Below are 57,671 nucleotides of genomic sequence, written 5' to 3'. Positions count from 1 at the left end.
CAGGACCGGATGACGGTGCCGTGGGTCCAGGCGCGCAGCGTGCCCTCGACGTCGGTGATCAGCGGCTCGGCCGACAGGAGTTCATATCCTTCGCCGTAGGCATGCATCAGCCCGTACTCGATGCCGTTGTGCACCATCTTCGCGTAGTGACCGGCACCGACCGGACCGGCATGCACGAATCCGTCGGCACGCTCACCTTCGGGGCGCAGCGCATCAAAGACCGGCAGAAGGCGCTCGATGTCGACGTTTGCCCCACCGGCCATCAGGCCGTAACCGTTGTCCAGGCCCCAGACGCCACCCGACACACCACAATCGATATACCCGATCCCATTGGCCTGCAACACTTTTGCGTGTTCAAGATCGTCGGTGTAGCGAGAATTGCCACCGTCGATGACGATGTCGCCGGGGGCGAGTAGCTTGCCGAGCGAGGCAATCGTGGTCCGTGTGGGATCCCCGGACGGAACCATCACCCAGATCGCGCGCGGCGCCTCGAGAGCGTCGACCAGATCGGCGAGTGAGCCGACGTCGGAGACGTCGGGACGCGGATCGTAACCGATCACCTCATGGCCCGCTCCGACGATACGGGTGGCCATGTTGGCACCCATCTTTCCCAGACCAACGAGTCCCAGCTGCATTCGAGATCCTTCCGAGGTTGTGGTCGGTACCCGGGCTTCGGTCCTGCGGAGGCCGGTTCAGCCAGGCAGGCGCACCGGCATCAGCAGATAGCTGAAGGCGCTGTCGGGGGCGACGAACGCACCCGACTCGTCGGCGACCGGCTCATCACCGGTCGATATCCGCAACACGGCGGGACGGCTCGGCGTGGTGAACCCGAAGTCGACCGATTTGGCGTTGATCGCCGAGAGGCCATCTTGCAGATAGCCGGGATTGAATGCGATCGTCAGCGGCTCGCCACGGAACTCGACCGGAAGTTCTTCCTCTGCCTTACCTGCCTCATCGCCACCGGCGGTGAGCAGCACGGATCCCTCGGTGAACTCCATCCGGACCTGGGCACCGCGCTCGGCGACGAGGGCGACCCGCTTGATCGCCTCGATCAACGGCGCACTCTCGACCGTCGCGACCGCGGTGTGCGCCGCGGGCAGCAGCTGGCGGAACTTGGGGAACTCGGCGTCGAGCAGACGCGTGGTGTTCTGTTTGGCCTCACCGAGAATGCCCATGATGCCCTCGGCGCCGACGCCGTCACCCGCACCGAACGCCAGACGCACCGATCCGGTGCCCTCGGCGCCGGCGGTCTTCGCGCTTTCCGACAGCGTCTTGGCCGGCACGAGAACCGCACCACTGACGTCGGGCTGATTGGGCTGCCACTCGAGTTCACGCACCGCGAGCCGGAAGCGGTCGGTGGCTGCCAGTACGACGGTGTTGCCCTCGATCTCGACCCGGACACCGGTGAGCATCGGCAGTGTGTCGTCGCGGCCGGCGGCCACCGCGACCTGCGACACCGCCTCGGCGAACAAGCCCGCCGGGATCGACCCGGTGACGGTGGGTACATCGGGTAGCTGTGGGTAGTCCTCGACGGGCATCGTCGGCAGGGAGAACTTTGCGCTACCGCAGGTGATCGTGACCCGGGAGCCATCCAGCGTCACATCGACCGGCTTGTTGGGCAGGGCCCGGGTGATATCGGCGAGGAGCCGGCCCGAGACCAGCACCTTGCCGGGCTCGGCGATCTCGGCCGCGATCGATTCCTGGGCCGACACCTCGTAGTCGAAACCCGAGATCGTCAGCCCGGCGTTGGCGTCACCGGAGCCCGCCTCATCGGGAGCGTCGAGGACGACACAGCCGAGTACCGGGACCGGCGGACGGGACGGCAGGCTTCGGGCAACCCAGGCGACGGAATCGGCGAACTGGTCGCGCGCGACACGAAACTTCATGACTTAGGGTGCGCCCTTCTCTCATCTGCCTTGGTCGTTCTGGGCTCGTACCGATTCGCGGGCCGACACAGTCGAAGACGCGACCGACCAGAATCGGGAGTTCCCACTCTAGAACGACGAAGCGTGTAGGTGGGTGGTTGGGGTCAAGTCGCCACGCCGCGACGAGGCGATGTCGGCGAGTGCGGCCGGTGTGGGTGTGTACACACATCCTTCTTCAAAACAGATCTCTTGAAAGAGAAATCAACAATAGTCATAGGTCCTGTGGATCCTGTGGAGATCCTGGTGTTCGCCGAGCGTACGTGCCGGATCCGGATGTGGAGTGTCGGTGGATGAGTCGTGGGGTGTTGGGGGTGCCGATGTGGATGAAGGTTGTTGTTCGTCTCCCGTCCACCATCCATGCACAGATCCGGGCCGTCGATCCCAAGGTGTATCCACAGGCTCGGCAGTGGGGATTCGGCGCCGAATCCCGCCGATCCGAAGGCACGACGACGACCGTCGCCCGCGCGAAACGCTCGGGCGCACCTCGAGGGTTTGCGGTTGTGCGGACCCGCAGGGCGCGGAAACTGTGGACGCGGAAACCGCGGGGCAGTATGAGGCGCGGGCGGTACCAGGCGCCGCGTAGGGCGGCACCGGCAGAGCGGGGACGGTGCAGAGCGGGGACGGCAGCCCGGAGGGTCAGCGGTCGGCGCGTTGTTTGATTCGAGCGGTGAGTTCCTGGACGTGGTCGTAGACCTTGCGTCGCTCGGCCATCTCCTTGCGGATCTTGCGCTCGGCATACATCACCGTGGTGTGGTCGCGGTCGAAGGTTTCACCGATCTTCGGCAGCGACAGGTCGGTGAGCTCGCGGCACAGATACATCGAGATCTGCCGCGCCTGGGCGATCGCCCTGGTCTTGCCCGGCCCACGGAGTTCGTCGACGGAGATGTCGAAGTACTCGGCAGTGATCGCCAGAATGCCCGCGGCACTGATCTCGAGGGTTCCCGAGTTGGGGAGCAAGGCCTGCAGGACGACGTCGGCGAGCGATTTGTCGAGCTCGGTGTTGTTCAGCGAGGCAAAGGCGGTGACGCGGATCAGCGCACCCTCGAGCTCGCGGATGTTGCGTTCGATCTTGGAGGCGATCAGCTCGAGCACGTCGTCGGGCACGGCGATGTTGTCCATCTGCGCTTTCTTGCGCAAGATGGCGATACGCGTTTCCAGATCCGGCGGCTGGACGTCGGTGATGAGCCCCCATTCGAACCGGGTTCGGAGCCGATCCTCAAGCGTCGCAAGCTGTTTGGGCGGTCGATCGGACGAGATGACGATCTGTTTGCTGGTGTTGTGGAGGGTGTTGAAGGTGTGGAAGAACTCTTCCTGGATGCCTTCTTTGCCGATCAGGAACTGGATGTCGTCGACGAGAAGGATATCGACGTCGCGGTAGCGCCGTTTGAAAGCGACGCGGCGATCATCACGCAGCGAGTTGATGAAGTCGTTGGTGAATTCTTCGGTGGAGACGTACTTGACCCGCATCCCGGGGAAGAGGCGTTGCGCGTAGTGACCGGCCGCGTGAAGGAGGTGGGTCTTGCCCAGACCGGACTCGCCCCAGATGAACAGGGGGTTGTACGCGCGCGCCGGGGCCTCGGCCACGGCGACCGCGGAGGCGTGGGCAAAACGGTTGGAGGCGCCGATGACGAAGGTGTCGAAGGTGTACTTCGGGTTGAGACTCACCGGTGAGCTCGACGACCCCGCCGAGCCGGTCGGGCGCTCGGCGAAGTACGACGACCACTGGGCCCCGGGTGACGGGCCGGTACCGCGATCCGATGTCTCCGCCGTCCCCCCGTTGTGTGCGGGCGACGGAAAGGTGTCGGGCAACGACCCGGTGGCGCCGGTCTTGCCGAAGGGATCGGCGGGTGCGGCGCCGTCGATGCCGGGATCGTGTGGGAGGACGCGGGTGGCCTCGTCGAACACCGTCGGCGCCGGGGTCCCGAGATCTGCGGCGGCCTCGACGACCGGGGCCGGGGTGGCGGTGCGCACACCCAGGTCGACCGGTTGGCCGAGGTGGCGACTCAAGGTGGCACGGATCGTGTCGCGCAGATTGCGTTCGATCTGTTCCTGCACGAGCGGGGTCGGCACGGCCAGCAGTGCGAAGCCCTCAGCCAGGTTGAGTGGCTGAACAAGGGACAACCACGCCTTTTGCTGCCGGCTGAGCGGTTCGTGGTTGGCGGCGTCGTTGTTGAGTTCGGCGACGACCTGGGCCCAGACCTCGCCGAAGGAGTCGCGATCTGATGTCACAGTGAACCTCCTGCTCGACGTCTGGTGTGAACGCCGGTGAGGTCACCGGGCACGTTCCGCGCTGGTCACCGGGCACGTACCGTGCATGCGACGCCAGTCCTCGATGTGGCGTACGTTCCGGCTTCCGCCACGATGAAACTACCAGTATCGGTGCGGACGGATACCACCTTGACCCTGTGTAACGGACTTGTCCACACAGTTATCCACAGCTGTGAATAAAAGGGGAACGGCGGACAGGCCAGGCGGGTTCGTCGACACCGCTCGCCGCGAGTGCAGCTTGCCTTCGAGAACGGTAACAGACCCTGTCGTGCCCCGACAACGAAATCCGCGTCGTAATCCGTCGAACGGGTGAACCGGCGGCAGTCGATCAGGTACAGACGGCGTTGGCCTGCGGCAAAACCCCGCGTTTGATTTGGTCGGGTCGACTCCCGTACTCTCGACTGGTCATCCAGGTTGCGGATTTGCGGTGGATCACGTCGTTACCAGTGCTGTCGAGGTTCGCCGGCAATGGGAGCGGCGCCACCAACCGGCATGAGTCCGGCACCGAATCAGGATAAGCAGAGACCACCACAGGATGTGGGAACGCGCACAAGGCGGCGCGCCCATGTCACCGAGCACAAGGAGTCACCGTGGCCAAGGGAAAGCGGACTTTCCAGCCCAACAATCGTCGTCGCGCACGCGTGCACGGCTTCCGGTTGCGTATGCGCACCCGTGCGGGTCGTGCCATCGTCAACAGCCGTCGTACCAAGGGCCGCACGAAGCTCACGGCCTGATCTCGATCTACGCTGCCGGTCGCGACCTGGTGTCCGACCGGCTTCGTGTTGCTCGATGATGACGGCCCAACATCGGATCACTCGCGGGTCCGACTTCTCCCGCACGCTGAAACGCGGCGTGCGGTCTTCGACGCGTGATCTGGTGGTCAGCGTCGCGGTGGTACCGGGCGCGTGGCCGGATCCGTCGGGACGCCGTAACCGGCTCGCGATGGCCGGTGGCCCCTGGCTCGGTTTGATCGTCAGTAAGTCTGTGGGACCGGCGGTGATCCGTCACCGTGTGGCCCGTCGACTTCGGGCGGCGTTCCGCGAGGTGTCTGCTGCGGTGCCGGCCCCCGAATCGTTCGTCGTCGTCCGGGCCCTGCCCGGGGCGGCTGAACGCACCAGCGACGAACTGGCCGTCCAGTTGCGAGAAGTTTTGGCGCGCAAGCGGGTTCGTGAATTGACGACAACGATCACCGACTTCGGTGGCCCGGTATGACCGCGGAAGTGCGAGAGTCCGGTCCGCGGTCGTCGGATGATGCCGGTAGAGGTGTGCGACGGTGGCTGTATCTGTTCCCGCGCAACGCGATGATCTTTCTCATCGAGCTGTACCGAACGTGGGTGTCGCCGTTGCGGCTGCCGACGTGCCGGTTCGAACCGACCTGCTCGGCGTATGCGGTGGAGGCGCTCACCACCCGCGGCTTCGTCCACGGCGGAGCATTATCGATCCTGCGGCTGCTCAAATGTGGGCCGTGGCACAAACCTGGTTATGACCCGGTGCCCGAACGTGGGTTCCGGCATCGTGCGCCGGTGACGGACCCAGTCGGACCGAACGCAGCTGGTCCGAATACTGCGGCGGAAACGTCGTATCGCATCGCCGATTGCGGCGTTCGCGCATCTATGGAAGTGAGGGATAGCTGACCCGTGCTGAACTTCATCTATTGGCCGGTATCCGCGATCATGTGGTTCTGGCACTGGCTGTTCGACTTCATCACGCCCAACTCCCCCGGCGGTGACGGCGTCGCGTGGGCACTGTCGGTCGTGTTCCTTGTGTTCACCCTGCGCGCCATCCTCTACAAGCCCTTCGTGAAGCAGATCCGCACCACGAAGAAGATGCAGGAGATCAATCCGCAGCTGCAGGCGATCCGGAAGAAGTACGCCAAGGATCGCGTCAAGATGACCGAGGAGATGCAGAAACTGCAGAAGGAGCACGGGTTCAATCCCCTGCTCGGCTGCTTGCCGATGCTCCTGCAGGTTCCCGTGTTCATCGGTTTGTTCCACGTGTTGCGGTCGTTCAACCGCACCGCGACGGGCATGGGCCAACTCGGAATGACGCCGGAGCAGACCAGAGCGTCCGGCAACTACATCTTCAACGTCGACCAGGTGCAGAACTTCCTCGACGCTCGACTCTTCGGGGTTCCGCTCTCCTCGTTCATCACCGAGCCCAAGACCGAATGGACCGCATTCGTCCAGCCCGGACATCCGATCGACTTCACCCGGGTCGACATCGCGATCGTCGTCATCCCGATGATGATCATCGCCTCGATCGCCACGCACATGAACTCACGGGCGTCCGTCGCACGTCAGCCGGAGGCTGCGCTGGAGAATCCGCAGACCCGCATGATGAATCTGTTGGCGCTCTACGTCTTCCCGCTCGGCATCCTCGTGACCGGTGCGTTCTTCCCCGTCGCCATCCTTCTGTACTGGATGAGTAACAACGTCTGGACCTATGGTCAGCAACATCTCGTGTTCGGCCGGATCGCGCGCGAAGAGGAAGAAGCGCGCGTCGCCAAGCAAGAGAAGTTGAAAGCCAATGCGCCCAAGCCGGGGGTGAAGCCCGATCGGTCGAAGAAGCCGGACGACGCCCAGGATGGGGGCTCGAGCAGCGGGTCCGGTTCGGGTAGTGGTGTCGAATTGACGAAGGGTTCGGACGCCACCGCCACCGCCGGCACACCGAACAGCGAGTCATTGAAGGACCGGCTCACCAAGGGCTTTCTGTCCCGGGGTGGATCGGAGCCCGCAGTGACGGCGACGGATGGAGCAGCCGCGGATACCGACGGCACCGCGAGCGCCGCACGCTCCGACCCGGCCGGAACCGGCAAGAGTGATTCTGATGGCGGTGGTGCCACGGTGAACGGTGCCGTCCCCGATACCAAGCCCAGACCGGGCCAGAAACCGGCAGCGCGGGGCGCCGGCGGGTCCGCCCCGAAGTCCAAGAACCAGACATCGAAGAAGGGTGGAAAGCGAAGCGGCCGCAAGGGCGGCCGGCGCTGATCCATTCGGCTCCGTGGGCCGGCATCACGCCGGGGACCGCGATAGACATTGCAGTTACGAACAAGAAGGTGGGACCGAGAGATGACAGCTGAGACCACGACGCACGGAGAGCCAGGCGCGACCGAGTCGGATGCTCAGGACGTCGACCCCCAGAACGCTGAGCAGAACGTAGCCGTCGAAGCCGACTCCCCCATTGTCGAGAGCGATGCGACCGAGAGCTATGCCGGCGCTGCTGATGCCGACGCTGCTGACGCGGACGACGAAGAGGCGGACGACGGTGACCGGCTGTTCGAAGAAGGCGAAATCGCCGGGGACTATCTGGAACAGCTGCTCGATGTCCTGGACTTCGACGGCGACATCGATCTCGATGTCGACGGCGACCGCGCGATCGTCAGCATCGATGGTGGCGACGATCTCGCGAAGCTGGTCGGGCGCAACGGAGAGATCCTGGACGCGCTGCAGGAATTGACGCGGCTGGCCGTGCAGCAGGTGACCGGAGATCGCAGCCGGCTGATGCTTGACATTGCGCGGTGGCGGGCGGATCGACGTGAGCGCCTCGCACGAATCGGCACCGACGTGGCCGAGCGCGTCCGCGACAATGGTGGTCGCGAGGCGATGGATCCGATGACCCCGTTCGAGCGCAAGATCGTCCACGACGCGGTTGCCGCGGTCGACGGTGTGATGAGTGAGAGCGAGGGCGTCGAGCCCAAGCGTCGGGTCGTGGTTATCAAGATCGAGTGACACCAGCTAGACGATCAGTGAAGATGAAGTCCCGGCCTCGGCCGGGACTTTGTCGTTTGTGGGTCCATGAATCACATACATGTCATTCGGTGTTTCACGTGAAACGGTCGTGCGGATCGCCGAGGACGATAGGAGTGGGTTTCACGTGAAACAAGAGTCCGCGGGCGAAGACAGTCGTCCTGGCGAGCCGGGTCAGGATGAATCGGATGCGGTCGACGCCGACCACTCCCCTCCCCCATCGGCACAGGATGTCTTCGGCGACCGGTTGGGAATGGCCGAGTTCTATCGCGAGCGACTCGCCGGCGACGGAATCGCCCGCGGGCTGATCGGCCCGCGTGAGGTCCCGCGGCTGTGGGATCGGCATCTCGTCAACTGCGCGGTGCTCGGCGAAGCGATCGGCCAGGGCCAGTCCGTCATCGATATCGGGAGTGGCGCCGGACTGCCGGGCATCCCATTGGCCTTGGCGCGCCCCGATCTCCGGATCACGTTGGTCGAGCCACTGCTGCGCCGAACGACCTTTTTGGCGGAGGTTGTGGAGTCGCTCGGACTGGACGTGGCCATCGTGCGGGGTCGCGCGGAAGATGGTTCGGTGCGATCCGCGCTTGATCTGGCGGACGTGGTGACGTCCCGTGCAGTTGCTCCGATGGATCGCCTCGTTGCGTGGTCGGCTCCGTTGATACGTCCGGGCGGGCGTCTGATCGCGATCAAGGGGTCGTCCGCGAGCGAGGAGATCATGACGCATCGCGCAGCCGTTGAGCGGCTCGGCATCGAGGACCTGACGGTTCGGCAGTGCGGTGTGGGCATCATCGACCCGCCGACTACGGTTGTCGTAGGCATCCGAAATGATCGGGTCAGCAGATCGCAACCATCGAAAACGAAGCGGGCGGATCGGCAGCGTCGGTCAGGTGCTCGTCGGGCAGGGAGGTAATTGGTGCGGATCGGTCGCAGGGCGCAGAATAGAAGGGCGTCAACGAACACCTCGGATATCCCCGGTGACGCGTCATTTGTCGGGCAAAGGAGTCCCAGCGTGGTCGAGCAAGACCCGAACGTTTCACGTGAAACCGTCCCCTCGAACACGAACCGCGCATCGGCGAACTCGCTCGCCGATACACCGATCGCCGCCGCGGCGGCACGCGCGAGCCAGGTACTGACACCGGGAGCGTCCGGGCAACTGCCCCGCCCGGGAGCGACCCGCGTGCTCACGGTCGCAAATCAAAAGGGTGGGGTCGGTAAGACGACCACCGCGGTGAACCTGGCGGCAGGTCTGGCCGTCCATGGTTTGCGGGTCCTCGTCGTAGACCTCGATCCTCAAGGAAATGCGAGCACGGCCCTTGGCATCGATCATCGGGCGCCCGACATCGCGTCTGTCTACGAACTGCTCCTCGGTGAGGTCGGCGTCCGCGAAGCCATCAAGCAGAGTCCGAGCTACCCGAATCTTTTCTGCATTCCTGCGACGCTAGATCTGGCCGGAGCCGAGATCGAGTTGGTGTCGCTGGTCGCACGCGAGAATCGCCTTCGTAATGCACTGAGCGACGAGGCGATCAAGGAATACGGCTTCGACTACATCTTCATCGATTGCCCGCCATCGCTGGGTCTACTGACCGTCAACGCGATGGTCGCGGCGCGTGAGGTGCTCATCCCGATCCAGTGTGAGTACTACGCGCTCGAAGGCGTCGGACAGCTGCTTCGAAACATCGAGCTCGTTCAAGCGCATCTCAACAAGGATCTCCACGTGTCGACGATTGTGCTGACGATGTATGACGGCCGCACCAAGCTTGCCGACCAGGTGGCTGAGGAAGTACGTCGGCACTTCGGCGACAAGGTGCTGTCGACGATCATTCCGCGCAGCGTGAAGGTCTCCGAGGCGCCCGGCTACGGCATGACGATCATCGAATACGACCCGGGTTCACGTGGATCAATGAGCTATCTCGATGCCGCACGCGAAGTCGCGATGCGTGCCTCGACGATCGCGCCGCGTACGTCCTGAACGCTGTACTACCGAAGATGACGTACCTCCAGCACCAGCCTCTCGGAGAGGAATGAAGTGAGTCAGAAAGAGACCGTACAGCGGCGTGGTGGCCTCGGCCGTGGATTGGCGGCGTTGATCCCGACCGGCCCGACCGATGATGATCCGACCGCACCCAAGCTGGGCTCCGCGGCTGCCGATGTCGTGCTGGGCACCGGCACCACCGGCGCAACCGCACCGAGCAATGCCCCAGCCTCGAACCCCGCAGCGGGCGCCGGTTCCGGAAGCTCGGCTCCTACTCCCCCGACGCCGGCCGGCACACCCGATGAGGTCGGGGCGGTGTACCGAGAACTTCCGCCGCAGATCATCCAGCCGAACCCGCATCAGCCGCGCACCGTCTTCGACGAGGACGCCCTCAACGAATTGATCCACTCGATTCGCGAGTTCGGGCTCATGCAGCCCATCGTGGTCCGCAAACTGTCGAAGCCGACCGCAGGCGGCGTCGAGTATCAGATCGTCATGGGCGAGCGCCGGTGGCGTGCGAGTCAGGAGGCCGGACTCGACGCCATCCCGGCGATCGTGCGCGAGACGCCGGACAGCGAAATGTTGCGCGACGCGCTGTTGGAGAACATCCACCGCGCTCAGTTGAATCCCCTCGAAGAAGCGGCGGCCTACCAGCAGCTGCTCGAGGAGTTCGACGTGACACATGAAGAACTGGCGGCGCGGCTGGGCCGTTCCCGGCCGGTCATCACCAACATGATCCGGCTGCTGAAGCTCCCGATCCCGGTGCAACGGCGAGTCGCTGCCGGTGTGCTTTCGGCCGGCCATGCCCGGGCACTCCTCTCCCTCGAGACCGGCAGTGACGCGCAGGAGGTGTTGGCCGCTCGAATCGTTGCCGAAGGCCTGTCCGTGCGTGCGACCGAGGAAGCGGTGACGCTGGCGAATCGCGATGGCGATTCGTCAGCGCCGAGTTCGACTGCGAAACGCAAGCCGATGCAGATGCCGGGGTTGCAGGATCTCGCGGAACGTCTCTCGGACCAGTTGGATACACGCGTGACCGTGAGTCTGGGCAAGCGTAAGGGCAAGATCGTGGTCGAGTTCGGGTCGGTGGATGACCTACAGCGGATCATCGGCGTGATCGATCCGAGGAAGTGATTTTGACGACGAGTTTTCACGACCAAGGACTCCCGGGAGTAACGTCACAGTGACGCATCTGATTGTTCGAACGCCGACCGGACCCGAAAGTATTTGGGGCACATCAGGTCTCGACGTAGATCCAGATTTGGGACGGATGATCTGACATGGAACCCGTGGTGTCGCGGCTGAGTTTGGAGTCATTCGACTCGTTGCCGCCGCATGCCCGTCGATGTGTCTTCTGGGAGGTCGATCCGGGTACCCGGGACCCACTGACCCGCTTCTCGACCGACCATGGTGCGTTCGAGAGCGAGTTCGACAAGGAAGCGTGGATATCCGCGGCGCTACTGGAGTGGGGCGCGTGCGGTCAGATTGCCACCGACCCGGCGACCGGTGTGATCGTCGGCGCTGCGTTCTATGCCCCGCCGGGGCGTGTTCCGCGTTCGCAACTGTTCCCCACCTCACCGGTGAGTGCCGACGCCGTCCTTCTCTCCGCGATTCACGTGGAGCCGGGCTATGAGGAAGTCGCCACTCCCCTCCTGGATGCGGTCGTCGTCGACTTGATGCGACGCGGTGTGCGCGCGGTGGAGGCATTCGGACTTGTTCGCGGCGGCGGCGGCAGTCAGGCCGTCGGCGCCGAAGGTGATGAGCGTGCCGAGACGCGACCTGGTCCCGACAGCGATGCGGCGCCGGGGATGCGCGACATCAGCGAATGGTCCGATGAAGAGATCGTCAGCGTCGCACGTGAAATTCTGGACAGTCCGCAAACAGATCTCTGTCTGCGATGCCTGCTCGACGCCGGTTTCCTCAAGGACTCCGGGTTTGACGTGGTCGCTTCACATGCTCGGTTCCCGCGTCTACGACTGGAACTCGACGAAGGACTCGGCTGGAAGTCAGAGGTCGAGGGGGCGTTGGAGAAGCTCATCGTGATGGCGGCCATCGACGTCACCGGCAAGGAACGGACCTTCGCGCCAGTGGGTCGACGCAATTGAGTCGACGTAGCTGAGCTGTCAGTAGATGCGATTTGCACCGAAATACGGTGCACTACAGGGTCTTTCGCAGTTGCGTCAGGAAATCTCTTCGGCGGCAAGAAGATCGGCAAAGGTGTAAGTGCCGGTGGGCCGGTCGTCATCACCGAGGAGATAAAGTCGCTTGACGGCGACGAGGATTGCCTCGGCGATCACGTTGCGGTAGTCGGGGTCGTCGAGGACGCCGGCGTCGTCGGGGTTGGTGATATATCCGACGTCGAGCATGGCGACGGGCATTCTGGTGAGGCGCAACACTTCCCACGTGCGTTCGTGGGTCCGGCAGTCGGTCAACGGAGTGCGCGCGGCGATCTCGCGCTGGATGAATCCGGCGAGATTGCGGCCGATCGTCGAAAATGAGCCGTGGCTGTTGCCGAAGTAGAAGGCGGCCACTCCGTTCGCGGTCGCGCTCGGATAGTGGCCGACACGCAACGAGATCATCACGTCGGCGTCGATCATGTTGGCGACGCGGGCGCGTTCTTCGTCGGTGGGGCGGCCCCGGCCGTCGTGCGACAGAAACGTTTCCATGCCGGCGGCAGCCATCCGGCCCTCGAGGCGTGCGGCGAGATCCCAGAGCAGCCGACTTTCGTCATCGGCAAGTGCGCCGGACGAGAGATCGTGGAGGCCACCGGATCCCGGGTCGATGACGATTCGTTTGCCCGACAGTCGGGGCCCGGACCGACGGACGTGCTCTTCTTCTCGAATGGCCAGCGGCGAACCACCGGTCACCCGGGTGCCGAGACGTTCGAGTGATCGCAGGGTCGCGGGTCCGCAGATACCGTCGGCGAAGAGTCCGTATTCGCTCTGGTACAGGCAGACCGCATTGTGGGTCGTCTCGCCGAAGGTGCCGTCGACGAGGGCGGTGTAGTAGCCGAGATTCTGTAGGCGGCTCTGCAGGGTTGCCACGTCGTCGCCGACCATCGGTGCCGAGAAGCGGAACGCCAACACGCGGGCACCGAGCTGATAGGAGGCTTCGCGGAGGGCGCGGTACGTCGCCGGACCGACGATGCCGTCGACGATCAGTCCGCGCCGCTGCTGGAAGGCCCGAACCGCCTGGTCGGTGTCGGAATCGAAGAGATCACTGGTCCCCTCGTCAGCGGCGTGCCGACCGATCGAGGTGGGGAGGAGACCTTGTCCGGCGAGGATGGAACGGACCTCGACAACCGCCGATCCCTGATCACCCAGTCGGAATAGTGGCATCTGAAGACTCCTTGGTCGCGCTGGACGGCCGTTGTCCGCGCGGATTGCGATTCGACGCCGGTGCTTGACGCTGATCGCATTCGGCAGAACCACGAGCATTCTTTCAGTTCGGCCCACATGGGCCAAACCGAATGAGGTCACAATACCGCGACGGGCGCTGTCACCTGCGCAGATGCTGGTGACAGCGCCCGTCCTATGTCACACGATGTCAGGCGTTGCTGCCGACGACCGAATCCAATTCGCGCAGTAGGGCGGCCTTGCCCTTGGCGCCGACGATCGTCTTCGTGGGCTTGCCGTTCTCGAACAGGATCATGGTCGGGATCGACATGATCTGGAAGTCACGCGCTGTCGCAGGATTGGCGTCGACGTCGAGCTTGGCGACGGTCAGCTTCTCGCTGTGCGCATCGGCGATCTCCTCGAGTACCGGCGCAACCATGCGGCACGGGCCGCACCAGGTGGCCCAGAAGTCGACGAGCACCGGTTTGTCCGAGTCGAGGACGGCATCCTTGAATGTGGCGTCGGTGACGGGGACGGTATTTGCTCCCATGAGTGATTCCTCCTGTGTGGATTGGCGTCTGTGGTGGATGGTGACGAGTCCGGCCGGTCAGCTGCGGGCGTCGACGACGACCACATCACCCTCGATGGGTGTCGGCTCGATATCGCCCTGATCGGCGAGCCAGCGCTCGGCGTCGATGGCGGCCGAACATCCGCTGCCCGCCGCGGTGACCGCCTGGCGGTAGGTGTGGTCGACGAGGTCGCCGGCGGCGAAGACGCCAGGTATCGAGGTGTAGGTGGTGCGGCCTGCGACCTGCACGTATCCGTCGGAATCGAGGTCGACCTGGTCGCGAACGAGTGCGCTGCGCGGGTCGTGGCCGATCGCGACGAACATGCCGGTCACGTCGATGGTCCGGGTGTCACCGGTGCGGGTGTCGATGAGTTCGAGACCGATGACCGATCCATCGCCGACGACCGACTTGACCGCAGAGTTGGTGACAAAGCGGATCTTGTCGTTGTTCCGGGCGCGCTCGAGCATGATCCGCGACGCCCGGAATTCGTCACGCCGATGGATCAGGGTGACGGTACGTGCGAACTTGGTGAGGAAGGTTGCCTCCTCCATAGCCGAGTCGCCGCCGCCGATCACCGCGATGTCCTGGTCCTTGAAGAAGAAGCCGTCACACGTGGCACATGACGAAACCCCACGGCCGAGGAGTTGCTGTTCGCCCTCGATGCCGAGGTAGCGGGCGGCCGCGCCCATCGCCAGGATCACTGCCCGGGCGCGGTAGGTCTCGCCGCCGGCGACGACCTCCTTGACCTCGCCGTGCAGGTGCAGTTCGTCGACATCCTCCATGCGCAGGTCGGCACCGAAGCGGATGGCCTGTTCGCGCATCTCGTCCATCAGTTCCGGACCCTGGATACCGTTCTGGAAGCCGGGGAAGTTCTCGACTTCGGTGGTGGTCATCAGTGCGCCGCCGAACTGGGTCCCCTCGAAGACGATCGGGGCAAGCTCGGCACGCGCCGCATAGATTGCCGCGGTGTAACCGGCAGGCCCGGATCCGACGATGATCAACTCGTGGACCTGCTGGGTATCTGACTGGGTCAATTCGTCCTCCGTGTCGTGACGCGGGGCCCCTTCGGGCTCGCGTACCTGCGTTTCAACACAAGGGTAAGCGGAGATGTTCCCCTCGACGACGGCACCGTCACGGGCGGCGTGGTGGTGTCGGTGAACGGTATACCCAGGTCACGGGCCAGATGGGTCATGGGCAGATGTTCAGCCGCCGATCACGGTCCGGGAGATGGTGGCCGGATTGCCCGTGTCGCAGGTGGGGTCGACGACGAGTGCGAGGAAGCGTCCGGCGACCCCGGTACCCAGCAGGATCACCGCGCGCGGGGTGCCGTCGATGACGACCGGGCCGGACCCGAATACGGGAGTCGACGAGGGCACCGCGTTGGCGGCGGTGCAGCGCAGCAAGGCGGCCCGCGACGCGAACGGTGCTGAATCGGTGTGTCCGAGGACCGACAGCGCGGCTGCGGCGCCCGAAGCCGCCGGGGTACTCGTGCGGTCCGGCTGCGCGTGGAGGGGACCACTGCCCGCATCGGTGGGCCGGGCCAGCAATATCACCCCGACGACGACGGCCACGAGGATGGCGGCCGCCAGCGACAACAGACCCACGGCCTGCGGTGATGATGGAATCGATCGTCGGCGACGTAGCGGCCGCACGTCGGTGGCCGCGGCGGCAGGATTGCCGGGGGGTGGCCGGCCCGACACCTCATCCCGGATCGCGGCCAGCGTTTGCTGGGTTCGTGCGTCTACCCAGCCCGGGACCGGGTGGGTCGAGACCGGCAGCGAGCGCAATTCGCCACGCAGGCGTACGAGCACGGCGAGCGTCTCCTGCGCCGCCGGGTCGTCGGCGATCCGGGAGCGGATATACGCAGCGAGGTATGGGTCGAGGACCCCGGCATCGAGATCGGCGAGGAGCTCGGCCGAAAACGGCGGTTCGGGGAAGGGGGAATCGGCGTCGGTCATCCTCGCTCCCCTGTTTCCGTCGAGTCATCTTCCGTGAGGCCTGGGCGTGTCGCATCCCTCGTGCTGGAATCCATCGAGCTATTGGACGCAGCACGGCCTTCGCCGGTTCCATCGAATCGTCGACAATACTTCACGGCCGCATCACTCCGGCTCATCGAGCAGGGACTCGTTGCGGAGGTGACCGAGGAGCGCAGCCAACCGCAGTCGCCCACGGGAGCTGCGGCTCTTGATGGTTCCCTCGGGGACGCCGAGCAGCTCCGCGGCTTCCGAGACCGAGTACCCCTCGATGTCGAGGGCGATGACCGCCGCCCGCTGCCCGGCCGGCAGTACGTCGAGTGCGCGACGGATCGACTCCGTCAGATCGACGCGCTGGAACTCGTCGGTCCGGTCGGCGAGAACTGCGGTATCAAAATCGGGAAGCGGCACTGTGTGCCGAGCCGCATTGCGGCGCAAGCGGTCCAGTGATGCATTCACCACTATTCGATGCAGCCAGCTGGAGACGCGGGCCTCCTCCCGGAAGGTGTGGGCGGTGCGATGGGCCGACAGTAATGCTTCTTGGAGGGCGTCGGCGGCGTCGTCGGGGTCTTTGGTGGTGCGTACGGCGACGTTCCAGAGATGGCTGTGGTGGCGGGAGATCAGGGTGGAGAAGGCTGCCGGGTCGCCGCGTGTGTGATCGGCGAGCAGTTGCTCGTCGGTGCGTGTGTCGCCGTCTGGCGTGTGGGTCCCCCCGGACATGCGGTTGAGCGTAACGGGCGCAGCGCAATGGTGGGGGCTGTAGCGGGTGACTGTGGACAACGACGGTGCCGGCCTCGCATGTCAGTGTGCGGGTGGCCAACCCGTGGGTCTCGTCCTGCCGGAAGTGTGCGGTGGTGGCGCCGCGGGGCGCGGCAGGAATTCCGTACGGTCCGACGAGCCGGGAGTGCCCGCGGGAACGGGGCTACCCGTCCCCGCCGCACCGGTGGGAGCAGCAGGCGTCGATGGACTCGGCGACGGCGACGGCGACGGCGTGGTCGGCCGGGCGGGGTGGTGGCATGCCTGACGCTGCCGACTGCGCCGCGCGCGGGTGCCGCCGGCACCGTCTGGGTGCAGCGATCAGCTGGGCACTGGGCACTGGAGACCCCGGTAAGAACCTACAAGCACCGGCCGCACCGTGGGCTCCAAGAACACCGGGTGCAAACCGGCACCGGAGTTGCCCAACCCCACCGGCAACCAGTTCGAAGTCCACGTTCCCGCACCCACCGCGTCCGCGGCTGGGCTACCGGGTACCAATGTCGACTACGTCGTCAACGCTCGAGGTGACGTCAACGTGTCCGGCCAGATCGCCGGCCAACAGGTGTCAGTCGGCTGGACCGGCGAACAAGCCCAAGCGCCGATCAAGGTGCTCGGACCCGCGGCACCCGCTGCCGCGCAAGCCATCAACAACGGAACCCGGGCCATCGGCGAACAGATCCAGAAGGCCGTGCCCGGGGTGAACGTGCAGTGGCCGCAACTGCACACCCCAGCCGGCGCGCACGGACACTAAACCCGGCTCGGTGGGACACGGCGCCACGATGGATCGGCTACCCGAATGGGGTGACGACCGAGAAATCGTGGCGTCGTGTCAGTGTCAGATGCTAAGACAAACGCCAACCGACAACCTTTCCCAGACCCGACCTGAACGAATGCAGAAGGTGCACCATGAGTAACGCCAACCTTGCCGCCATCATGATCGGCGGATTCCTCGCGTTCGGTGCACTCGGCGCCGTCCTAACCCTGCTCATCGGGATTACCCGTGACCCACCCAGACCGGCCCGCTGGGTGCCCAACCCGTACCCTGCCCGATCGGCCTGCTGGGACCCCGGACGTTCCTGGTCCGACCTCATCGGTCGGGCCATCCCTATCGGCCTCGCCACCGCATGCTTCATCATCCCTGGACTACTCCTGCTGAGCCTCGGGGGAACCGCCGCCGTAGGCCGACCACGGCGTCGCTGAGGGAGGAGTCCGCTCCACTTACGCCGAAAGGTTCGGGTGGTGGCGTCATCGTTTGGCATGGATCGTATGCCCGAGATCGTTACGGCGTGGGCCCTCGATTTCGCCGGGATGAGGGATTCTGGTTGGGCTGAGGTGGCCGGCAATACGGCCGCTGTCCAGTCGTCGCCGTTCGGTGGGCGTGTGGGCGTGAGGTGGTGGGGCCGAGGGATAGTGGACCTACCGCGGCGGCCTGGGTGGCGTTCGTTGCCGGGGGCGTGTGGGTGGTGATGATGCGGGTGAAGACGGGAATAAGTAAGTCGGGGACGGGTTCGAATGTGCCGCGATCGGGCATGGTCAACGCTGAGCTATTGTTCCACTGCTGGGGTGTTATCTTGCCGAAGTCGAGGTCGTGCCCGTGGTCTCGAAGCAGTTGGCGCATAAATAGTTTGGAGCTTCTGCCGTTGCCTTCACGCCATGGGTGTGCGGTATTGAGGTAGGCGTAGGTGGTGGCTGCTTCGACCGCGATTCCGCCGTGGTCGAGGCGGTCCCAGTCGGTGTCGGCGATGTGAGGTTGGCGGCGGCGTCGAGGTAGGCGGGAATTTGGCGTGGTTCGGCGAACGGGATGCCGTCTTTGGACATGGGGTAGGTGCGGGTGACGCCGGCCCAATCGTAGATATTGTTGAACAGTGCGGCGTGGAGGGCCCGGAGGTGGTCTGTGTCGTAGGTGTGGGCGATGGGCACGCGTCCGTCGAAGATCTCGCTTTCAATAGCGGCGGTCAGGATGTACTCACGCTGCGTGAGCGCGTCACGGTCGGTGAGGCCGAGTTTGTTGGCCAGCACGTCGGTGCCGGGGATGAAGGTGGCGTCCCAATCGGAGGGTGAGGTCATGGCGCGAGATGGTGCCTGTCTACGTCGCGAATGGTGTGGTGAGACGGCGACGCCACCACTGCGGTGAGTACCGGTGTGGTGGCGTCGCGGGCTGCGAGGGTCTCGCTCTTCTTCAGATGTGTGCGGTGGTGGCCTCGCGGAGTGACATGCTGACCAGCTGTTCGCGGGTGAGCTCGCCGCGTGCTTCGCGCAGGAGATCGTCTCGGGTGATGTCGCCGCGGGCGTGGGCGGTGAGGATGGCGATATCGTCCCGGGTGGGTTCCCAGCCTTCGAGGACATTGTTGTCGATCGCGGCGCTCACGTTACCGGCTTGGTCGTTGGTGAGGCCGGCGAACAGGTCGGGGTAGGTGCGGGTCCAGGTGGTGGGCATGGGGCGCTCCTTTCGGTTGCGATGGGGTTCATTCTACGGGGGACGCAGGGTTAGAACAGGCTGATTTGGTTGCGGGCGCATCGTTCGGCGGCGCGATGATCGGCCGCGGCTGCGTACTTTTTGGCGGAGGCTGTGGTGATGCCGAGGTCGTCGGCGATCTCGGCCCAGCTGCGGCCGCGGTCGCGGAGGTCAGCGGCGTGATCTTCGTCGGCGTGCTGTTGGTCGTCGGTGCCGGGGAGGGTCATGGTGTTGGGCCTAGAGGCTAGCGAGTGTGTCGCGAACGCTGAGCCAGCGACGTTCGGCAGTGATGGCGTGGTCGGTGAGCGCGGCCCAGTGGCCGGCGAGGGTGGCGGTGGGTTCAGTGGTGGTGGCGTGAGTCATGCGGGCCAGCAGTGCTGTGTAGCCACGGCGGTACCAAGCATCTGCGACGGCAGCTGCGAGGTGGGGGGTGTCGGAGCCGCCGGGGATGGGTTTGACGCCGCGAGGGGCGGCGAGTTCCGGCAGGATTGCGGCGACTTCGCGTTGGTGTCCGGTGTCGCGTAGGCGGGCTAGCAGCAGCGTGGGGGTGATGGCATGCCTTCGTCGACCATGGCAACGAGCGTGTGGAACAGGATGCGTGTCCGGTGGACAGGAACAGAGTGTGGGACAGAGGGATCGCCGTGTCGGGCTGACCATTGGCCTCGCTGCGGGTGGCGGCGTCGCCAACGAGTCCGGTGATGACGTCGCGAGTCAAGTCGTCTGGGGCCCAGACCAGCGCGGCGAGAAGCTCGAATTCGAGGATGAGGGTGTCGTTGATCTCGGTGAGGTCATCACCGAAGACGGCAATGCCCTCGAGGTCGCCGTGATTGGGAGCCACTTCGTACCCGGAGAGCCACGGTGTGTGCCGCCAGCAGCATCACTGCTCCGAGTACCACGAAGAAGAGAAAGAACGGCACACTGATGGCATTGAATCCGCCTCCGCTTCCGAAGAGAACGGGAAGGACCAGGGTCACGAAACCCAAAATGATGGACAGTGTGCCCCACATGATCGCTCGCGATGACGCGGTATTTCCGGCTGCCACGTCCGAAATTGCGTGGAGAGGAACGGAATTGCAATAACCCCCATGGGGGAAGATCGCGAACAGTGTGTGTGGCTCGGAAATGTGTACTCGCTCGTCGGTGAGTGTGACGGTCACCTTGAGATGTTTGAGGATCAATCTTGGTGAGAACTTCGTCTGGTAGATGACACGTTCGCCGGGCAATGGAGCAAAAGTCGGCTCGGACATCGAAGCGCTCCATGGGTGTGAGTTCAGGTGCCTCGGCGAGAGGCTCGCATTTGAACGCTATCCGCGATTCAATACCCTGACCAGCGAATTCACCCGAACGGGCGACATATTTCGGGCGAATAGGACACGGCGAGACGATGAGAAGGAGTTCTGATGGTAGCGGACCGTCTGCGCGACGGCGCGCTACTCCGGCGGGTCGGTCACAAACCGGACCAGCAGGCGTTTCAGGTGGGCGCGGTCCTCGCTGTCGAAACCCACGAGTAGGTCGTCGGCGACGGCTCCGGCGATCGTTTCGGCCCGGTGGAACGCATCTTTGCCCGCCGCGGTCAGTGTGATGACGGCTGCGCGACGATCATCGGGAGAGGCGGCTCGTTCCACGTAACCACGGGACTGTAGATCGTCGACCATGCGGACCACCGCAGACTTGTCGGCCCCGGTATGCGCTGCGAGCCGTACTTGACTCATGGGGCCGAATCGGCTGAGCGCGAACAACACTCCGAAATGCCGGCCCTGGATATCCAGTGTGGTGAGGGCAGAGTTGAACGCTTCCGCGGCGCGCCGATGGGCTCGTAGGAGCAGTGGGCCGATCGCATAGTCCGGCAGGCCATCCGAGGTGGTCATGGTGGGAGATTACCTTCGGCACCCGGATAGGCAGCAAATGAGATAGTCTCGAATGAGACGATCTATCGGCTGTCGCCTACCTGCCCTGGAGGAACCAATGTCCGACACCACTCATCTCACACCGACGCCTTCGAAAACCACACCTGTCAACGGCCGTGCCCAGGCCGGACGGGCACTCCTCGTGATCGTTGGCGTGGCCACGATCGTCATTCCCGTCCTGCTCGACGGGGTGATCATGCGAGGGGCCCACATGGACAACCCCGCCTGGCTCCCGCACGCCAAATTGCATCTGGCCATCGGGTTCTTCGCCGGAATGGCGTTGGGCATCGGCGCATTGATCTGCCTGCTCGTGCGTCCGGTGACCGACCGGTTCACCATGCTGGTCGGCGCATACCTCGCCGGTGCCTTCTGGATCTCGGTCCTCGCCGCCGGATGCTGGCCCGGCACCTCGTACTACTTCGTCGATGACCCCGTCTTCAGTCATCCGCTGCACAAACCACAGACGCTCGGTATGCCCAACAACGTCGCCACCGCGGTGCTCATGCTCGTGCTCGTCGCCGCGGGATCGGTTCTTGTCCTGCGCCCGCAGAAGACATCGGGGAACTCCTCGGGCAACTGATCTCGGTCGTCGCAGTATTACCTGATCCGACGCCTACGGCCAGAACGACAAGAAAGAGGAAAAGATCGCCATGGACAAGGCGCTCAAACGCATGCCCGCCACCCTCGTCGAGCTGCTCGCCACGGACGAAGGTGCGGACATCGAGTTCGAGCTCGAGCGTCTCGGGCTGACTGCGCGCGCGCCCGAGTAGGGTGGGAAGTGTGGGACATCGCTACCAACACATAGCATTTGGTCCATCGGCAGTGGACCGTCAGATGTCGGTGGGCAGCTTCCCCGCCTACGGTGGCGGGTTGGAGTCGCCCGACGAAGGCCCACAAGAACTGACCGGCCGCGAGATCGGGATGATCACCAGGTCTTTCCAATGTCATCTGGCGACGGTGACCCCGTCGGGTTGGCCCTATGTGCAATATCGCAGTGGGCCGCCCGGGTTTCTGCATCACCTGGGCGGCAGTCGGATCGGCTTTCCGGACTTCCGGGGCAATCGGCAGTTCGTCTCGGCGGGAAATATCGATGACGACGCGAGAGTGTCGCTGTTCCTGGCTGACTATCCGCGCAAGCAGCGGCTGAAGCTGTTCGGCCGCGCGAGCGTGATCGAGGCGCATGATGACGAGGCGTTGATGTCACGGCTGCGGTGGGTCGCCGACGGTGAGATCGCCTCACCGAGTGAGCGCGCCGTCGTCATCGAGGTGGAAGCCTTCGATTGGAATTGTTCGCGCAGCCTGGTGCCGCAATACACCGCTGAGCAGGTTTGCGAACGTGTCCAGCCCTATATCGATCAGATCGGTGACTTGCAGCGCGAGATCGAGAAACTCAAAGGGCAGCTCTTACAGTGAAGGGCCGGGCCGAAGAGAGCAACGAAACCCGGCGCGCGAATTTCACGTGATCGCCGGGTTCCGTCTTACGACGCCGAGTCAGTTGGCGTCGTCGTATGCCTCGAGAATTTCCTTGGGAAGCCGACCACGCTGCGGTACCTCATACCCGGCTTCCTGTGCCCACTCGCGAATCACCTTGGTGGATGGCCGCGCGGAGTTGGTGGAGGAGTCAGAAGAGGAACTGGTCGCAGACACCTTGGGGGCGGTCGACTGCCGGCGTCCGCCGACGCGAGCCGAAACCTCGAGGAGTTTCGCGACGGGAACCCGACCGTTCTCGATCTTGTCGAGATTTGCCGCGGAGACGTCGAGCTGATAATCCACGCCGGACCATGACCAGGAAATGGTATGGGCGTCGTCGATATCGAGTTCACGGCCGTCTAGGTCGTCGATGAACGACACAACTTGTCTTTTTGCCACGGCACGAGAGTAACGCACGGACGGGCGCGTGTGTCGAATACATGGCTTACCACCCGTGATCTGTCGCCAGAACTCGCCCGGCACAGTGCGGGGTAGCTCACCTGCCGAAGCGGCATCGAAGGTCGCCGAACGGCCGTACCGCACATAGTGAACACCGAAGGGATGTACGAAAGACATTGCACCGCAAACGAGTAGAAAACATCATCGGAAGTTCACCGCCAATGCGAGGCGCTGGTGTGGCCGAAATGGACCGGGCCCGGGCGTCGCGGTCGGCCGATATCGAGAAACTCTGGGCTCTGCGCGTGTCGCACGGAACAGACCCGTCGCCCGGGCTCGATCGACGTGAGTTCAGGTGGCCGCAGGCTCAGTCAGCGATGTCGAATACGGCATTGACTTTGGTGGGAGTCACCCGCACCAGCAATTCGCCGGGCACGGCGTTGCGCCGGCCGTATTCATCGGCGTGATCTCGACCCATATATCGGGCGGCGATCCGGGTCGCGGCGTCCAGCAGATCGTCGGGATCCTCGCTGACCTGCGCGTTGCCCTGGACCTGCACAAACGAGAATGGCGGATTCTCGTCGTCGACGAGCAACGTGATGCGGGGATCGCGGGTAAGGGCACGTCCCTTTGCGGTGTCGGCACCGGTGTTGAAGACGAGCTTTCCGTCGTCGACGATGAACCAGATCGGCGCCACGAGTGCTCTACCTGATGCCGAGACATAACCCACTTTGCCGGTGCGGGTGCCTGCGGACAGGAATGCGATGACGCGGTCGTCGAGTGTGTCGTGAGTCATCACCCCATGATGCCGGAGACCGAGCATCCCGACCCGAGAAAGTGTCAGCGCATCAGCCGATCGTAGGTGGCGCCGAACATCTCGACACAGACGTCGAGCACGGTGTCGAGATCGGTCGGTGCGCTTGTCCCGATATCAACCGGCTCGGGCGAGACATTCGTGAAGTACCAGTCGACGAGTAATTGTGTGACCGCTCCGACCAGGCCCACGGCCGCGACGTGCTGCGCGGGCGAGACGGGCCGCTCCCCCATGGCCAGCGCGAGGATGAGACCAGCCCAGCCGTGGATTGCGCGCAGCCGGGTGGACTCCACGACCGGGTCGACCCCGACGACCTCGACGAGCATTACGCGGGCCCGACGAGGATCGCCGGTCAAGGTGTGCAGAAAGGCCCCGAGAGTGGCACGGGCGGCTGCCGGGACCGCATCGGGTGCCACGCCCGACGGGCTCTGCGGATATGGCGTGGCCGCGTCCACGGTGGCCTGTCGGGTGACGTCGACGCAACGTTCGTACACTGCGACGAGCAACGCCGAACGATCGGCGAAGGACTCATAGAAGTAGCGCTGGGTGAGTCCGGCCTGCTCGCACAAGCGCTTGACCGTGACCGCCGGATAGCCGAGTTCACCGAACAGCTCCAGACCCGCGCGGATGAACTCGTCGCGGCGACGTGCCCGGCGCTGTCCGGCATCGGCACCGCCGTACCGGCGGCCCGAGGCCGGTGTCGCGTGGTCCTGGTCGGACACCTCACTCCTCTGATCGGAAACGATGGACATACCGCCATCTGACACGCTATCGTGTCACAAAGAACATCTGACACGAAGCCATGTCAGATGGCGTGAGCGCCGAATCGGGAGAAGACATCATGCTGGACCTGCTACCCGACCCGATGCATGAGCCGACCCTGATCGCGATCCCGTTCTTTCTCGCGTTGCTGGTCGCCGAGTGGCTGGCCGCGTGGAAACTCGAGGACCACGACGAGGACGGGCCGGACTCCGGCCGGTCCCGGCCGCCGCGTGGTGCCTACGAGAAGCGGGACGCCCGTGCCAGCATCACGATGGGATTGGTGTCGATCGCGACCAGCACAGCCTGGAAGGTGCTGGGTCTGCTGGTCTACACGGCCATCTTCGTCTATCTCGCTCCGTGGCAGTTGCCGATTACGGCGTGGTACACGTGGGTGATCGGCTTCGTGGCCGTCGACGTTCTCTACTACTGGAATCACCGCATCTCCCATCGCGTCCGACTCGTCTGGGCGACGCATCAGGCACATCATTCCAGCGAGTACTTCAACTTCGCGACCGCGCTGCGGCAGAAGTGGAATATCAGTGCGGCACTGGTGATGTGGCTGCCACTCCCCTTCCTGGGTGTGCCGCCGGCGGTGGTCTTCGCCGCTTATGGGGTCAATCTGGTGTACCAGTTCTGGATTCACACCGAACGCATCGACCGGCTGTGGGCCCCGATCGAATTCGTCCTGAACACCCCGTCGCACCATCGGGTCCACCACGGCAGTGATCCCGAGTATCTCGACCGCAATTACGCGGGCGTGTTCATCCTGTGGGACCGGCTGTTCGGCTCGTTCCGGGCCGAGACGCATCGGCCTCGCTACGGACTGACGTCGCCGGTCGACACGTACAACATCTGGAAGCTGCAGACCCGCGAGTATGTGGCGATCGCACGAGACGTCCGCTCTGCCAAGGGGTTGCGCGCCCGAATCGGCTACATCGTCGGGCCGCCCGGCTGGGCTCCTTCGCCAGCGCCGAGCGCGAAGCGAGCGGGCCGAATGGATCCGCCACGAGAGGTCAGCGAATCTGCGGCGGCTGTCAACTCTCGTTGAGACGCGCGAGCAGCTCGGCCAGCAACGACTCGGCGCGGGCGGGCGGAATGATGCCCAGTAACGCCATCACCGGGGCCAGCTGATCCGGGAGAGCCGTCCCGCCCTCTCCCCCACCGCCGAGCCCGAGTGATTCCAAGATCTGGTGGGCGGCCGCTGAATCCAGTGGTTGATCCACGAGCAGCTCCGGCATCGCATCACCCACGTCCGACAGATCGATCGGTGGCGTGCCCCGCACCGCGTCGGCCGCCCGGACCAGGGCCTCGCACAGTGGCCCGACCACGTCGGCCGTCACCGGCGTGACCGTGAGGTGTGTGGTGTGCGGCATGGCCGGCCCGAGACCCGGCTGCGGCTGTAACACCCAGCCGAGGGTGCGGACCTGATCGGACCACAGATGCGGATCGACCCGGCGGTCGGCGGCGACGGTGGTGTCGGCGCACACGGCGAACAGTGAGGCCGCCGGCTCGCCGACCACGCGCAGGCCGGTGATGCCGTCGACGCACTCGATCAACGAGCGCGTCGCGTGGCGGGTGCGGGCCGACAGTGCGCGAAAACCATTGTCGCCCAGATAGCGGATCACGGCCCAGGCGGCCGCCAGCGAGGTTGCCGAGCGGCTGCCGAGCATCGTCGGGTTCACCACTGGGTAGCCGGGCCAGCGGGTCGTGACGAAGCCGGCGGCGCGTTTGGCGTCGCGATCGGCGAAGAGCAGTACCGAGGCACCTTTCGGTGCGTAACCGTATTTGTGCGCGTCCATCGACAGACTGGTCACACCGGCGACGCGAAAATCCCAGTCCGGCAGTGGCTTGGCGCGGTGCGGCTCGTCGGAGGCCCAGAACGGCAACACCCAGCCGCCGATGCACGCATCCACATGGCAGGCGATGCCGCGCGCGGCGGCGGCGGGCGCGACCTCGGCGACCGGATCCAGCAGGCCGTAGGGATAATTCGGTGCCGACACGACGACGAGCGCGGTTCGGCCGGTCATCCGGTCGACGAGGTCGGCGGCCGACACCGTGAGGTCGGCTCCGACGGGCACGAGATCGAGCTCGAGATCGAAATAGTGTGCAGCCTTGTGGAAGGCCGCATGCGCGGTGATCGGCGCCAGCACGACGGGCACCTCGGTGCTTGCGGGATTCCGGTCGCGCCAGCGGTCGCGCGCCGATTTGACTGCCAGCAGACAACTTTCGGTGCCACCGCTGGTCACCAGACCGACGACGTCGGCCGTAGCCTCTCGCCCGGTCCCGTGGGCGAGGCCGGCGGCGAAGGCGATGACGTCTCGTTCCATCGCGGCGACCGACGGGAAGGTGGTGGGGTCGAGGCCGTTGATACTCGCAACCGATGCGGCGGCGCGCCGGGCGAGATCGTCGAGTTCGGCCAGCCCGGAATCGTAGACGTAGGACAGGACTCGCCCGCCGTGGGTCGGGGCATCGTGTTCCCGCAGGGCGGTCAGATCGTCGAGAATCGCCTCGAGGTGCCGGTCAACCGAGTCGGTCACGGTATGTCACTCCCGTCGCGCTCGATATCGTTGCGCCGCAGGGGGTATCGCATGATGAACAGTAGGCTGAGCAGCGCGAGGGCGGCGGGAATGATGCTGAATCCGATGACCATCGCGGTGATGGCCGACGCCGGCTGGGTGACGTGGTCGGTGGTGTCGGAGGAGAGGTAGCCGCCGAGGGCGAGGACGGCGGTGAAGACGACGGCGCCGAGTGCCATGCCGGTGGTCTCCCCCGCGGTCCAGACGCCGCCGATGATCCCGGCGGTCCCCTGCCGGTGTGATGTCTCGTCGTGGGTGATGACGTCGGGAAGCATCGCCATGGGCAGTGACTGCATACCGGCGTACGCGGCGCCGGCCACACCGATCACCGGGTACACCCACCAGCCGGGCGCCCAGGCGAGGCCGATCAGCGAGAGCGCCGCGGCCGTGAAAAGAACTGTGGCGGCGGCGAATCCGATCTCCTTGCCGATCCGACGGGCGAGGATGCCCCAGAGAGGTGCGCAGATGAGTGCGGGCGCGATCAGCGCGGCGAAGAGCCCGGAGATGGCGGCCTCCGAATCGAGAACCCAGGTGGCGATGTATTGGGCACCGGCGAGCATCAGCCCGGTTGCCAGTCCCTGGAGCAGGAAGGCGCCGAGCAGGGTGCGCAGGGGCAGGCTGCGGCGGAGGACGGCGGCACCCAGTACATAGCCGGCGCCGGGAGCGAAGCGAGCGGGCCGTTCTGGCCCCAGAGCCGCAGGGGGTTTCGGTGGCCGGGCGGCGGTTGCGGCGCGGGCGGAGATGAGCATGGCGGCGCCGATGACGATGGCGGAGACGAGGGCCATGAGCAGATATCCGAGCGCCGGCGGTCCGCCGAGCTCGCGTAATGCGGGGCCGCCGGCCCCGAATGCGAGGATGGCCACGGCGAGTACCACGACGCGCACGGTGAGGAGGCGGGTGCGTTCGTCGTAGCTGTCGGTGAGTTCGGCCGGCAAGGCGATGTAGGGGACCTGGAACAGGCTGAATGCGGTGGCCGACAACAGGAATGCGATGGTGACCCAGACTGCGGCCACCGGGGTCGAGGCAGCGGTCGGGACGGCGAAGGTGAGTACGAAGAAGATCGGCAGAGTCAGCGCGCCCAGCGTCATGAAGCGGCGACGATTGCCGTGGCGGAGGGCGAGATGATCGGAGAGCGCGCCGATGCCCGGGTCGATCAGTACATCCCAGATCTTGGCGATGGCCACGATGGCGCCGGCGGCGGCAGCGGCGACGCCGAGCGTGTCGGTGAGGTAGTAGACGAGGACCAGTCCGGGCAAGGTGGCGAATCCGCCGGTGCCCAGGGAGCCGACGCCATAACGCACAACCGTGCTACGGGCGAGGCGGCCCGAAACGTGTTGCACCGGTCGGGAACTCGATAGCGGCATGGTGGGGTTCGAGTTCCTCGTCGGGTCCGGGCGAAAAATGCTCAGCGGGTCATGGCGATCTTGGAGACCTGTACCTGATAGTTGCCTGCACTACCGGGCAGGGAGGTGATCCACACGAGAAGATACCGGGACGGCTGCGGGTTCGGGATGGTTAGTGTCGTGGTGGGTTGATTCACGGTGCCGCTGGTCAGTTCGGTGGTCTGGGCCAGGGTGGCGTCCGGACTCGATGCCGAACGCAAGGAGACCCCGAATCCCGGTGTGGTGGTGGTGATCGTGACCGTTTTGGCCGCCTGCGCCGAGCCGAGGTCGACCATGAGCCCCAGTCCCTGTTTGAGATTGCCGAAGGCAGCGGTGCGGTAATTGTCGCTACGCCACCCGGGCCCGGCGCCGTTGATCACGCTGCGGGCCTGATCGGGGCTGTCCCCGGATTGCCCCGAGTAGTCGACGAGGGCCGCCGACTGCAGCGCGATGGGTCCGCCGGCGGCGGGTGCCGGCGCGGGCGCCGATGCGGGTGCCGGCCGAGCGGGAGCCGAGGTGCTGGTGGACAGGAATTGGTTGATGTCGGTGTTCTCGTCTCCGCCGCCGAAGATGCCGGTCAGCCATACGACGAGCGCCACCACCACGAGCAGCACGAGCAATGCGGCGCCGACGAGGAGCGCGATGGTGCGGTTGCTGCGGTCCGGTTCGTCCGAGCCGATCCGGCCCGATGGTGCGGTGATGGAGACCGGCGGTTCGTCCGAATCGCCGAGGGCGGGGATCATGTCGGTCTTGAGGTCGACGACCGTGGCCTGGTCGAGAACGTGCTGAACCGTTGCCGCAGTGCGGATTCCGCGGGTTCCCGACAATGCGCGGGCGGCAACGGCAGAGATCTCGAAGGGAATTTCCGGGTCGACCTCGCGTGGTTCGATGGGGCCGTCCCCGTCGGCGGCCGGCGCGGCGATGGCCAATCCACCGACCGGGGTGCGGGTGGTCGCGGTGGTGACCAGTGCCGAACCGTTCGCGCCGTCGAGGGGCCAACGCTGCAACAGCAGCGCGTAGAGCACCGCGCCGAGCCCGCGAACGTCGGACGCGGCGTCGTCGCCCGCGAGGGTGCCGGGGAAGGCGAGTACCGCGTTGCCCTCGGAACTGATGCGAATCCGGTCGGGGTGGTCGATCGACAACGCCCCGCCGGACCGGTGCGCGGCCTCGGCGGCCGCGGCCAGTGCCCGGACGGCCCGGGCCGCCCCGATCGGCGACGGATGGGTGGCGGCGACGTCGGCCAGCGAGGAGCCCTGCACCCATTCGGCGACCACGATGCCGCCCGACGAACCGCGTACGACGTCGAGGACGCGGGCCACGCCGGAAGAACTGATCTGGCCCAGGCGCAAGGTGCGGGTGAGTACGGCTTGCGGACCCGAATCGCCGGCCTTGGTCGGCACGTCCTTGTCGGGCAGTGGTGCGAGTTGCTCGGAGTCGACGAAGGTCAAGCCGACCTCGCGGTCGAGATTGACGTCCTGCGCCTTCCAGAACTGCAGTCCGCGGGTGCCGCCGTGGTGTTCGAGGAGACGGTACCGGCCGCCGGCGACGGCGGCACCGGGCACCAGCCGCGGTCCGCGACGTCGCGGCGGGCGGATCGGGTCTGCGCGATCCGGGTCTGGGCGATCGGGGTCTGGGCGTTCGGGGTCTGGGCGTTCGGGGTCTGGGCGATCGGGGTCTGGGCGTTCCGAGTCTGGGAGGTTGGGATCGGCGTGGGTGTCCGCCGCCGCTTCGGTGGACGGCGAGTTCGTCGGATCAGGTTGCGGCGCTGAGGATTCGGTCATGTCGACCGCCTGCGTCGGGGCGTCGGCGGCTCCGGGACGTCCGCCGTCGGCGGAGTGGGGTGTGGACGTCGCGGGCGTGGTCGTCGGCTCCGGGCTGGCGTCGACTCCGGTCTCGTTCACGCGGCGAACTCCTCTCCTCCGATAACGGATGTCAGGTGGCCGGCTGGGCGGCGACCAGGGTGCGACGCCGGTGCCGCCCGCGGCCCCACCGGTGTGTACCGCATAGGACTGCCACGTCGCGGATCCGCGGTCGAAGCGCCGGACGACCTGTACCTGACCAGAATACGGCAGGGATTCGTCGCTGATGACCCGCGGAAACTGAACCGTGATCGTCGGCGACGGTTGTTTGTCCGGTTCGCCGCGCGGTGCCAGCGCCGGGACGAACCGGCCCGCCACGCGGCGCAGTGTCGTCATGAGGGACACGACGTCGGGAAGGCCCGCAGCGGCGAGACCCGCATAGGTCACGCCGAGTACCACGACCGCGGTGAGCACCAGGTAGGCGATCGAGCCGAACTTGCCGTGCTGGGTGGCCAGGTGCAGTCCGGAGACCTCCGCGACCAACCACACCGCGAAGGTGACGGCGATCGAGACCGCGAGCGTCACCACCGTCGTGAACGTCACGTTGGTCAACCGCGGAGCCTGATGACCGGGGGTGTCTGCGCGCAGTCTGCTGCGCAGCAGGTAGTGGCCGACGATCGCACCGACGAGATAGCCGAAGCCATTGGACATCGCCAGCCAGCGCACCACGAGATCGGGGTCGGAGAAGAGCACCGGACCCAGGTAAGACGTCACGATCTTGACCGCGGTGATGCCGAGGACCATCAGGGTCGGGGTCCACGCGTCCTCTCGGGCGTAGAAGACGCGCAGCTGCACGAGTGTCATCGCGTAGGGGATGAGCGTGAACGCACCCCACGCGAGCGTCGATCCCAGCTGGGAGGCGACGTGGGCGTCGAATCGCCCGAAGTTGAACACCGCCACCCCGATCGCGGTGCCGAAGAAGGTCATGTAGGCGACCACCGGGACGAGCGCCACCATGGACAGACGGGTGGCCAGCGACAGGTCGTCGACGACGGCCTTGGTGTCGCCGGCGGCCGCGTTGCGCGACAGCCGGGGCATGATCGCGGTGAGGATGGTGACGCCGAGAACGCCGTACGGCAGCTGCAGCAGCTGCCAATGGGTGACGTAGACGCTGATTCCCGCGTCGGACGCGGCCGAGGCGATCCGATAGGTGATGACGAGGCCGACCTGCAGGATCGCGACGTAGGACACGATCGCCAGCGCCATGTTGCCGAACCTGCGCAGCCGGGCATCCAGACCCCACTCGAGGCGCAGCCGGATTCCGGCGCGCCGCAGGTAGGGCAGCAGGATGGCCGCCTGCAGGACCACCCCGAGCGCACACCCGATGCCCAGGACCAGCAGTTGCGGATCGCTCATCGAGAACGGGTTGAGCGTGAGCTGCCCCGGCATCGCCCAGTAGGCGAGCAGGGCGCCGATCTGGACGACGTTGTTGAGCACCGGGGCCCAGGCCCCGGGTTTGAAATAGCCGCGCAGATTCAGGATCGCGGTGAACAGAGCCGTCAGACCGTAGAAGAGGATCTCGATGAGCAGGAAGTAGGCGAGTCCGGTCGCCACCGGCCGCAGCGACGCGTTGTCGATGTTGAGCTGCGTCAGAAGCGGCGCCGCCGCGATCGCGGCTATCGTGCCGATACCCAGGACCACCACGGTCAGCGTGAAGATCTTGTTGATGAACGACGTGCCGCCGTCGGGATCCTCCGCTTCGGCGCGTGCGAGCAGCGGGATGACGATGGCGGTCAACACCGCACCCAGAAGGATCTCGGCGATCATGTTGGGCAGCACGTCGGCGGCCTGGAACGCAGATGCTACCGACGCGCCGAGCAGCGCGAGGATCAGCACCGTACGGACGAAGCCGGTGATGCGGCTGATCAGGGTCGCCAGCGCGATGGACCCGCTGGTGCGCATGATGCTCGAGTCGGAGTCGCGCGCGAGTCCGTCGGCGGCCGTGTCGGCGTCGCCGAACTCTTCGGCGTTCCGATCCATGGTCGAGGTTCCGGGCAGCCTCGTATCCGCGGCGACGCGCTCGTGGGCGCCTCGTGGTTCCGGGCGCGGCGGTTGCGGCCGCGGACCGCCGGCAGCGGGGCCGGGCGTCTGCGGCCGGGGTCGGGGACGGGCACCGGCGCTGCGCGGCGCACCCGCGAGGGGCGGTGCCTCGCCAAGTGGACCGGCAAGTGGGGCCGGGCCGGGGCGGGGCCCGCGCTGCGGGTTCGGCGCAGCCGGCCGCCCGGGCTGGGTATTCGGGTTCGCGTTGTGGTTCTGGGCGTTCCTGTTTCGGGAAGCCGGACTCGCGGGGTTCGCCGGGTTCGGTCGGTGCGCCGGATTCGGAGGGTTCGGCGGAATGCGGCGGGGCGCGGCACGACGTGGTGGGTCGCCCGGTCCTCGATCGCTCATTCGGCTGCCTTGTCCCTCACGTCGTCGGTGGTGTCGTGCTCTTCTGGGCCCCCGGTTCGGTGATCTCCGGTTCGGTGATCTCCGGTTCGGGGACGCCCGGTTGCGCGTCTTCGGCATCCGGTGGCCGCGTCTCGGGCGATTCGTCCGATCCCGTGCCGGGCAGGCCTGGCGGCGGCCAGAAATAGCCCTCGTCACCGGACTGCGGTTCGGAACGAACTTCCTCGATGTGCAGGGTACGTCGTCGCTGTTGATAGGTTGCCGCGGCGAGGAGACGCTCCTGCTCACCGGCTTCGGGGCGATCGGCATCGGCGGGATCGGGCTCGCCGCGGAACCGATGCCACAGGCGGCGCGCGGTGAGCAGGATCAACGCCGCACCGGCGATGATCGTGACGATGAACAGCGCCTTGCCGTAGGCGTTGGAATGCACCGCGAGCCGGATGTCGGAGCCCAGCGGCAGGCCGGTGACCGTCGCGATCGAGATGGTGACGGTGATCGCTTCGGAGGTCTGCGCGTGCGTCGGCAACTGCAGTTGCCGGGTGCCGCGGGCGGGGATCTCGATCGTGCCGACATCGCCGATGTCGAGGTCGCGGGGTGCCGACGTCTTGATGTTCACCCGGATGGGCAAGGAGAGGTCGTTTTTGACCACCAACAGCAGCGGACTGCGTTCGGACGCCAGGGTGTACCGGCCGCCGGGGTCGAGGATGGTCACCGCCGATCTCATGCGATTCAGGGTCGAGCCGACGGCCTCGATCGTCTGGCTGCGCGTGGTGGCCAGCCGGGCTCGAGCATCCGGCCCGTATTGCGCGGGAGCGGTGATCGAACGGAGCAGGTCCTCACGCAGCGGCGCGAGATAGTGCTCGGGCGAGGTCTCGACGTCGGCGGAACTCACCAGCGCACCCTGCAGCTGGTAGCTGGCGTCGGCCTCGTCCCGCATCCGTTTCGCGGTCTGCTCGGGTAGGGGCACCGACACCGACGCGACGGTACCCACCCCGGGCAGCGGTGACAGACGCGCGGTGCCGCGCGCCGCGGCAGTGGTGTCGGCGACGTCACTCAGCGGGGTCGCGGCGGCCACTCGCGAACCGAGCAGCACCTCGGCGGTGGAGATGAGTGCGTTGGCGTCGTCGGGGGTGGGTGACCAATACAGCGACGGCAGCACGACCTGCGATCGACCGGTTGTCGGGAGATCGGCGGGCACCTCCGAACCTGCGCCGGGTGCCGCCCGCTCGTCGTCGGGCGTATTGATCGCCGCAAACGCCAACGCCCCGATGCCCGCCTGCCTGCGGCTCAAGGACGACTCCGCGCCGAGGTCGACGCGCTGATCGGCCGGCGTGATCGGCGGCGTCGCGGGATGGGTACCGAGCGCACCGAGCGCGGCGGTCACCGGCTCGTCGTAGGACTGCGCGGCAAGGTTGCCGACGCGGTAGGCGCCCCCGGGCTCGGTCTGGGTGGTCGTCAGATTGCCCGCAGAAGTGAGGATGGTGGTGTGGTGCGTGCGGTCCAGCAGTTGAGCACCGGCCTGGTTGATCGCTCCTAGCGGCGGAATCGTCAGTCCCCGAACACTTTTCACTCCGAGGATGGAGTCCACGACGTCGGCGGGGGAGTCGAGGGCGGCGGCCGTGAGACCGGAGTTGTCGATCGAGGCAAGTGCACCGAGGTCGGCCGAGGCGAACGGCAACGCGACCACGCACATGCGCGAGGCGATGTCATGTAGTTCGTTGAGCCAATCGCTCGCCGCGTCCCGTCCGGTACCCGGCACGGTCGACGACGTCGGGTCGCCCGGGTCGGTCGACACGACGTACCCGAGCGACATCGCACGAACGGTGACGAGCAGATTCGGGTCGACCGCCGCGCACATCCCGCGCGCCAGATCCGCACCCTGCGGTGAACGGCCCGGGTCCGGCGTGGCCGTCGACGGTGCCGAGTTCGGATCGGCCGGCGGGGTCGCGTCGGCGACCGCACGCAGCGGCGTGAGCACCGAGTTCAGGCGGCCGCCCGGCGCCAGCGACCGGGCCATGTCCTCGCTGATCAGACGCACCGGCTCGGTGCTGCCGCCGAGGATGCCGGGGGACAACTGAGGGGGCGCGGCTATCGGCCACAGAAACGTGAATCGGGACGGATCGGAAACGTCGGCAGAGACCGAACCGTCGGCCCCGAGTCCGGGGGGCGCCGATGGTGTGTCACTGCTGCTGCCCGGATCCTCATACGCGCCCGCGCGGGTCGCGTCCGGCGGCAACGACAGCACCGGCAGCAACGTGCGCGACCCGGCCACCTGGGCGACGCCACCATAGTCGGGCAGCCCGTTCACATTGAGTTGCAAGGGATAGACACCGCGCTGCGAGATCTGCAGACCATGATCACCCGACAACGGCACCGACAACGAGAACGTGGCCCGGGCGCCGGGCGCGAGGCTGTCGGCGGACAGGCCGGTGAAGTCGGTGGCCGCCGCAATCGCCGGATGCTCGGTGGCCAGCGCCGACCGCAACTCGCCCGCACTGCGCAGCGCATCGCCGCGCTCGAGACGGATACCGAGGTCATGCAGGGTTCGGCTGCTGGTGTTCAGCACATGCCCGGAGATCTTCACCGTCGGGCCGGAACTGCTGGTGACCATCGACGGGGTCATCGCGTCGATGACGATCTGCGCGAACCGATCGGGGCGGCTGCCCGCATCCCCGTCGGGAGCCGCGGCCGCCGGCGCCGCCGACAGCAATCCGAGCACGGCCACCGCGACAAGTGTGAGCAACCGCGTCCACGGGGCGCGGATCACCGCCGGCGAGCGGGACGCGGATCGAGCCGGACGCGACGAGAACTCAGCCATCACCGGCCGCGGGGCGGCGGGGACGCCTCCGGCGCCGACGCGACGGTGCCGGAGTCGGCGTCTCGTTTCGGCGCTCGTTTCGGGCGGCTGCGGCTCTCTCATATGCGTTGGGTTCTGTGCGACTGCTCTCGGCCTCGGACCGGGCCAGCCGCTGGGGGTCGGCGGCCAGATCGGCGATGACTCCACGGGCCATGCGGGCCAGTCGTCGTTCGTCAGAGTACGTCAGCCGACGGGGTAGCTCGTGCAACGGCACCCAGGCCACCGCGCTGACCTCGTAGTCCGCGTCGGAGAGTTCACCGCCGACGCTGCGAAGCAGATAGTGATGGACCGTCTTGTGGATCCGTCGGCCCTCACTGACAAACCAGTAGTCGATCTTGCCCAGCGGTGCCACCACCAGACCATCGATGCCGGTCTCCTCGGCGACCTCGCGCACCGCCGTCTGCTCCGCGGTCTCGCCGGTCTCGATATGTCCCTTCGGCAGCGACCACATCATTCGTCCACGCCGGTCGATGCGCCCGATCAGCGCGGCCGACAGCTCGTCGATGGGCAGGTCCAGGTCGGAGATCACCAGTCCACCCGCCGAGGTCTCGCGCACCGTGCGCAGCCGCTCGGGACGTTCCGGGCGACTGCCGTGCCGCCGCCGACCGGCCGCCGGCGCGACCGTCGACGACGCCGAATCGTGGCTGAGCCCGGTCTTGGTGATCTTGGCCGTCATCACGGCCATGTCGGAAGGTTTCGGGCCACTCACCCGTGCGGCACCCTTGCCGGTGGGTGTCGCGGCAACCGGAGCGCCCGGCAGGCCCGGCAACGCGTGCCGCTGACCACCACCTCGGGTTCCGTTCACCGGACCCGGATGGTTGCCGCCGGACGAGGCGGTGCCGTTCTTGCCGCCGTTCTTGCGGCTTCCGCCGCCCTTCCCGGGATTCTGCGGACCGCCCTTCTTGGTCCTGTTCTTACCGCTCGCGCGATCCGCCAGATCGGCCGGAGACGGCCGCTTGGGATGCGGTGCGGGGCAGTCGGCGCCGGTCAGCGGCGGATCTGCGCGGGGACGAGTCTCGCCGTCAGGTCGCGATTCGGGATTGCCGCGGCGCCGTCGACGTCCCCGACGCGACCGCCGACGACCCTGCCCACCACCGCCGCGCACATCACCGCCGGCCGACTCCTCACCGTGGTGCCCACCCCGGCGGACGTCGTCGGAGACGTCTGAAGGGTCGGTTGACGGGTCGGTGGACACGCCTTCGATGCTAGCGGCTGGTCACCTGCTGTTTGCCCACACGGTGCTGGCAGCGGTACGGACAGGTGACAGCGCGGCGTCAGATACGGCCCGCTCGCTTCGCTCCCGGCGCCGGGTACATGCGGCCCGCTCGCTTCGCTCCCGGCGCCGGGTACATGCGGCCCGCTCGCTTCGCTCCCGGCGCCGGGCAGATACGGCCCGCTCGCTTCGCTCCCGGCGCCGGTAGGCTGACGTGCCGTGACAGACCATGCCGACGACCCCACCGCGACCACCGAGCGCCGCACCCGGCTGCTCGCGTCGGCGGCGGTCACCCTGCGCGATCTGTCCGACATCACCGAACCGCTCGGCACCCTGTTCGCCGACGCCGGCCACGAGCTCTACCTCGTCGGCGGGTCGGTGCGCGACGCGGTCCTCGGACGCCTGGGCACCGACCTCGACTTCACCACCGACGCCCGCCCCGCACAGGTCCAGCAGTTGCTGGCCGGATGGGCCGACGCCATCTGGGACACCGGCATCGAATTCGGCACCATCAGCGCCCGGCGCAAGGATCTCATCCTGGAGATCACCACCTACCGGGCCGAGAAATACGATCGCGTCGGCCGCAACCCCGAGGTCACCTTCGGCGACTCCATCGACGACGACCTCGTGCGCCGTGACTTCACGATCAACGCGATGGCCGTGCGCATCGGCCGTGGCGGTGCCGAAGAATTCCACGACCCGCTCGACGGTCTGTCCGCGGCACTGGCCGGCGTCATCGACACCCCGGCCACCCCGCAGGAGTCCTTCGGCGACGACCCGCTGCGCATGCTGCGCGCCGTGCGCTTCGTCTCGCAACTGGGGTTCCGGGTGGCCCCGCGCGTGGCCGAGGTGATCACCGGGATGGCCGAAGAGATCGACCGCATCACCGCCGAGCGTGTCCGCGTCGAGCTCGACAAGATGATCGCCGGTGAATATCCCATCGAGGCAATCGAATTGATGGTCGACACCGGACTCGCCGAACGCATCCTGCCGGAGCTGCCCGGTATGCGCCTGACCATCGACGAACATCATCAGCACAAGGACGTCTATCAGCACTCGCTGACGGTGCTGCGTCAGGCCATCGACCTCGAAGACGGTGGTCCCGACCTCGTGCTGCGCTGGGCGGCGCTGCTGCACGACATCGGCAAGCCCGCGACCCGGCGGCACGAACCCAACGGCGGCGTCAGTTTCCACCACCATGAGGTCGTCGGCGCGAAGATGGTCCGCAAACGCATGCGGGCGTTGAAATACCCGAAGGCCGTCGTCGAGGACGTCGCGTCATTGGTGTTCTTGCACTTGCGCTTCCACGGCTACGGCGACGGGGCATGGACGGATTCGGCGGTCCGCCGCTACATCACCGACGCCGGGCAGCTCCTGGAGCGGCTGAACAAGTTGGTGCGGGCCGACTGCACGACCCGCAACAAACGGCGTGCGCGGCGCCTGCAGCAGAACTACGACGATCTCGAGCACCGCATCGCCGACCTGCGGGCGGCCGAGGACCTCGCGCGCGTGCGCCCCGATCTCGACGGCAACGCGATCATGGAATTGCTCGGCATGCCGCCGGGCCCCCTCGTCGGCGAGGCGTGGCGATATCTCAAGGAACTGCGGCTGGACCGGGGGCCGCTGCCGCGCGAGGACGCCGAAGAGGCACTGCGGCAGTGGTGGGCCGGGCGTGCCGACACCGCGAAGTAACCCGTCTGTCAGTAATCCCGTCTGTCAGTAATCCCGGCTCTCAGTAACCCCGGCTCTCAGTAACCCCGGCTCTCAGTAACCCATCGTGCGCAGGGCATCGGCCAGTCGGTCGAGATCTTCGCGCCGCAGGTCCAGATGGGGGCTGATCCGCAACACCGCCTGCTCGCCGGCCAGCGGGGCGCGCCACGATTCGGCGGCGGTGACGAGGATGCCGAGCTCGTCGAACAGCCGGTCGCGGGCGGTGCGCAGGTCGGAGTCCTGCCAGCCCGGTGGGGGTGCAAGGGTGACCAGCGCCGACGGTTCGTCGATGGGTTCGACGATCGCCCAGCTGCCGATGCCGTCGAGTCGTTCCCGGGTGGCCCGTCCGACTGCGGCCAGTTCGCGGAAAACCCGCTGCTGGCCGATCTGCTGTAGTTCGGCGACCGCCACGCCGAGCCCGAGCCGGCCCGCCAGGAACGCCTCGGAACTCTCGATCTCCACCGTGCGCAGCGAGTCACGCCGGACCGCCAGAAAGCCGACGCCGCGCGGGCCGGTGAGCCATTTGCGGCTGGTGCCGTAGACGACGTCGGCGCCGGTGACGGTGGGGACGTGGCCGACCGACTGCGCCATGTCGACGACGACGGGAACCTGGGCGGCATGCGCGATCTCGACGATTCGGGTGACCGGTTGCACCACACCCGACATCGACCCGATGTGGCAGATGTGGATGAAATCGGGCTGCTCGAACTGCAGCATGTTCTCCAGCGCATCGAGATCGATGTGCCCGTAGACGTCGCCGTCGGGCAGCGGCCGCACCGCGTACCCGCGCCGCTCGAATTCGACGAGGTTGGGCCCGAATTCGTTCTTGGCCACCCACACCGTCGTCGACACCGGCAGGCTCCAGCCGTTGAGCAGTGCCCGCAGCGCTGCCCGCGCGCTCTCCCGGAACGTCAGCTCTTCGGCGGTGTGGCCGACCAGGGATGCGAGATCGCGTGTGTCGCGGGCGAACTCGTCGGCACGATCGTCGGCGGCCACGTATGAGCCGCGCTCGGCCTCCCGCCACAGATGCGCCGAGATCGTCCCGATGACGGCGTTGGACGAGCGTCCCGCCGACGCCGAGTCGAGGTGGGTGATCGCCGGCGACAGCCGCGCTCGGTGGAACTGCTCGCCGAGAACGCTGACGTACATAGCCGTTGAACCTACCGTGTGCCCATCGGGCTGCGATACCACACCGGCAGCGATCCGCCGTCGAAGTACGGGAACCGATCCGCCTGCGGATGCGTCCAACACCGTATGGATCCGGTCCTGGAGTACGTGTTCGGCACCGGCGAGGGTGAGCCGACGCACTGGCACAGCGTCGCCGACACCGATGCCGATGGTGACGGTGTGCTCGATGCGGTATCGCTGGACTTCGACGGCGATGGCCGCGCCGACGACCTGCTCTGGGATATCGATGGTGACGGCATCGCCGATGTGGCGGCGCTCGACCTCGACGACGACGGCACCCCCGATCACCACTTCCGTGATGCCGGTGACGGGGTCTGGGCCATCGCCGTGGCCAGGCCGGACACGTCCGCCCCGGGTCCACCGGAGCCGAGATCGCCGGCCGCGCCCCCCGCGCCGCCGCCGGCCCCGACCGCACCGCCCGAGTCCGGGGCCCGGGTGGAGTCGCGGGACCTCGACGGCGACGGCAGCCCGGACCTCGAGGTGCACGTCGAGAACGGCGCGGTGCGCCGGGTCTACGTCGACTCCGACGGCGACGGCACCTTCGATCACGTGCTCGTCGACTCCGACGGTGACGGGGTAGCCGACCAGACCTATGCGGAAGGGGCGCCCGGTTTCGGCAGGTGATCCTCGGCGAACGGGCCGGGTTGCCGATCGCGGCCGGGCGGATGCACGGCGCGCACCACCACGATGCCGACCAGATAGAACCCGCATCCGATCAGCACGAGCGTCACCGACCGGCCTTGCGGCCCGATGACCAGCGCGGTGAGGACCATCGCCAGCACGTAGGCCACGTTGAACAACGCGTCTTGGGCGGAGAACACCTGTCCGCGCACGGTGTCGTCGATGTCGACCTGCATCGCGACGTCGCCGCACAGCTTGGTGGTCTGGCCGACCAGCCCGAGTCCGATGGCGGCGGTACAGAAGCCCTGGATGGTGAATGTCAGCAGCAGCAGTTGCGCGAGGGCCCCGAGTGCGAGCATCGCGACGAGGGTGGCGCGTCTGCCGAAGCGGGCGACGAGAATCGGGGTCGTGAACGCCGCGACGAATGCACCGGCGGCCACACAGCCGAGGACCAGACTGATCCGGGACAGTCCGTCGCCGCCCCCGTCGACGTGGCGTGCGAACACGAAGAGCGTCAGCGTGTTGACGCCGAAGATGAATCGGTGCACGCCGATGGCCGAGAGCGCCGCAGCCGCGGGGCGGCAGCGGATGATGGCCCGGGCACCGTGCACGAAGCCGACCGCGACCGCATGTGCGGCGGAATGCCCGGGGTCGTCGGCCCGGTCCGGGCCCAGTTGGAGTACCGGGAAGCCATGTGCGACGAGCCCGGCGACCAGTGCCAGCACGACGCCGATGAGGATCGTCTCGGCACTGCCGACGTTGTCATTGCCGACCAGTGCGCGCACCCCGAGCGTGAGACCCGCGCCGACCGACAACATCGCGCCGCCCAACGTCGTGAACAGCGCGTTCGTTGCGACGATCACCTCACGGTGGGCGACGTGCGGCAATGCCGCCGACAAGCCCGATGCCACGAACCGGCTGGCACCGGTCACGGTGAGCGCGCTGATGAGCACCAGTGTGTCGGAGCCGCCGGTGGCCATCGCGACGGCCACCAGACCGATCAGCACCGCACGCAGCACGTTGGCCCACAGCAGGACGTTGCGCCGATCCCACCGGTCCAGCAACGCCCCGGCAAAAGGGCCGATGACCGAATACGGAAGCAGCAGCACCGCGAACCCGAGGGCCGCGGCGAGCGGATCGGCGTGCCGTTCGGGATTGAACAGCACGCCACCGATGAGCGCGGCCTGGAAGACACCGTCGGTGAGTTGACTGGTCAAACGCACGGCGAGGAGCCGGCCGAGACCCGGCGAATGGTTCAGGGAATGGATGAAAATCTTCCACGACGACGCACCTTCGGTCACCGCGGAATTCACGTGCCTACATTACCGACCGGGCGGGCCGGTCATGCGATGATGGATCCCGTGGACGGCGGTGACAGCGCAGACGATCTCGGCCGTGACCGGCCCGACGGCGGTCGCGGTGACGGCGAGCACGCCGCGGAGTCGGCGCGAGACATCGAGTCGGCGAACAGCATTCGGTCCGGCTCACTGCTGATCTCCTCGACTGATCTGCTCGAGTCCACCTTCGCGCGGACGGTGATCTATGTCATCGAGCACAATGACTCGGGCAGTCTCGGAGTGGTGCTGAACCGGGTCAGTCAGACCGCGGTGCACACCGTCGTCCCGGCGTGGACGGATCTGGCCGCGCAGCCGCGTGCGCTGTTCATCGGCGGACCGGTCAACCAGGATTCGGCGCTCTGCCTCGGCGTCGTGCGCGCCGGCGCCGACATCAGTGATCAGGAGCAGATCCGGCCGGTCGGCGGCCGGGTCGTACTCGTCGACCTCGACGCCGACCCGGAACTGATCGCCCCGGTGCTCGAGGGCGTGCGCATCTTCGCCGGTTACGCCGGCTGGGGGATCGGTCAGCTCGAGGCGGAGATGGCCCAGGACAGCTGGATGCCCGCGTCGGCGTTGCCGCGCGACATCCTCGCGCCCCCGGGCGCCGACGTCTGGGCCGAGGTGCTCCGGCGACAGCCGTGGCCGGCGCCTCTGCTGGCCACCCATCCCGTCGACGTCACCGGGAACTGAGGGCGTCGCCCAGGTGGGCGCTGACCAGCACAAAGCAGGTGTCTCCCGGGCGAGCACTATTCTCGCCTGGTGGATGCGATCGCCGACTGGCTCATCGGCATCATCGAGTCGGTGCCATCCTGGGCGGTTTATCTGATCGCGGCGGGCATGGTCTACCTGGAGACCGCATTCCTGCTGGCGGGACTGATCATGCCCAGCGAAGCGGTGCTGCTCGCCGCCGGGGTGGCCGCGGCGATCGGGCCGACCAACATCGGCTGGCTGGTGGTGGTGGTCGCGCTGTGCGCGGTCGCCGGGGACGCGACCGGATACTGGATCGGCCGCCACGGCGGGCAGCGACTCAAGGACTCCGCACTGGGCCGCCGATTCGGTGAGCAGCGCTGGGACAGCGCCGGCTACCGTCTCGAGCACTCCGGCTTGCTTGTCGTGGGAACCGGCCGGTGGATCGGATACGTGCGGACCATCGTGCCGCGGATGGCCGGGATCACCCGGATGAACTTCGCCCGATTCGGGGTCGCCGACGCGGTCGGCGCATTGTCCTGGGCCGCGGCAGTGCTCTTGGTCGGCTACTTCGCCGGCGCGGTGCTCGGCGCAACCATCTTGCTCTACGCGGTGATCGCCATGGTCGCGGCGGTGGTGGTCTTCTACATCGTCACCTGGCTGTTGCGTCGTCGGCGGCGCGGGGACGTCGGCTAGGAGCCGGCCCCGCCCGGCTCACTTTCGATATCGGCCTGTGCCGCCGTTCGCCCGTAGCGGCCCGCCAACCACGAGCAGATGATCAGCTGTACCTGATGAAAGATCATCAACGGCAGCACGATGAGTCCCACGACAGATCCGCTGAACAGAACCGTCGCCATCGGCAGGCCGGTCGCCAGACTCTTCTTGGTGCCACAGAACTGGATGGCGATCTGGTCCTCGCGGCTGAACCCGAGGCGCCGCGGCAGCCACCCGGTGAACCACAGCATCGCGATGACCAGCGCGATCGAGATGACTGCCATCGCGATCACCTGCCACGGGCTGACCATGGACCAGATCCCGTTGCGCACGCCTTCACCGAAGGCGGCATAGACGACGAGCACGATCGACCCACGATCGACGTACTTGGTCGGCTCGGCGAAGCGCGTGAGGATGGGCGTGACCAGCGGCCGGCACAGTTGCCCGAGAACGAACGGCACCAGGATCTCCAGCAGGATCTCCAGGATCTGCGACCCGGTGATGTGCACGCCGCTCGTCCCCGACATCAACAGGACCACCAGCACCGGGGTCAGGACCACACCGAGCAGGTTCGACGCGGACGCGCTCACGATGGCACCGGCGACGTTGCCGCGCGCCATCGAGGTGAAGGCGATCGACGACTGCACCGTCGAGGGCACCAGACACAGGTACAGGACCCCCGAGGCCAGGTCGCCGCCGATGAGTGGGCGCAGCGCCGGCTGCAGCGCCAGCCCGATGAGCGGGAACAACACGAATGTGAACGACAGGATGATCAGGTGCAGTCGCCAGTGCGTGAGCCCTTCGAGCGCCTGGCGTGGATGTAGGCGGGCGCCGTACAAGAAGAAGAGGAAGCCGATGGCGACCACGACCACCCAGTCGAGCGCGTCGGCGAAGTCGCCCCGGGCGGGGAAGAACGCCGCGACCACGACCGCGGCCAGGATCGCCAGGACGAAGCCGTCGATGGGCGATCGGCTCAGCAGCGAGCGCATGCGGGCTCAGGCCTGGGCGGCGTCGCGTGTGCCCGGTGACCCAGCGCCATCGGCGGCGCAGACCCCGCGCAGGGTGCACGACGCACAGCTCGACTCGCCGCAGTCGGCGGCCGCGGCCGGTCCCGGATCCGCCGCCGGTCCCGAGTCGGGCGCCGAGTCGTGGGAATGCGCACCCGAGCAGCAGCCGCAGCCTGCGTCGGAATCCGCGTCGGTGGCCCACCGGGACGCGCGCACCCCGTAACCACTGACGACGCCGACGACCACCAGCGCCGCGATCAGGGCGCCGAGGCCGAACAGGAATCGCCAGGTGCCCTCGACGCCCAAGGTCAGTAGTCCGCCGGCCACCAGGATGACCGCGGCACCGAGAGTGCCCGGTGCGGCGACCCGATTGGCCAGCCGAAAGGCCTCCTCTGAGGCAAGCGTTTCCGTGGAGCGGACGCCGAGCCAGCGGTTGCGCCGCAAGGTGCCGCGCAGGCCCGCGACGCCCACCGCCGCCCAGACGAGGGCGAGGACGAACACGCAGACGGCGACCACGAGGGACACAACACTCACGCGACCACCATACGAGTCCGCACGGATCCCCGCGAAACCGACCGGCGCCCACCCAGCGGATGCGCATGCCCCGGCCGGTGCAGCTCCGCTCGGGCCACCATTTACGCTGGTTGGGTGACTTCAGCGGATACTTCGCCCAGCAGCGGTGCCATGTCGAATGCAGCAGGAGTGACCGGCCCGGGCGCCCATCGCTACACGGCCGAGCTGGCCGGGCAGATCGAGCGACGCTGGCAGCGCAACTGGTCGGATCGGCATGCCTACGAGGCACCCAATCCCGTCGGCCCACTCGCGGGTGATCTGAGCGCGTTCGGCGGTGGCGGTCGCGACGCCCCCGACAAGGTCTTCGTTCAGGACATGTTCCCCTACCCCTCGGGTACGGGGCTGCACGTCGGGCATCCGCTGGGCTTCATCGCCAGCGACGTCTTCGCGCGGTTTGCCCGGATGACCGGCAAGAACGTCTTGCACACGATGGGCTTCGACGCCTTCGGCCTGCCGGCCGAGCAGTACGCGGTGCAGACCGGAACGCATCCGCGGACCACCACCGAGGCCAACATCGAGCGCTACCTCGCGCAGATCCGGCGGCTGGGGCTCGGCCACGACGAGCGTCGCCGGATCGCCACCACCGACGTGGAGTTCTACCGCTGGACGCAGTGGATCTTCCTGCAGATCTACAACGCCTTCTACGACACCGATCAGCGCAAGGCCCGCCCCATCTCGGAGCTGATCGACGAATTCGATTCGGGGGCACGCACTCTCGACGGTCACGAGAAGTTCGACGGGCGCGGCTGGGCCGACCTGTCGGCCGCCGAACGCAACGCGGTGATCGACTCGTATCGGCTGGTGTACCAGAGTGATTCGCTGGTCAACTGGTGTCCGGGTCTGGGCACGGTGCTGGCCAACGAGGAGGTCACCGCCGACGGCCGTAGTGATCGCGGGAACTTCCCAGTGTTCCGTAAGCATCTGCGGCAGTGGATGATGCGGATCACCGCCTACTCCGACCGGCTGCTCGACGACCTCGACGACCTGGACTGGCCGGAGAAGGTCAAGACGATGCAGCGCAACTGGATCGGACGGTCCCGCGGCGCCCAGGTCCGGTTCACGGTTGCCGACGGTGCAGCCGCCGGCACCGACATCGAGGTGTTCACCACCCGCCCCGACACGCTGTTCGGCGCGACCTACGTGGTGCTGAGTCCGGAGCATCCGCTCGTCGATGGACTCACCGCCGACCACTGGCCGGCCGACACCGACGAGCGGTGGACCGGGGGCGCATCGGGTCCGCGCGAGGCGATCGCGGACTATCGTGCGGCCATCGTGGCCAAATCCGATCTGGAACGGCAGGAGAACAAGGAGAAGACCGGCGTCTTCACCGGCACCTTCGCGACGAATCCCGTTGACGGGCAGCAGGTACCGGTCTTCATCGCCGACTACGTGCTGATGGGTTACGGTACGGGCGCGATCATGGCGGTGCCCGCCCACGACACCCGTGACCACGAGTTCGCGACGACTTTCCGACTGCCGATCATCGAGGTCATCGGTTCCGATCAGGGCGTCGAGGCCGAGGCGTATGTCGGTGACGGCCCGCTGGTCAACTCCGGATTTCTCGACGGCCTGCGGGTCGAGGAGGCCAAGGCCGCGGTCGTCGACCGGCTCGAAGAACTCGGTGCAGGCGAGGGGACCGTGCAATACCGGTTGCGCGACTGGCTCTTCGCCCGTCAGCGCTACTGGGGTGAGCCGTTCCCGATCGTCTACGACGCGCAGGGACAGGCGCATGCATTGCCGGAATCGATGCTGCCGGTGGAACTCCCGGAGGTCGACGACTACGCACCGGTGTCCTTCGACCCGGAGAGCCCGGATTCGGAGCCGTCACCACCGCTGGCCAAGGCGACCGATTGGGTGACGGTCGAACTCGACCTCGGCGACGGTCCGGCGACCTACACCCGCGACACCAACGTGATGCCGCAGTGGGCGGGCAGCTCCTGGTATCAGCTGCGCTACATCGATCCCACCAACGCGGAAACCTTGTGCGCCAAGGAGAACGAGGCGTACTGGATGGGACCGCGACCGCAGTTGCACGGGCCGAACGACCCCGGCGGTCTCGACCTCTATATCGGTGGTGTCGAGCACGCCGTCCTGCATCTGCTGTACTCCCGGTTCTGGCACAAGGTCCTCTACGACCTCGGTTACGTCTCCAGTCGGGAGCCGTACCGAAAGCTGTTCAACCAGGGCATGATCCAGGCGTACGCCTACAAGGATGCGCGCGGTATCCATGTGCCCGCCGACGAGGTGACCGAGCGTGAGGGCACCTTCTTCCACAACGGCGAGAAGGTCACCCAGGAGTACGGCAAGATGGGTAAGTCACTGAAGAACGCGGTGACCCCCGACGACATCGCCGACGACTACGGCGCCGACACCCTGCGGCTCTATGAGATGTACATGGGTCCGCTGGACCAGTCCCGCCCGTGGGCGACCAAAGACGTTGTGGGACTTCAGCGGTTCCTGCAGCGCGTCTGGCGACTGGTCGTCGACGAGGAGTCCGGCGCGGTGCACGTGGCCGACACCGAATCCGATGAGGCAACAAAGCGGTTGCTGCACAAGACGATCGCCGAGGTTCGCGGGGAGTTCGCGGAGCTGCGCAATAACATCGCCCTCGCCGCGTTGATCAAGCTCACCAATCATCTGACCAAGAATTTCGAGACATCCGGGGAGAAGTCCGGCGCACCGCGTGGGGCCGTCGAGCCGCTGGTGATGATGCTGGCCCCGCTGGCCCCGCACGTCGCCGAGGAGCTGTGGCATCGCCTCGGACACGACGAGCTGCTGGTGCATGCTCCGTTCCCGGTCGCCGACGAGCGGTGGCTGGTCGACGAGTCCGTCGAGATCGCGGTGCAGGTGAAGGGAAAGGTCAGAAGCCGCATCACCGTTCCCGCCGACGCCGACGAGGCCACGCTGCGCGCGGCCGCGCTCGCCGACGAGAAGATCGTCGAGCTGCTCGACGGCGAGCCCCGCAAGGTGATCGTGGTTCCCGGCCGGCTGGTCAACATCGTCCCCTGACGGTCGGGGCACCGCGATCGCCGTGGGGGGATTGGAAAGAAACTTACTTTTGAGTAAGATCACGCGCATGGCGATCAACCTGGAGCTTCCGACGAAGTTCGACACTGCCGTCGAGCAGGCCCACCTGGCGGCCGAGCACATCTTCCGACCCATCTCCCGCACCTACGACGCGGCCGAACACGAGTACCCCAAGGAGCTCGACGACTTCGCCAAACTCGCCCGGGAGGCGCGCACGAAGGCCAAGGAGTCCGACAAGGGCGCCGATTCGGGTGACGCCGCCGACACGGTCAACGGCGCAAACATCCGCGGCGTGCTGCAGGGCGTCGAGATGAGCTGGGGCGACGTCGCCCTGATGCTCTCGATCCCGTACCAGGGACTGGGCAACGCCGCGATCGCCGCCGTCGCCAATCCGGAGCAGCTCGAGAAGTTCTCCGACGTCTGGGCATCGATGGCGATCACCGAACCCAGCTTCGGCTCCGACTCGGCCGCGGTGTCGACGACGGCCACCCGCGACGGCGAGGACTACGTCATCAACGGGGAGAAGATCTTTGTGACGGCGGGTTCGCGCGCCGATCACGTCGTCGTGTGGGCCACCGTGGACAAGAGCGCCGGCCGCGCCGCCATCAAGAGCTTCGTCGTCCCGATGGACACCGACGGCGTGAGTGTGGCCCGGCTCGAGCACAAGCTCGGGATCAAGGCCTCCGACACCGCGGTCCTGCGCTTCGAGAACGCCCGGGTGCCTGCCGAAAATCTTCTCGGCTCACCGGAAGTGGAGACCAAGAAGGCCTTCGCCGGAGTGATGGCGACCTTCGACAACACCCGCCCGGTGGTCGCCGCGATGGCCGTGGGCGTGGGTCGGGCCGCGCTCGAGGAACTGCGCCGTCTGCTCGAGGAGGCCGGCCACACCATCGACTACGATGCGCCCGCCGCCGCCCAGCACGCCGCCGTCGCCGAGTTCATCCGACTCGAATCCGATTGGGAGGCTTCGTGGTTGCTCGCGCTGCGCGCCGCCTGGATGGCCGACAACAAGGTGCCCAACTCGGCCGAGGCGTCGATGTCGAAGGCCAAGGCCGGCCGGACGGTCACCGACATCACCAACAAGGCGGTGGAAATCGGTGCGACAGCTGCCTTCTCGGAGACGATGTTGCTGGAGAAGTGGGCGCGTGACGCCAAGATCCTCGACATCTTCGAGGGCACTCAGCAGATCCAGCAGCTGATCATCGCGCGCCGCGTGCTCGGCAAGTCCAGCGCCGACCTCAAGTAGCCGACCTCAAGTAGCCGCCGGGACCACAAGCGTGTGCAGGCCCTCGCGGCCGGCCGCGGTGACCCGGATGCTGCGGGGCACCCGGCCACGCCGTATCCAGCCGAGATCGAGCAGCCGGGCCGTGACGGCCGTTCCGAGCGGGCCCCCGAGATGGTGGGCCTGCTCGGTCCAGTCGACGCAGTAGCGCAAGGGCTGCCCGGTGGCCAGCAGCCGAGACGGGATCTGCCACGACGCCAACGCGTCGGCACCCCGTGAGGTGAGCGAGTAGTCGACGGCCCTGCCCGGTGCAGACAATCGGTCGTCGGTACCGGGGTGGTGCAGACCGTCACCGCCGGTGATCCATCCCGCGCCGAGGAACCGTCGGAACAGTTCGGTGCCGGCCTGCCCGGCGAGATGGTGATAGCAGGTACGTGCGGTGCGCAGCGCCGCGGCACGAGTGTGCTCCCGCAGCGAGGTGACGGGAGTCTGCGGGGCCAGGGCGGCGAGAGCGCTCAGGACGCGCTCGACCTCGCCGTTGGCCAACCGGTAATAGCGGTGGCGCCCTTGCTGTTCGACGGTGACGAGCTCATGTGCCAGCAGTACCGACAGATGGTTGCTGACCGTCGACGCCGCGACTCCGGCCTCCTGCGCGAGACGTCCGGCCGGAAGGGCGCGCCCGTCCGCCAGCGCCACCAGCACGCGCACGCGGCGCGGGTCGGCGAAGGCCGATGCGAGCCCGGCGATGTCGGGCTGACCCTGGTGTCGGTCGCATGCGGAAGGCATGTCCCGATGCTACGAGCGAAATGTTTCGACGCCGAGTGAAACATTCACCGGTGATCATCGGATGCATGGCTCTGGATCGTCCACCGTGGTCGCTGGTACTCGCTCTGTGCCTGGGCTACTTCTTGATTCTGCTCGACGTGACGGTCGTCAATGTTGCGCTGCCACAGATCAACTCCGATCTGCGAGCCGGTGCGTCGGGGCTGGCGTGGATCGTGGACGGCTACTCGGTCCCCCTGGCCGCACTGCTGCTCGCCGCGGGTGCGGTGGGGGATCGGCTGGGACATCGGCGCATCGTCGTCCTCGGCATGATCGTGTTCGGGGCGGCCTCGGTGGCATGTGCCCTGGCGCCGACGATGGGGGTGCTCATCGCCGCGCGGGCCGGGCAGGGTGCCGGCGCGGCACTCATGCTGCCGGGCACGCTGGCGATGCTCGTCGAGCGCACGCCGGATGCCGCGGCCCGTACCCGACTCGTGGGCATCTGGGCCGCGATCGGCGGGGCGGCGCTGCCTGCCGGACCGGTGGTCGGCGGCGTGCTGGTCCAAACGCTCGGGTGGCGTGCGGTGTTCTGGCTCGCGGTGCCGTTCATCGTGCTCGCGCTGGTCCCCGTTCTCCGCGCGCCGCGCGGAACCTCGGGGAGCGTCTCAGGCCGGGTCGATGTGGCGGGTGCCGTGCTGCTGGTGGCTGCGCTCGCCGGGGTGGTGAGCGCGATCATCACGGCGCCGGACGACGTCGGTGTCGCCGGTGGGCTCGCGGTGGCGGCGGTGGTGGCGGGCACGGCATTCGTGGTCGTCGAACGCCGCGCGCGGTATCCGCTGATCAGCGTCTCGCGCCAGGCGCGCAGCGTACTGGCACAGGCGTGCGGTGTGGCCGCCCTGATGAACCTCGCGACGCTCGGCGGGCTGTTCCTGCTGACCCAGGTCTTCCAGGATGTGCATCACCGCAGCCCGCTCGTGGCAGGGCTGGCGATGCTCCCGGCAATGGCGCCGCTGCCGCTGCTCGGGGCACCGGCGGGCCGGCTCTCGGCCCGCATCGGTGCCTGGCGCACCAGCAGTCTGGGATTGCTCGTCGGCGCGGTCGGATTCGGTGGGATGGCCATCGGCATCGTCGGCGACGACCTGTGGGTTCTCGTCGTGTCGCTCGCGGTGTGGGGTGCGGGATTGGGCATTCTCACCCCGGCGATCGTCGCCGCGGCGCTGCAGGCCGTCCCCGGCTCTCCCGGCACGGCCTCGGGCGCGAGCAACACCAGCCGCCAGACCGGCGGCGCGCTGGGGGTCGCGATCTTTGCGACCGTCGCCGGCCCCGCCGGTGCGGCACAGTTCGTCTCCCATTCCGCGGGCTTGTTCCTCGGAGCGGGACTTGCTTTCGCCCTCACCGGTGGCTGGTGTCTGGCGCTGCACCGTCGGGTCTGATGTGCACCGTCGGGTCTGATGTGCACCGTCGGGTCTGATGTGCACCGTCGGGCCGAACACTCAGCGCAACAGTCGTTCCCGCAGCCGTTCGTCGCGTGCCAGCCGCTCGCCGTCGCGGGCGCGACGCTGTGCCATCACCGCCGCGAGGATGTCCTCGGCCGGCGCGCCGGCCGGAGGAGCGGGCGCCACATACGGGGCGATCGCGAAGGTCAGCCGCTGCGCCAGCGCGGCGCGGGCGGGCGGGGTGTAGCCGTCTCGTCGAATCAGGAACTGGCGCACCGAGATCGCGACCGGAGCGGGGAGCGGGGCGATGTCGGCGGTGGCGGTCCACGATGCGAGGTGTGGGGGCATCGGTACCGGCTCGGGCAGGGTGAGCGTGAAGCGCTCACGGATGACGTAGGTGCCCGCCACCAGATCGCCGACACGCTTGTTGCGCCGGTTGATGGCCGCGCAGATCATCGCGGGCACGCCGAAGAAGGTGTAGATCTCGACGACCCCGATCATCGCCCGGGTCAGCGCATGCCGGAACCGGATCGGTCCCGCGTCCTCGCGCACGGTTCGAAGCCCCAGCACCCAGTGCCCGACGGTCTTGCCGCGGGTGGTGGTCTCCGACGTCGTCGGCAATGCGGCGAGCGCGAGAACCGACGACAGTGTGACGCACGCGCCGAGCAGGGCGGCATCGACGTTGTGGGCGAGCTTGTAGGACAGGTACAGGAGAAAGATCAGCAGCAGATAACCGAGGACCAGATCGATCAGTCCGGAGACGACCCGCAGCCCGAACGACGCCGCCGGCAGATCCAGTGCCACCGCCTCGCCCGATACCTGGTCGTCACGTCCGACGCCGACGGTGGCGCTCGCACCCTGTCCCCAGGCCACCGGCGGGCCACCCACCTGCTGCGGATACATGCGCCACACTCTAGCGGCGCGCGGCCGGGCCCGGCCGCGTCATGTCATTCACGGGTCGGCGGACCGCGAGCTCAGGTGGTGTGTGAGGACGAGCTCAGCGGCGCCGCCAGTTTCTCGAGGCCCCTGCCCTCGGCCGCGACACCCAGGACCAACTCGGTGAGCCCGCCGACGACCATCACCGCCGCGCCGATCACGAATGCCAGCGCGGTCTGTCCCGAGTCACCGTTGCCGGTCAGCTCGGCGAAGACCAGCGGTCCCGCGATGCCGCCGGCCGCGGTGCCGATCGCGTAGAAGAACGCGATGGCCATCGCGCGCGTCTCCATCGGGAAGATCTCGCTCACGGTCAGATATGCCGAACTCGCACCGCAGGACGCGACGAAGAGGACCACCGTCCAGCATGCGGTCAGGGTCAGCGCGGTCAGATTTCCGCCGGCCATCAGCCAGGCGGTGACCGCCAGCAGCACCCCGGAACCGAGATATGAGCCGGAGATCATCGGTTTGCGGCCGACGGTGTCGAAGAACCGGCCGAGCAGGAGAGGTCCGAAGAAGCTGCCCAGACACATCACGGCGTAGTAGTAGCCGGTGTGATCGGATGCGACGCCGTACATCTTGTTGAGGATCACCGCGAAGTTGAAGGTCACGGCGTTGTACAGGAACGCCTGGCCGATGAACAGTGCGAGCCCGAGTGTGCTGCGGCGCGGGTACTTTCGGGCCATCACCGAGGCGATCTCGCCGAATCCGGTGGACTGTCGTTGCGTCACCTCGATCGTGTCGTCGACCTCGGACAGGTGTGTGCCGGTGTCGCGCTCCACCGTTTTCTCGACGTCGGCGACCAGTCGCTCCGCATCGGCGTCGCGGCCGTGGATGAACATCCAGCGGGGACTCTCGGGGACGTGGCGTCGTACCACCAGGACGAGGAGGCCGAAGATCACGCCGATGCCGAACATCAGCCGCCAGCCGAGGTTTGCCGGCAGGAGCGCGGTGTTCAGTGCGGCCACCGAGAGCAGCGCGCCGCCGGAGGCGCCGAGCCAGTAGGTGCCGTTGATGATCAGATCGATGCGGCCGCGGTACTTGCTGGGGATCAACTCGTCGATCGCGGAGTTGATCGCGGCGTACTCGCCACCGATACCCATTCCGGTGAAGAACCGGCAGAGGATGAACCACCACACCGAGAAGGAGAATGCGGTCAGTCCGGTGGCGACCAGGTACAGGACCAGCGTGATGATGAACAGCTTCTTGCGTCCGAAACGATCGGTGAGCCAACCGAAGAACAGGGCACCGCCGCAGGCACCCGCCACATACATCGCGGCCGCGAGGCCCGACACCTGCGACGTGGAGATGGGCAGACCGCTGCCGGCCTCCGACAGCCGGGAGGCGACGCTGCCGACCACGGTGACCTCGAACCCGTCGATGATCCACACCGACCCAAGGCCGACGACGATCATCCAATGCCAGCGCGACCACGGAAGCCGATCGAGGCGAGCCGGGATCTGGGTGCGCACGGTGGCCATGAGGGTGTGCGTTACCCGCGGTGAGCCCCGGTAAACCTGCGTCGGCGGATCCGGATGGATGACACCACCGCGTCCGCCCGGGCGGCGCCGATAGGCTGTCGGAGTGGATCTCGATGCCTACGTGAGCGTGAAGCGGCCGACGTGGGAACGGCTCGATGCGCTCACCCGGCGCCGCCGGCTCTCCGGTGCCGAGGCCGACGAGCTCATCGACACCTATCAGCGAGTGGCCACCCATCTGTCGGTGATCCGGTCCACGGCGCCCGATGCCTCACTCGTCGGATACCTTTCGTCGCTGTTGGCCAAGGCGCGCACGCGCGCCGCCGGCACCACGGAGAGCCGCTGGTCGATCGTGGGGCGCTACTTCGGGAGGACGTTCCCGGCTGCGTTGTACGCAACGCGCTGGTGGTGGCTGAGTGCGCTGATCGTGTCCTTTGTCGGGATGGCGGCGATGACGTGGTGGTTCCTCGACCACCCCAGCACCGAAACTGCTTTCGGGAGTCCGGCCGACATCCAGAAACTCGTCGACAACGACTTCGCGAACTACTACTCCGAGAACGCCGCGACCTCCTTTGCGCTGCGGGTATGGACCAACAACTTCTGGCTGGCCGCAACATGTATCGCCTTCGGAGTCTTCGGTTTTCCGGTGATCTGGGTGCTGTGGGGCAATATCACCAATGTCGCGGTGACGGCGTCGATCATGATTCGCCACGGCCGCGCCGACGTGTTCTTCGGGCTGATCACCCCGCACGGGTTGCTGGAGATGACGTGTCTGTTCGTCTCCGCCGGAGTGGGTCTGCGCGTCTTCTGGTCGTGGGTGGTCCCGGGCGGTAAGTCGCGGATGCAGTCACTGGCGGAGCAGGGCCGCACGGCGATCGGCATCGCCCTGGGATTGGTTGTGCTGCTGCTGATCACCGGCCTCATCGAGGCGTTCGTGACCCCCTCGGGACTACCCACCTTTGCCCGGGTCGGGATCGGCGTGTTCGTCTGGGTCGGCTTCTTCGGCTACGTCTTCACCCTCGGGCGCTGGGCCTACAACGACGGCGAGCGCGGAGACGTCGCCACCGATGACCGGGACTTCGTCGCCCCGACCGCGTGAGACGGCTGCCGGAGACGACCGGATGAGGCGATCAGAGCAAGCCGCGTGATTTGAGCAGCAGGTAGTGATCGGCGAGCGCGGCAGGCAACTGCTCCGGGTCGGCATCGACGACGTCCACGCCGAGTCGCGACACCGCCGATTCGGTCCGCTGCCGTAGCGCGATCGTCCGGGCCGCGGCGGCGGCACCGTAGATGGCGGCGGCATCCTCACGGCGCTCGGTCATCTCCAGCAGTTGCGGGTCGCGCACCGACCCGATTATCACCTTGTGTCGTTGTGCCAGTACGGACAACGGTGCCAGCATCGACTCCTCGACGGACGCCGGTTCGAGCGGCGTCAACAGGACCACGAGCGCCCGTTGCCGGGTGAGTGTGCCGATCTCGGCCGCCAGCAGCGGCCAATCGGCCTCGAGCAGAGCAGGTTCGAGCGGGACCATCGCGGTGACGAGAGCGCCGAGGAGGGTGCTGCGTGGCGCGCCGACGACCCGGCGATGAATCATGCGGTCGCCCGCGATCAGGTCGATGCGGTCGCCGGCGTGCGCAGCGAGTGCCGCCAGCAGCAGTGCCGCGTCCATCGCGGCATCGAGGCGGGGCTCGTCACCGACCCGGCCCGCCGACGTGCGCGAGGTGTCCAGGACGACGATGATGTGGCGATCCTTCTCCGGTTGCCAGGTGCGCACCACCGTCGACCGGCGCCGCGCGGTTGCGCGCCAGTCGATGCTGCGGACGTCGTCGCCCTCGACATAGTCACGCAGCGAGTCGAATTCGGTACCCTGCCCGCGGATCCGGACCGCCGAACGGCCGTCGAGCTGCCGCAGCCGAGCCAGCCGGGACGGCAGCAGCTTGCGCGAATGAAACGGTGGCAGAGCGCGAATGGAGCCGGGCACCACAAAGCCCGATTGCCGCCCGGCCAGCCCGAGCAGGCCGCGCCGGCGCACCGTCACCCGGTGTGCCGGCCGATCGCCGCGGCGGGTGGGTAGCAGGGACGTCGAGACCGACTGCCGTTCACCCGGTGGCAGGGACACGTCGTGGATGTTGCCGGATGCGCCGGCCGATGGCTGCCAGCCGTCCTTGAGTTGTGCGCGGAAGCGGCGGCCGGTCGGGTTGTGCACCACCAGGACCGAGTTGCCCGGCTCGCCGAGACGTACCGGCGCCGACGGAAGTCGGTAGAGCCGTAGCACTCTCGTCGATCCGGCGGCGATCAGGTCGATGCCCATCAGCACGACACATGCCAGCACCCACAGCAGCACCACCCAATACCGCGGGTATCCGATCACGGGGATCGCCCCCGCCACGACGAGGAGAAAAAACCGGCCGGTGAGAAACATCAGCGCGGCACAGGTACCGACGCGATCGCGGCATCGAGTACCGCAGCGACCGACACACCCTCGAGCTCTGCCTCCGGGCGAAGTGAAAGCCGATGTGCGAGAGTCGATTGCGCGAGGGCCTTGACGTCGTCGGGGGTGACGAAGTCACGGCCGGCCAACCAGGCCCACGCCCGGCTGGTCGACAACAGGGCGGTCGCACCACGGGGGCTGACGCCCAGCGCCAACGACGGCGACATCCGGGTGGCACGCGCGATGTCGACGATGTATGCCACCACCTGCGGGGCGACGGCGACGTGGCGGATCGCGTCGGCGGCCGCGATGATGTCGGCGGCACTCGCCACCGGTCGCAATCCGGCCGCTGCCAACTCCTGCGGATCGAACCCGGCCGCATGGCGCGCCAGCACGGTGATCTCGTCGTTGCGCGGCGGCACCGGCAGGGTCACCTTCAGCAGGAATCGATCGAGCTGCGCCTCCGGAAGTGGGTAGGTGCCCTCGTACTCGACGGGGTTCTGGGTGGCGGCCACCAGAAACGGGTCGGGCAGTGGCCGCGGCACCCCGTCGACCGAGACCTGATGTTCTTCCATCGCCTCGAGCAACGACGCCTGCGTCTTCGGTGGGGTGCGGTTGATCTCGTCGGCCAGAAGAAGATTGGTGAAAACCGGACCACCCCGAAAGGTGAACTCGGAGGTCGCATTGTCGAAGATCAGCGAGCCGGTCACATCGCCGGGCATGAGGTCGGGGGTGAACTGCACGCGTTTGGTGTCCACCGCCAGGGCTGCGGCCACCGACCGCACCAACAACGTCTTCGCCACGCCCGGAACACCTTCGAGCAGGATGTGCCCACGGCAGAGCAAGGCGATCAGGATGCCGGCGACGGCCGGGTCCTGGCCGACGACGGCCTTGGCCACCTCGCTGCGGACTGCGCCGAGCGCGGCACGCAGATCGGCGACCGGCTTCTCCGGCACTGGTTTCTGGGGCATCGGCTTCTCGGGATTCATGGTGCGCGGCGAACTTCCTTGTCGAGGGTGGTCAGGGCGTCGGTGAAGCGGACGAGATCGTCGTCGGTGCGCGGCAACGGTCCGTCGAGCAGGGCCATCAGCGCGGTCCGGTCGCGCCCGGTGGCTGTCGCGATTGCCGAGATGACCGTGGCGAGTACCGGATCCGGGGTCGACGGGTGCCCGTCGTCGAGAGCCGCCAGGGCGCGACCGGGGTCATACGGCACACCGAGGTAGGCGGCCAGCCGCGCAATGGTGCGTACGCGCAGCACCGCGGCCGCACGATCGGCGGCGGCGCGGCGATACATGCGTCCGCGGGATTGCGTTGTCTCGATGGCCTTCACGACCGCGGGCAGTGGCTCGGTCGACAGCGGTCCCACCCGTCGGCCACGCCACACCACGAGCGCGAGCACCGCAAAGAATGCGAGCAGGAACATCGGGCCCACGGCCCGAGGGAACACCGACTGTTCGGTGCCCTGGTGCGAGGCCGGCTCATCGATCCGGTCACCGGGTAGGGGGACGTACCAGAGGACATGGTCGGAGGTGGCGATGGTGCGCACGCTGACGCCGGCGTTGTCGTACCGGCCGAGGTTCTTGTTGAGGGTCATCGTGCCGGTCATCGCGACGACCGGCGGCCCCGCGGGCGTGGGTGCGCTGATCACCATGTCGTAGCCGCCGTCGTGCCCGCGGCCGAAGCAGCCGGTGGTCGACGGGTCCACGTCCGTCTCGCGCAGCAGGCGCAACGATGGATCGGCGGAGACGACGTCACCGGGAGAGACACCGGGCACCGCACATTCGGCTGTACTCGTCGGCGTGGGAGTGTTGTTGTAGGACACCGTGATCCCGGGCGCCAACACCGACAGCGCCGACTGCGACGGGTCGATCGCCACGACTCGATGCGCGTCACGAATCCGGTCGCCGACGACGCCGGCCACCGGGGC

52 protein-coding genes and 1 pseudogene (2 of these 53 cut by a window edge) are annotated in these 57,671 nt (G+C 67.0%); 22 read left to right on the top strand and 31 right to left on the bottom strand.

Going from position 1 to position 57,671, the window contains the following annotated elements; translation table 11 throughout:
* From gnd to dnaA, 3 genes and pseudogenes are all read right to left on the bottom strand, one after another.
* A pseudogene (gene gnd / locus ACPXB3_RS05255) lies at positions 1-674 on the bottom strand (phosphogluconate dehydrogenase (NAD(+)-dependent, decarboxylating)); its annotated part reaches 292 nt to the left of the window's first position; the annotation flags it as partial.
* Positions 675-692: 18 nt separating this feature from the next.
* Positions 693-1,886: a DNA polymerase III subunit beta gene (dnaN, locus tag ACPXB3_RS05250; RefSeq protein WP_425705367.1), complete on the bottom strand. Its 1,194-nt coding sequence runs from the start codon at positions 1,884-1,886 to the stop codon at positions 693-695.
* 675 nt (positions 1,887-2,561) lie between these two features.
* Entirely contained in the window at positions 2,562-4,154 is a 1,593-nt protein-coding gene (dnaA, locus tag ACPXB3_RS05245) for a chromosomal replication initiator protein DnaA (protein WP_425705366.1), read from the bottom strand.
* A 629-nt stretch (positions 4,155-4,783) separates the two neighbouring features.
* Here dnaA and rpmH point away from each other — a divergent pair.
* The 9 genes from rpmH to ACPXB3_RS05200 all read left to right on the top strand — a co-directional run bounded on the left by rpmH (position 4,784) and on the right by ACPXB3_RS05200 (position 12,013).
* Complete coding sequence (gene rpmH / locus ACPXB3_RS05240; protein WP_425705365.1) at positions 4,784-4,927, top strand: 50S ribosomal protein L34; 144 nt, start codon at positions 4,784-4,786, stop codon at positions 4,925-4,927.
* 55 nt (positions 4,928-4,982) lie between these two features.
* On the top strand, positions 4,983-5,405 hold the full coding sequence (gene rnpA / locus ACPXB3_RS05235) for a ribonuclease P protein component (protein WP_425705364.1): 423 nt from the start codon (positions 4,983-4,985) through the stop codon (positions 5,403-5,405).
* A gap of 89 nt (positions 5,406-5,494) precedes the next feature.
* On the top strand, positions 5,495-5,827 hold the full coding sequence (yidD, locus tag ACPXB3_RS05230; protein WP_425705436.1) for a membrane protein insertion efficiency factor YidD: 333 nt from the start codon (positions 5,495-5,497) through the stop codon (positions 5,825-5,827).
* A gap of 3 nt (positions 5,828-5,830) precedes the next feature.
* Complete coding sequence (yidC, locus tag ACPXB3_RS05225; RefSeq protein ID WP_425726790.1) at positions 5,831-7,180, top strand: membrane protein insertase YidC; 1,350 nt, start codon at positions 5,831-5,833, stop codon at positions 7,178-7,180.
* Between the two features lie 81 nt (positions 7,181-7,261).
* A complete protein-coding gene (locus tag ACPXB3_RS05220) occupies positions 7,262-7,921 on the top strand; it encodes a protein jag (RefSeq protein WP_425726788.1) in 660 nt (219 codons plus the stop codon).
* A gap of 271 nt (positions 7,922-8,192) precedes the next feature.
* Positions 8,193-8,849, top strand: coding sequence for a 16S rRNA (guanine(527)-N(7))-methyltransferase RsmG (gene rsmG / locus ACPXB3_RS05215; protein ID WP_425705435.1), 657 nt, complete (start codon positions 8,193-8,195; stop codon positions 8,847-8,849).
* Between the two features lie 99 nt (positions 8,850-8,948).
* Positions 8,949-9,908 carry a ParA family protein gene (locus tag ACPXB3_RS05210; protein ID WP_425705434.1) on the top strand — a complete coding sequence of 320 codons (960 nt, stop codon included), beginning with the start codon at positions 8,949-8,951 and terminating at the stop codon, positions 9,906-9,908.
* Between the two features lie 57 nt (positions 9,909-9,965).
* Positions 9,966-11,042, top strand: coding sequence for a ParB/RepB/Spo0J family partition protein (locus ACPXB3_RS05205; RefSeq protein ID WP_425726786.1), 1,077 nt, complete (start codon positions 9,966-9,968; stop codon positions 11,040-11,042).
* A gap of 146 nt (positions 11,043-11,188) precedes the next feature.
* Entirely contained in the window at positions 11,189-12,013 is an 825-nt protein-coding gene (locus ACPXB3_RS05200; RefSeq protein WP_425726784.1) for a hypothetical protein, read from the top strand.
* Positions 12,014-12,088: 75 nt separating this feature from the next.
* On the opposite strand, the gene ACPXB3_RS05195 is transcribed toward ACPXB3_RS05200, so the two are convergent.
* The 5 genes from ACPXB3_RS05195 to sigM all read right to left on the bottom strand — a co-directional run bounded on the left by ACPXB3_RS05195 (position 12,089) and on the right by sigM (position 16,505).
* Positions 12,089-13,246 carry a peptidoglycan-binding protein gene (locus ACPXB3_RS05195; protein ID WP_425705359.1) on the bottom strand — a complete coding sequence of 386 codons (1,158 nt, stop codon included), beginning with the start codon at positions 13,244-13,246 and terminating at the stop codon, positions 12,089-12,091.
* 208 nt (positions 13,247-13,454) lie between these two features.
* Complete coding sequence (gene trxA, locus ACPXB3_RS05190; RefSeq protein WP_425705433.1) at positions 13,455-13,832, bottom strand: thioredoxin; 378 nt, start codon at positions 13,830-13,832, stop codon at positions 13,455-13,457.
* An 18-nt stretch (positions 13,833-13,850) separates the two neighbouring features.
* Positions 13,851-14,846 (bottom strand): thioredoxin-disulfide reductase, encoded by a 996-nt coding sequence (trxB, locus tag ACPXB3_RS05185; protein WP_425726783.1) that lies wholly within the window; start codon positions 14,844-14,846, stop codon positions 13,851-13,853.
* 168 nt (positions 14,847-15,014) lie between these two features.
* Positions 15,015-15,770, bottom strand: a complete 756-nt coding sequence (locus tag ACPXB3_RS05180) for a hypothetical protein (protein ID WP_425726781.1) — start codon at positions 15,768-15,770, stop codon at positions 15,015-15,017.
* Between the two features lie 141 nt (positions 15,771-15,911).
* The gene (gene sigM / locus ACPXB3_RS05175) at positions 15,912-16,505 is read right to left on the bottom strand and encodes an RNA polymerase sigma factor SigM (protein ID WP_425705356.1); all 594 of its coding nucleotides are present in this window, start codon (positions 16,503-16,505) and stop codon (positions 15,912-15,914) included.
* 415 nt (positions 16,506-16,920) lie between these two features.
* Between sigM and ACPXB3_RS05170 the strand changes: the two genes are divergently transcribed.
* Both ACPXB3_RS05170 and ACPXB3_RS05165 read left to right on the top strand, forming a co-directional pair.
* Positions 16,921-17,292: a hypothetical protein gene (locus tag ACPXB3_RS05170; RefSeq protein WP_425726779.1), complete on the top strand. Its 372-nt coding sequence runs from the start codon at positions 16,921-16,923 to the stop codon at positions 17,290-17,292.
* A 155-nt stretch (positions 17,293-17,447) separates the two neighbouring features.
* Entirely contained in the window at positions 17,448-17,741 is a 294-nt protein-coding gene (locus ACPXB3_RS05165) for a hypothetical protein (RefSeq protein ID WP_425726778.1), read from the top strand.
* Between the two features lie 79 nt (positions 17,742-17,820).
* On the opposite strand, the gene ACPXB3_RS05160 is transcribed toward ACPXB3_RS05165, so the two are convergent.
* The 5 genes from ACPXB3_RS05160 to ACPXB3_RS05140 all read right to left on the bottom strand — a co-directional run bounded on the left by ACPXB3_RS05160 (position 17,821) and on the right by ACPXB3_RS05140 (position 20,864).
* Positions 17,821-18,387 carry a Fic family protein gene (locus ACPXB3_RS05160; RefSeq protein ID WP_425726776.1) on the bottom strand — a complete coding sequence of 189 codons (567 nt, stop codon included), beginning with the start codon at positions 18,385-18,387 and terminating at the stop codon, positions 17,821-17,823.
* A gap of 333 nt (positions 18,388-18,720) precedes the next feature.
* A complete protein-coding gene (locus tag ACPXB3_RS05155) occupies positions 18,721-18,978 on the bottom strand; it encodes a hypothetical protein (protein WP_425705352.1) in 258 nt (85 codons plus the stop codon).
* A gap of 50 nt (positions 18,979-19,028) precedes the next feature.
* Positions 19,029-19,223 (bottom strand): hypothetical protein, encoded by a 195-nt coding sequence (locus ACPXB3_RS05150; protein ID WP_425705351.1) that lies wholly within the window; start codon positions 19,221-19,223, stop codon positions 19,029-19,031.
* A 564-nt stretch (positions 19,224-19,787) separates the two neighbouring features.
* On the bottom strand, positions 19,788-20,243 hold the full coding sequence (locus tag ACPXB3_RS05145; RefSeq protein WP_425705349.1) for a hypothetical protein: 456 nt from the start codon (positions 20,241-20,243) through the stop codon (positions 19,788-19,790).
* A 183-nt stretch (positions 20,244-20,426) separates the two neighbouring features.
* Complete coding sequence (locus tag ACPXB3_RS05140) at positions 20,427-20,864, bottom strand: MarR family winged helix-turn-helix transcriptional regulator (RefSeq protein WP_425726775.1); 438 nt, start codon at positions 20,862-20,864, stop codon at positions 20,427-20,429.
* Between the two features lie 97 nt (positions 20,865-20,961).
* Here ACPXB3_RS05140 and ACPXB3_RS05135 point away from each other — a divergent pair, with 97 nt between their 5' ends.
* Both ACPXB3_RS05135 and ACPXB3_RS05130 read left to right on the top strand, forming a co-directional pair.
* Positions 20,962-21,483 carry a hypothetical protein gene (locus ACPXB3_RS05135; protein WP_425705347.1) on the top strand — a complete coding sequence of 174 codons (522 nt, stop codon included), beginning with the start codon at positions 20,962-20,964 and terminating at the stop codon, positions 21,481-21,483.
* Between the two features lie 254 nt (positions 21,484-21,737).
* Positions 21,738-22,316 carry a pyridoxamine 5'-phosphate oxidase family protein gene (locus ACPXB3_RS05130; RefSeq protein WP_425726774.1) on the top strand — a complete coding sequence of 193 codons (579 nt, stop codon included), beginning with the start codon at positions 21,738-21,740 and terminating at the stop codon, positions 22,314-22,316.
* A 78-nt stretch (positions 22,317-22,394) separates the two neighbouring features.
* Here the strand turns inward: ACPXB3_RS05130 and ACPXB3_RS05125 are convergent, their stop codons facing one another.
* From ACPXB3_RS05125 to ACPXB3_RS05115, 3 genes are all read right to left on the bottom strand, one after another.
* A complete protein-coding gene (locus ACPXB3_RS05125; protein ID WP_425705345.1) occupies positions 22,395-22,772 on the bottom strand; it encodes a histone-like nucleoid-structuring protein Lsr2 in 378 nt (125 codons plus the stop codon).
* Positions 22,773-23,136: 364 nt separating this feature from the next.
* Complete coding sequence (locus tag ACPXB3_RS05120; protein WP_425705344.1) at positions 23,137-23,565, bottom strand: PPOX class F420-dependent oxidoreductase; 429 nt, start codon at positions 23,563-23,565, stop codon at positions 23,137-23,139.
* A 44-nt stretch (positions 23,566-23,609) separates the two neighbouring features.
* Positions 23,610-24,200: a TetR/AcrR family transcriptional regulator gene (locus tag ACPXB3_RS05115; RefSeq protein ID WP_425726914.1), complete on the bottom strand. Its 591-nt coding sequence runs from the start codon at positions 24,198-24,200 to the stop codon at positions 23,610-23,612.
* Between the two features lie 224 nt (positions 24,201-24,424).
* Between ACPXB3_RS05115 and ACPXB3_RS05110 the strand changes: the two genes are divergently transcribed.
* Positions 24,425-25,393: a sterol desaturase family protein gene (locus tag ACPXB3_RS05110; protein WP_425726912.1), complete on the top strand. Its 969-nt coding sequence runs from the start codon at positions 24,425-24,427 to the stop codon at positions 25,391-25,393.
* On the opposite strand, the gene ACPXB3_RS05105 is transcribed toward ACPXB3_RS05110, so the two are convergent.
* The 5 genes from ACPXB3_RS05105 to ACPXB3_RS05085 form a co-directional block, all read right to left on the bottom strand.
* A complete protein-coding gene (locus ACPXB3_RS05105; protein WP_425726773.1) occupies positions 25,380-26,882 on the bottom strand; it encodes a pyridoxal phosphate-dependent decarboxylase family protein in 1,503 nt (500 codons plus the stop codon). The genes ACPXB3_RS05110 and ACPXB3_RS05105 overlap by 14 nt on opposite strands.
* Positions 26,879-28,261 (bottom strand): MFS transporter, encoded by a 1,383-nt coding sequence (locus ACPXB3_RS05100; RefSeq protein WP_425705342.1) that lies wholly within the window; start codon positions 28,259-28,261, stop codon positions 26,879-26,881. Before ACPXB3_RS05100 ends, ACPXB3_RS05105 begins: the two co-directional genes overlap by 4 nt.
* A 65-nt stretch (positions 28,262-28,326) precedes the next feature.
* A complete protein-coding gene (locus ACPXB3_RS05095; RefSeq protein WP_425726772.1) occupies positions 28,327-32,142 on the bottom strand; it encodes a murein biosynthesis integral membrane protein MurJ in 3,816 nt (1,271 codons plus the stop codon).
* A gap of 424 nt (positions 32,143-32,566) precedes the next feature.
* Positions 32,567-35,365, bottom strand: coding sequence for a DUF6049 family protein (locus ACPXB3_RS05090; protein ID WP_425726771.1), 2,799 nt, complete (start codon positions 35,363-35,365; stop codon positions 32,567-32,569).
* Positions 35,358-36,599 (bottom strand): NUDIX domain-containing protein, encoded by a 1,242-nt coding sequence (locus ACPXB3_RS05085; RefSeq protein WP_425705339.1) that lies wholly within the window; start codon positions 36,597-36,599, stop codon positions 35,358-35,360. Before ACPXB3_RS05085 ends, ACPXB3_RS05090 begins: the two co-directional genes overlap by 8 nt.
* Before the next feature lie 237 nt (positions 36,600-36,836).
* On the opposite strand from ACPXB3_RS05085, the gene ACPXB3_RS05080 reads away from it, so the two are divergent.
* Entirely contained in the window at positions 36,837-38,309 is a 1,473-nt protein-coding gene (locus ACPXB3_RS05080; protein WP_425726770.1) for a CCA tRNA nucleotidyltransferase, read from the top strand.
* Positions 38,310-38,381: 72 nt separating this feature from the next.
* Here ACPXB3_RS05080 and ACPXB3_RS05075 read toward each other — a convergent pair whose 3' ends face one another.
* Positions 38,382-39,476, bottom strand: a complete 1,095-nt coding sequence (locus ACPXB3_RS05075) for an aminotransferase class V-fold PLP-dependent enzyme (protein WP_425726768.1) — start codon at positions 39,474-39,476, stop codon at positions 38,382-38,384.
* 105 nt (positions 39,477-39,581) lie between these two features.
* Between ACPXB3_RS05075 and ACPXB3_RS05070 the strand changes: the two genes are divergently transcribed.
* Positions 39,582-40,139: a hypothetical protein gene (locus ACPXB3_RS05070; protein WP_425705336.1), complete on the top strand. Its 558-nt coding sequence runs from the start codon at positions 39,582-39,584 to the stop codon at positions 40,137-40,139.
* Here ACPXB3_RS05070 and ACPXB3_RS05065 read toward each other — a convergent pair.
* Positions 40,106-41,449, bottom strand: coding sequence for an MFS transporter (locus ACPXB3_RS05065; RefSeq protein WP_425726766.1), 1,344 nt, complete (start codon positions 41,447-41,449; stop codon positions 40,106-40,108). The genes ACPXB3_RS05070 and ACPXB3_RS05065 overlap by 34 nt on opposite strands.
* Positions 41,450-41,485: 36 nt before the next feature.
* Between ACPXB3_RS05065 and ACPXB3_RS05060 the strand changes: the two genes are divergently transcribed.
* Positions 41,486-42,163, top strand: coding sequence for a YqgE/AlgH family protein (locus tag ACPXB3_RS05060; protein WP_425726910.1), 678 nt, complete (start codon positions 41,486-41,488; stop codon positions 42,161-42,163).
* Positions 42,164-42,232: 69 nt separating this feature from the next.
* A complete protein-coding gene (locus ACPXB3_RS05055; RefSeq protein ID WP_425705334.1) occupies positions 42,233-42,856 on the top strand; it encodes a DedA family protein in 624 nt (207 codons plus the stop codon).
* Here ACPXB3_RS05055 and ACPXB3_RS05050 read toward each other — a convergent pair.
* Both ACPXB3_RS05050 and ACPXB3_RS05045 read right to left on the bottom strand, forming a co-directional pair.
* A complete protein-coding gene (locus ACPXB3_RS05050) occupies positions 42,853-43,863 on the bottom strand; it encodes a bile acid:sodium symporter family protein (RefSeq protein WP_425705333.1) in 1,011 nt (336 codons plus the stop codon). The two genes, ACPXB3_RS05055 and ACPXB3_RS05050, sit on opposite strands and share 4 nt — an antisense overlap.
* Before the next feature lie 6 nt (positions 43,864-43,869).
* Positions 43,870-44,415, bottom strand: a complete 546-nt coding sequence (locus tag ACPXB3_RS05045) for an SdpI family protein (protein ID WP_425705332.1) — start codon at positions 44,413-44,415, stop codon at positions 43,870-43,872.
* 150 nt (positions 44,416-44,565) lie between these two features.
* Here ACPXB3_RS05045 and leuS point away from each other — a divergent pair, with 150 nt between their 5' ends.
* Both leuS and ACPXB3_RS05035 read left to right on the top strand, forming a co-directional pair.
* On the top strand, positions 44,566-47,463 hold the full coding sequence (gene leuS / locus ACPXB3_RS05040; protein WP_425705331.1) for a leucine--tRNA ligase: 2,898 nt from the start codon (positions 44,566-44,568) through the stop codon (positions 47,461-47,463).
* A gap of 67 nt (positions 47,464-47,530) precedes the next feature.
* Complete coding sequence (locus ACPXB3_RS05035; RefSeq protein ID WP_425705330.1) at positions 47,531-48,727, top strand: acyl-CoA dehydrogenase family protein; 1,197 nt, start codon at positions 47,531-47,533, stop codon at positions 48,725-48,727.
* Between the two features lie 6 nt (positions 48,728-48,733).
* On the opposite strand, the gene ACPXB3_RS05030 is transcribed toward ACPXB3_RS05035, so the two are convergent.
* On the bottom strand, positions 48,734-49,489 hold the full coding sequence (locus ACPXB3_RS05030) for an ArsR/SmtB family transcription factor (protein WP_425705329.1): 756 nt from the start codon (positions 49,487-49,489) through the stop codon (positions 48,734-48,736).
* 65 nt (positions 49,490-49,554) lie between these two features.
* Here ACPXB3_RS05030 and ACPXB3_RS05025 point away from each other — a divergent pair, with 65 nt between their 5' ends.
* On the top strand, positions 49,555-50,898 hold the full coding sequence (locus tag ACPXB3_RS05025) for an MFS transporter (protein WP_425726764.1): 1,344 nt from the start codon (positions 49,555-49,557) through the stop codon (positions 50,896-50,898).
* A 60-nt stretch (positions 50,899-50,958) separates the two neighbouring features.
* On the opposite strand, the gene ACPXB3_RS05020 is transcribed toward ACPXB3_RS05025, so the two are convergent.
* Together ACPXB3_RS05020 and ACPXB3_RS05015 are read right to left on the bottom strand one after the other, a co-directional pair.
* Positions 50,959-51,804 (bottom strand): RDD family protein, encoded by an 846-nt coding sequence (locus ACPXB3_RS05020; protein WP_425726762.1) that lies wholly within the window; start codon positions 51,802-51,804, stop codon positions 50,959-50,961.
* A gap of 71 nt (positions 51,805-51,875) precedes the next feature.
* Positions 51,876-53,315: an MFS transporter gene (locus ACPXB3_RS05015; RefSeq protein WP_425726760.1), complete on the bottom strand. Its 1,440-nt coding sequence runs from the start codon at positions 53,313-53,315 to the stop codon at positions 51,876-51,878.
* 103 nt (positions 53,316-53,418) lie between these two features.
* Between ACPXB3_RS05015 and ACPXB3_RS05010 the strand changes: the two genes are divergently transcribed.
* Positions 53,419-54,411 (top strand): stage II sporulation protein M, encoded by a 993-nt coding sequence (locus ACPXB3_RS05010; protein WP_425726758.1) that lies wholly within the window; start codon positions 53,419-53,421, stop codon positions 54,409-54,411.
* Positions 54,412-54,442: 31 nt separating this feature from the next.
* On the opposite strand, the gene ACPXB3_RS05005 is transcribed toward ACPXB3_RS05010, so the two are convergent.
* The 3 genes in view from ACPXB3_RS05005 to ACPXB3_RS04995 are tightly spaced (at most 14 nt apart) and all read right to left on the bottom strand, a layout consistent with a single transcriptional unit that may run on beyond the window.
* Complete coding sequence (locus ACPXB3_RS05005) at positions 54,443-55,735, bottom strand: DUF58 domain-containing protein (RefSeq protein ID WP_425726756.1); 1,293 nt, start codon at positions 55,733-55,735, stop codon at positions 54,443-54,445.
* On the bottom strand, positions 55,735-56,715 hold the full coding sequence (locus ACPXB3_RS05000; protein ID WP_425726754.1) for an AAA family ATPase: 981 nt from the start codon (positions 56,713-56,715) through the stop codon (positions 55,735-55,737). Before ACPXB3_RS05000 ends, ACPXB3_RS05005 begins: the two co-directional genes overlap by 1 nt.
* Before the next feature lie 14 nt (positions 56,716-56,729).
* Positions 56,730-57,671 carry the 3' portion of a DUF4350 domain-containing protein gene (locus ACPXB3_RS04995; RefSeq protein ID WP_425726752.1) on the bottom strand. Its footprint extends 345 nt past the window's final position, so only the last 942 of its 1,287 coding nucleotides appear in the window; the start codon falls outside the window, past its right edge; the stop codon is at positions 56,730-56,732.

The organism is Gordonia sp. DT219, from assembly GCF_049847065.1.
Lineage (GTDB): Bacteria > Actinomycetota > Actinomycetes > Mycobacteriales > Mycobacteriaceae > Gordonia.
The sequence above is the reverse complement of the archived record's forward strand: the minus strand, read 5'-3'. Positions and strand labels throughout refer to the sequence as shown.

What these genes read in the sequence shown, in the direction of transcription:
- rsmG (WP_425705435.1), top strand. Translation starts at nt 8,193, where the DNA reads ATGGCCGAGTTCTATCGCGAGCGACTCGCCGGCGACGGAATCGCCCGC.
- ACPXB3_RS05070 (WP_425705336.1), top strand. Translation starts at nt 39,582, where the DNA reads ATGGATCCGGTCCTGGAGTACGTGTTCGGCACCGGCGAGGGTGAGCCG.
- yidD (WP_425705436.1), top strand. Translation starts at nt 5,495, where the DNA reads ATGATCTTTCTCATCGAGCTGTACCGAACGTGGGTGTCGCCGTTGCGG.
- dnaN (WP_425705367.1), bottom strand. Translation starts at nt 1,886, where the DNA reads ATGAAGTTTCGTGTCGCGCGCGACCAGTTCGCCGATTCCGTCGCCTGG.
- ACPXB3_RS05030 (WP_425705329.1), bottom strand. Translation starts at nt 49,489, where the DNA reads ATGCCTTCCGCATGCGACCGACACCAGGGTCAGCCCGACATCGCCGGG.
- ACPXB3_RS05220 (WP_425726788.1), top strand. Translation starts at nt 7,262, where the DNA reads ATGACAGCTGAGACCACGACGCACGGAGAGCCAGGCGCGACCGAGTCG.
- rnpA (WP_425705364.1), top strand. Translation starts at nt 4,983, where the DNA reads ATGATGACGGCCCAACATCGGATCACTCGCGGGTCCGACTTCTCCCGC.
- ACPXB3_RS05130 (WP_425726774.1), top strand. Translation starts at nt 21,738, where the DNA reads ATGTCGGTGGGCAGCTTCCCCGCCTACGGTGGCGGGTTGGAGTCGCCC.
- ACPXB3_RS05020 (WP_425726762.1), bottom strand. Translation starts at nt 51,804, where the DNA reads ATGTATCCGCAGCAGGTGGGTGGCCCGCCGGTGGCCTGGGGACAGGGT.
- ACPXB3_RS05000 (WP_425726754.1), bottom strand. Translation starts at nt 56,715, where the DNA reads ATGCCCCAGAAACCAGTGCCGGAGAAGCCGGTCGCCGATCTGCGTGCC.
- ACPXB3_RS05135 (WP_425705347.1), top strand. Translation starts at nt 20,962, where the DNA reads ATGTCCGACACCACTCATCTCACACCGACGCCTTCGAAAACCACACCT.
- ACPXB3_RS05015 (WP_425726760.1), bottom strand. Translation starts at nt 53,315, where the DNA reads ATGGCCACCGTGCGCACCCAGATCCCGGCTCGCCTCGATCGGCTTCCG.
- ACPXB3_RS05145 (WP_425705349.1), bottom strand. Translation starts at nt 20,243, where the DNA reads ATGTCCGAGCCGACTTTTGCTCCATTGCCCGGCGAACGTGTCATCTAC.
- ACPXB3_RS05050 (WP_425705333.1), bottom strand. Translation starts at nt 43,863, where the DNA reads ATGCGCTCGCTGCTGAGCCGATCGCCCATCGACGGCTTCGTCCTGGCG.
- ACPXB3_RS05005 (WP_425726756.1), bottom strand. Translation starts at nt 55,735, where the DNA reads ATGTTTCTCACCGGCCGGTTTTTTCTCCTCGTCGTGGCGGGGGCGATC.
- ACPXB3_RS05025 (WP_425726764.1), top strand. Translation starts at nt 49,555, where the DNA reads ATGGCTCTGGATCGTCCACCGTGGTCGCTGGTACTCGCTCTGTGCCTG.
- ACPXB3_RS05155 (WP_425705352.1), bottom strand. Translation starts at nt 18,978, where the DNA reads ATGCCCACCACCTGGACCCGCACCTACCCCGACCTGTTCGCCGGCCTC.
- ACPXB3_RS05165 (WP_425726778.1), top strand. Translation starts at nt 17,448, where the DNA reads ATGAGTAACGCCAACCTTGCCGCCATCATGATCGGCGGATTCCTCGCG.
- leuS (WP_425705331.1), top strand. Translation starts at nt 44,566, where the DNA reads ATGTCGAATGCAGCAGGAGTGACCGGCCCGGGCGCCCATCGCTACACG.
- ACPXB3_RS05200 (WP_425726784.1), top strand. Translation starts at nt 11,189, where the DNA reads ATGGAACCCGTGGTGTCGCGGCTGAGTTTGGAGTCATTCGACTCGTTG.
- ACPXB3_RS05075 (WP_425726768.1), bottom strand. Translation starts at nt 39,476, where the DNA reads ATGTACGTCAGCGTTCTCGGCGAGCAGTTCCACCGAGCGCGGCTGTCG.
- ACPXB3_RS05035 (WP_425705330.1), top strand. Translation starts at nt 47,531, where the DNA reads ATGGCGATCAACCTGGAGCTTCCGACGAAGTTCGACACTGCCGTCGAG.
- ACPXB3_RS05110 (WP_425726912.1), top strand. Translation starts at nt 24,425, where the DNA reads ATGCTGGACCTGCTACCCGACCCGATGCATGAGCCGACCCTGATCGCG.
- ACPXB3_RS05180 (WP_425726781.1), bottom strand. Translation starts at nt 15,770, where the DNA reads ATGACCGACGCCGATTCCCCCTTCCCCGAACCGCCGTTTTCGGCCGAG.
- ACPXB3_RS05195 (WP_425705359.1), bottom strand. Translation starts at nt 13,246, where the DNA reads ATGCCACTATTCCGACTGGGTGATCAGGGATCGGCGGTTGTCGAGGTC.
- ACPXB3_RS05120 (WP_425705344.1), bottom strand. Translation starts at nt 23,565, where the DNA reads ATGACTCACGACACACTCGACGACCGCGTCATCGCATTCCTGTCCGCA.
- ACPXB3_RS05095 (WP_425726772.1), bottom strand. Translation starts at nt 32,142, where the DNA reads ATGGATCGGAACGCCGAAGAGTTCGGCGACGCCGACACGGCCGCCGAC.
- sigM (WP_425705356.1), bottom strand. Translation starts at nt 16,505, where the DNA reads ATGTCCGGGGGGACCCACACGCCAGACGGCGACACACGCACCGACGAG.
- ACPXB3_RS05090 (WP_425726771.1), bottom strand. Translation starts at nt 35,365, where the DNA reads ATGGCTGAGTTCTCGTCGCGTCCGGCTCGATCCGCGTCCCGCTCGCCG.
- ACPXB3_RS05150 (WP_425705351.1), bottom strand. Translation starts at nt 19,223, where the DNA reads ATGACCCTCCCCGGCACCGACGACCAACAGCACGCCGACGAAGATCAC.
- ACPXB3_RS05140 (WP_425726775.1), bottom strand. Translation starts at nt 20,864, where the DNA reads ATGACCACCTCGGATGGCCTGCCGGACTATGCGATCGGCCCACTGCTC.
- ACPXB3_RS05060 (WP_425726910.1), top strand. Translation starts at nt 41,486, where the DNA reads ATGATGGATCCCGTGGACGGCGGTGACAGCGCAGACGATCTCGGCCGT.